The 57,671-nt window shown below is 71.9% G+C and carries 51 protein-coding genes and 1 pseudogene (2 of these 52 only partly in view); 40 read left to right on the top strand and 12 right to left on the bottom strand.

Going from position 1 to position 57,671, the window contains the following annotated elements; all coding sequences use genetic code 11:
* Positions 1-1,558, top strand: the 3' portion of a protein-coding gene (locus tag B100_RS0114605; protein WP_024885188.1) for an ABC transporter substrate-binding protein. Its footprint begins 50 nt before the window's first position; the window shows 1,558 of its 1,608 coding nt (coding positions 51-1,608); the start codon falls outside the window, past its left edge; it ends in the stop codon at positions 1,556-1,558.
* A 63-nt stretch (positions 1,559-1,621) separates the two neighbouring features.
* The gene (locus B100_RS0114600) at positions 1,622-3,205 is read left to right on the top strand and encodes an ABC transporter substrate-binding protein (protein WP_024885187.1); all 1,584 of its coding nucleotides are present in this window, start codon (positions 1,622-1,624) and stop codon (positions 3,203-3,205) included.
* Between the two features lie 73 nt (positions 3,206-3,278).
* Here B100_RS0114600 and B100_RS0114595 read toward each other — a convergent pair whose 3' ends face one another.
* Entirely contained in the window at positions 3,279-3,950 is a 672-nt protein-coding gene (locus B100_RS0114595) for a response regulator (protein WP_024885186.1), read from the bottom strand.
* A 14-nt stretch (positions 3,951-3,964) separates the two neighbouring features.
* Entirely contained in the window at positions 3,965-4,909 is a 945-nt protein-coding gene (locus tag B100_RS0114590; protein ID WP_024885185.1) for a RecB family exonuclease, read from the bottom strand.
* 176 nt (positions 4,910-5,085) lie between these two features.
* Here B100_RS0114590 and B100_RS0114585 point away from each other — a divergent pair, with 176 nt between their 5' ends.
* The 3 genes from B100_RS0114585 to B100_RS0114575 all read left to right on the top strand — a co-directional run bounded on the left by B100_RS0114585 (position 5,086) and on the right by B100_RS0114575 (position 8,472).
* Complete coding sequence (locus B100_RS0114585) at positions 5,086-6,699, top strand: site-2 protease family protein (protein WP_024885184.1); 1,614 nt, start codon at positions 5,086-5,088, stop codon at positions 6,697-6,699.
* 61 nt (positions 6,700-6,760) lie between these two features.
* Positions 6,761-7,663 carry a tRNA (adenine-N1)-methyltransferase gene (locus B100_RS0114580; protein ID WP_024885183.1) on the top strand — a complete coding sequence of 301 codons (903 nt, stop codon included), beginning with the start codon at positions 6,761-6,763 and terminating at the stop codon, positions 7,661-7,663.
* Positions 7,664-7,893: 230 nt separating this feature from the next.
* Positions 7,894-8,472 carry a hypothetical protein gene (locus B100_RS0114575; protein WP_024885182.1) on the top strand — a complete coding sequence of 193 codons (579 nt, stop codon included), beginning with the start codon at positions 7,894-7,896 and terminating at the stop codon, positions 8,470-8,472.
* 81 nt (positions 8,473-8,553) lie between these two features.
* Here B100_RS0114575 and B100_RS0114570 read toward each other — a convergent pair whose 3' ends face one another.
* Complete coding sequence (locus tag B100_RS0114570; RefSeq protein ID WP_024885181.1) at positions 8,554-8,853, bottom strand: ferredoxin; 300 nt, start codon at positions 8,851-8,853, stop codon at positions 8,554-8,556.
* 252 nt (positions 8,854-9,105) lie between these two features.
* Between B100_RS0114570 and arc the strand changes: the two genes are divergently transcribed.
* The 6 genes and pseudogenes from arc (at position 9,106) to prcA (ending at position 14,973) form a co-directional block, all read left to right on the top strand.
* The gene (gene arc, locus B100_RS0114565; RefSeq protein ID WP_024885180.1) at positions 9,106-10,872 is read left to right on the top strand and encodes a proteasome ATPase; all 1,767 of its coding nucleotides are present in this window, start codon (positions 9,106-9,108) and stop codon (positions 10,870-10,872) included.
* Between the two features lie 231 nt (positions 10,873-11,103).
* Entirely contained in the window at positions 11,104-12,615 is a 1,512-nt protein-coding gene (dop, locus tag B100_RS0114560) for a depupylase/deamidase Dop (RefSeq protein ID WP_199785249.1), read from the top strand.
* A gap of 198 nt (positions 12,616-12,813) precedes the next feature.
* Positions 12,814-13,032: a ubiquitin-like protein Pup gene (locus tag B100_RS0114555; RefSeq protein WP_024885178.1), complete on the top strand. Its 219-nt coding sequence runs from the start codon at positions 12,814-12,816 to the stop codon at positions 13,030-13,032.
* Positions 13,033-13,175: 143 nt separating this feature from the next.
* A pseudogene (locus B100_RS36445) lies at positions 13,176-13,367 on the top strand (endonuclease domain-containing protein); the annotation flags it as partial.
* Positions 13,319-14,164 (top strand): proteasome subunit beta, encoded by an 846-nt coding sequence (gene prcB / locus B100_RS0114545; protein ID WP_024885176.1) that lies wholly within the window; start codon positions 13,319-13,321, stop codon positions 14,162-14,164. The pseudogene B100_RS36445 and the gene prcB, both read left to right, overlap by 49 nt.
* A gap of 59 nt (positions 14,165-14,223) precedes the next feature.
* On the top strand, positions 14,224-14,973 hold the full coding sequence (gene prcA, locus B100_RS0114540; protein ID WP_024885175.1) for a proteasome subunit alpha: 750 nt from the start codon (positions 14,224-14,226) through the stop codon (positions 14,971-14,973).
* A gap of 441 nt (positions 14,974-15,414) precedes the next feature.
* Here the strand turns inward: prcA and B100_RS0114535 are convergent, their stop codons facing one another.
* Positions 15,415-16,416, bottom strand: coding sequence for a LacI family DNA-binding transcriptional regulator (locus B100_RS0114535; RefSeq protein WP_024885174.1), 1,002 nt, complete (start codon positions 16,414-16,416; stop codon positions 15,415-15,417).
* A gap of 89 nt (positions 16,417-16,505) precedes the next feature.
* Between B100_RS0114535 and B100_RS0114530 the strand changes: the two genes are divergently transcribed.
* The 17 genes from B100_RS0114530 to B100_RS0114450 all read left to right on the top strand — a co-directional run bounded on the left by B100_RS0114530 (position 16,506) and on the right by B100_RS0114450 (position 33,922).
* Positions 16,506-17,765, top strand: a complete 1,260-nt coding sequence (locus B100_RS0114530) for an MFS transporter (protein WP_024885173.1) — start codon at positions 16,506-16,508, stop codon at positions 17,763-17,765.
* Between the two features lie 9 nt (positions 17,766-17,774).
* Entirely contained in the window at positions 17,775-19,136 is a 1,362-nt protein-coding gene (gene pafA / locus B100_RS0114525; protein ID WP_024885172.1) for a Pup--protein ligase, read from the top strand.
* A gap of 137 nt (positions 19,137-19,273) precedes the next feature.
* Complete coding sequence (locus tag B100_RS0114520) at positions 19,274-20,275, top strand: FKBP-type peptidyl-prolyl cis-trans isomerase (RefSeq protein ID WP_024885171.1); 1,002 nt, start codon at positions 19,274-19,276, stop codon at positions 20,273-20,275.
* 62 nt (positions 20,276-20,337) lie between these two features.
* Positions 20,338-20,709, top strand: a complete 372-nt coding sequence (locus B100_RS0114515; protein WP_024885170.1) for an FKBP-type peptidyl-prolyl cis-trans isomerase — start codon at positions 20,338-20,340, stop codon at positions 20,707-20,709.
* A 123-nt stretch (positions 20,710-20,832) separates the two neighbouring features.
* Positions 20,833-21,786 carry a WYL domain-containing protein gene (locus B100_RS0114510; RefSeq protein WP_024885169.1) on the top strand — a complete coding sequence of 318 codons (954 nt, stop codon included), beginning with the start codon at positions 20,833-20,835 and terminating at the stop codon, positions 21,784-21,786.
* Positions 21,787-21,804: 18 nt separating this feature from the next.
* Entirely contained in the window at positions 21,805-22,800 is a 996-nt protein-coding gene (locus B100_RS0114505) for a helix-turn-helix transcriptional regulator (protein ID WP_078540921.1), read from the top strand.
* A 31-nt stretch (positions 22,801-22,831) separates the two neighbouring features.
* Positions 22,832-23,125: a hypothetical protein gene (locus B100_RS0114500; protein WP_024885167.1), complete on the top strand. Its 294-nt coding sequence runs from the start codon at positions 22,832-22,834 to the stop codon at positions 23,123-23,125.
* Between the two features lie 9 nt (positions 23,126-23,134).
* A complete protein-coding gene (locus tag B100_RS0114495; RefSeq protein WP_024885166.1) occupies positions 23,135-23,329 on the top strand; it encodes a hypothetical protein in 195 nt (64 codons plus the stop codon).
* A 246-nt stretch (positions 23,330-23,575) separates the two neighbouring features.
* A complete protein-coding gene (tatA, locus tag B100_RS0114490) occupies positions 23,576-23,857 on the top strand; it encodes a Sec-independent protein translocase subunit TatA (protein ID WP_024885165.1) in 282 nt (93 codons plus the stop codon).
* Positions 23,858-23,949: 92 nt separating this feature from the next.
* Complete coding sequence (tatC, locus tag B100_RS0114485) at positions 23,950-24,819, top strand: twin-arginine translocase subunit TatC (protein WP_051489995.1); 870 nt, start codon at positions 23,950-23,952, stop codon at positions 24,817-24,819.
* Positions 24,820-24,849: 30 nt separating this feature from the next.
* Complete coding sequence (locus B100_RS0114480; protein ID WP_024885163.1) at positions 24,850-25,740, top strand: diacylglycerol kinase; 891 nt, start codon at positions 24,850-24,852, stop codon at positions 25,738-25,740.
* 45 nt (positions 25,741-25,785) lie between these two features.
* Positions 25,786-28,644, top strand: a complete 2,859-nt coding sequence (locus B100_RS0114475) for a DEAD/DEAH box helicase (protein WP_024885162.1) — start codon at positions 25,786-25,788, stop codon at positions 28,642-28,644.
* A gap of 455 nt (positions 28,645-29,099) precedes the next feature.
* Positions 29,100-30,713, top strand: coding sequence for an ATP-binding protein (locus B100_RS0114470; protein WP_199785248.1), 1,614 nt, complete (start codon positions 29,100-29,102; stop codon positions 30,711-30,713).
* The gene (locus B100_RS0114465) at positions 30,710-31,117 is read left to right on the top strand and encodes a roadblock/LC7 domain-containing protein (RefSeq protein ID WP_024885160.1); all 408 of its coding nucleotides are present in this window, start codon (positions 30,710-30,712) and stop codon (positions 31,115-31,117) included. Before B100_RS0114470 ends, B100_RS0114465 begins: the two co-directional genes overlap by 4 nt.
* Complete coding sequence (locus B100_RS0114460) at positions 31,114-31,524, top strand: DUF742 domain-containing protein (protein ID WP_024885159.1); 411 nt, start codon at positions 31,114-31,116, stop codon at positions 31,522-31,524. The genes B100_RS0114465 and B100_RS0114460 overlap by 4 nt, the downstream gene beginning before the upstream one ends.
* Positions 31,505-32,125, top strand: a complete 621-nt coding sequence (locus B100_RS0114455; RefSeq protein ID WP_024885158.1) for an ATP/GTP-binding protein — start codon at positions 31,505-31,507, stop codon at positions 32,123-32,125. The genes B100_RS0114460 and B100_RS0114455 overlap by 20 nt, the downstream gene beginning before the upstream one ends.
* A gap of 117 nt (positions 32,126-32,242) precedes the next feature.
* Positions 32,243-33,922, top strand: a complete 1,680-nt coding sequence (locus B100_RS0114450; protein WP_024885157.1) for a cytochrome P450 — start codon at positions 32,243-32,245, stop codon at positions 33,920-33,922.
* Here the strand turns inward: B100_RS0114450 and B100_RS0114445 are convergent.
* The 3 genes from B100_RS0114445 to B100_RS0114435 form a co-directional block, all read right to left on the bottom strand.
* Positions 33,916-34,821, bottom strand: a complete 906-nt coding sequence (locus B100_RS0114445) for a pseudouridine synthase (RefSeq protein ID WP_024885156.1) — start codon at positions 34,819-34,821, stop codon at positions 33,916-33,918. The genes B100_RS0114450 and B100_RS0114445 overlap by 7 nt on opposite strands.
* A 349-nt stretch (positions 34,822-35,170) precedes the next feature.
* On the bottom strand, positions 35,171-36,007 hold the full coding sequence (locus B100_RS0114440; protein ID WP_024885155.1) for a siderophore-interacting protein: 837 nt from the start codon (positions 36,005-36,007) through the stop codon (positions 35,171-35,173).
* Positions 36,008-36,098: 91 nt separating this feature from the next.
* A complete protein-coding gene (locus B100_RS0114435) occupies positions 36,099-37,028 on the bottom strand; it encodes a 5'-3' exonuclease (protein WP_486585647.1) in 930 nt (309 codons plus the stop codon).
* Positions 37,029-37,263: 235 nt separating this feature from the next.
* Between B100_RS0114435 and B100_RS0114430 the strand changes: the two genes are divergently transcribed.
* The 5 genes from B100_RS0114430 (at position 37,264) to B100_RS0114410 (ending at position 43,649) form a co-directional block, all read left to right on the top strand.
* Positions 37,264-38,349, top strand: coding sequence for a glycine betaine/L-proline ABC transporter ATP-binding protein (locus B100_RS0114430; protein ID WP_024885153.1), 1,086 nt, complete (start codon positions 37,264-37,266; stop codon positions 38,347-38,349).
* Complete coding sequence (locus B100_RS0114425) at positions 38,342-40,963, top strand: ABC transporter permease/substrate binding protein (protein ID WP_024885152.1); 2,622 nt, start codon at positions 38,342-38,344, stop codon at positions 40,961-40,963. Before B100_RS0114430 ends, B100_RS0114425 begins: the two co-directional genes overlap by 8 nt.
* A gap of 399 nt (positions 40,964-41,362) precedes the next feature.
* Entirely contained in the window at positions 41,363-41,935 is a 573-nt protein-coding gene (locus tag B100_RS0114420; protein WP_024885151.1) for a helix-turn-helix domain-containing protein, read from the top strand.
* Positions 41,932-42,660, top strand: a complete 729-nt coding sequence (locus tag B100_RS0114415) for a helical backbone metal receptor (RefSeq protein ID WP_024885150.1) — start codon at positions 41,932-41,934, stop codon at positions 42,658-42,660. Before B100_RS0114420 ends, B100_RS0114415 begins: the two co-directional genes overlap by 4 nt.
* A gap of 53 nt (positions 42,661-42,713) precedes the next feature.
* A complete protein-coding gene (locus B100_RS0114410) occupies positions 42,714-43,649 on the top strand; it encodes a LysR family transcriptional regulator (protein WP_024885149.1) in 936 nt (311 codons plus the stop codon).
* A gap of 679 nt (positions 43,650-44,328) precedes the next feature.
* On the opposite strand, the gene B100_RS0114405 is transcribed toward B100_RS0114410, so the two are convergent.
* From B100_RS0114405 to B100_RS0114395, 3 genes are all read right to left on the bottom strand, one after another.
* Complete coding sequence (locus B100_RS0114405; protein WP_024885148.1) at positions 44,329-45,015, bottom strand: gamma-glutamyl-gamma-aminobutyrate hydrolase family protein; 687 nt, start codon at positions 45,013-45,015, stop codon at positions 44,329-44,331.
* 19 nt (positions 45,016-45,034) lie between these two features.
* Complete coding sequence (gene eat, locus B100_RS0114400; protein WP_486585643.1) at positions 45,035-46,552, bottom strand: ethanolamine permease; 1,518 nt, start codon at positions 46,550-46,552, stop codon at positions 45,035-45,037.
* A gap of 85 nt (positions 46,553-46,637) precedes the next feature.
* On the bottom strand, positions 46,638-47,372 hold the full coding sequence (locus tag B100_RS0114395) for an FCD domain-containing protein (RefSeq protein WP_024885146.1): 735 nt from the start codon (positions 47,370-47,372) through the stop codon (positions 46,638-46,640).
* 85 nt (positions 47,373-47,457) lie between these two features.
* Between B100_RS0114395 and B100_RS0114390 the strand changes: the two genes are divergently transcribed.
* From B100_RS0114390 to B100_RS0114375, 4 genes are read left to right on the top strand one after another with little or no spacing between them, the layout of a single operon-like run.
* Positions 47,458-48,828 carry a glutamine synthetase family protein gene (locus tag B100_RS0114390; protein ID WP_024885145.1) on the top strand — a complete coding sequence of 457 codons (1,371 nt, stop codon included), beginning with the start codon at positions 47,458-47,460 and terminating at the stop codon, positions 48,826-48,828.
* Between the two features lie 8 nt (positions 48,829-48,836).
* Positions 48,837-50,213, top strand: coding sequence for an aldehyde dehydrogenase family protein (locus B100_RS0114385; protein ID WP_024885144.1), 1,377 nt, complete (start codon positions 48,837-48,839; stop codon positions 50,211-50,213).
* Positions 50,214-50,219: 6 nt separating this feature from the next.
* The gene (locus B100_RS0114380; protein ID WP_024885143.1) at positions 50,220-51,002 is read left to right on the top strand and encodes a 3-oxoacyl-ACP reductase; all 783 of its coding nucleotides are present in this window, start codon (positions 50,220-50,222) and stop codon (positions 51,000-51,002) included.
* A 48-nt stretch (positions 51,003-51,050) separates the two neighbouring features.
* Positions 51,051-52,082, top strand: a complete 1,032-nt coding sequence (locus B100_RS0114375) for a DUF2510 domain-containing protein (protein WP_024885142.1) — start codon at positions 51,051-51,053, stop codon at positions 52,080-52,082.
* A 10-nt stretch (positions 52,083-52,092) separates the two neighbouring features.
* Here B100_RS0114375 and B100_RS0114370 read toward each other — a convergent pair whose 3' ends face one another.
* Entirely contained in the window at positions 52,093-53,295 is a 1,203-nt protein-coding gene (locus tag B100_RS0114370) for an amino acid deaminase/aldolase (RefSeq protein WP_024885141.1), read from the bottom strand.
* Between the two features lie 268 nt (positions 53,296-53,563).
* Between B100_RS0114370 and B100_RS37585 the strand changes: the two genes are divergently transcribed.
* The gene (locus tag B100_RS37585; protein WP_486585642.1) at positions 53,564-55,138 is read left to right on the top strand and encodes a hypothetical protein; all 1,575 of its coding nucleotides are present in this window, start codon (positions 53,564-53,566) and stop codon (positions 55,136-55,138) included.
* Positions 55,135-56,301 (top strand): type VII secretion-associated serine protease mycosin, encoded by a 1,167-nt coding sequence (gene mycP, locus B100_RS0114360; RefSeq protein WP_024885139.1) that lies wholly within the window; start codon positions 55,135-55,137, stop codon positions 56,299-56,301. Before B100_RS37585 ends, mycP begins: the two co-directional genes overlap by 4 nt.
* Here mycP and B100_RS0114355 read toward each other — a convergent pair.
* A complete protein-coding gene (locus B100_RS0114355; protein ID WP_024885138.1) occupies positions 56,298-56,984 on the bottom strand; it encodes a serine hydrolase in 687 nt (228 codons plus the stop codon). The two genes, mycP and B100_RS0114355, sit on opposite strands and share 4 nt — an antisense overlap.
* Before the next feature lie 60 nt (positions 56,985-57,044).
* Here B100_RS0114355 and B100_RS0114350 point away from each other — a divergent pair, with 60 nt between their 5' ends.
* Positions 57,045-57,671, top strand: partial view of an SseB family protein gene (locus tag B100_RS0114350; protein ID WP_024885137.1) — the 5' portion only. 153 nt of this gene lie beyond the right edge of the window; only the first 627 of its 780 coding nucleotides appear in the window; the start codon lies at positions 57,045-57,047; the stop codon falls past the right edge of the window.

Below are 57,671 nucleotides of genomic sequence, written 5' to 3'. Positions count from 1 at the left end.
GGTGCTCGCCGCCTGTGGTGACACGGAGAGCGGCAGCGGCGACGGCGACGCGATCGTCGTGGGCACCACGGACCGGTTCACCGCCTCCGAGGAAGAGGGCCTCGCGCCCCTCGACCCCGCCTGGGCCTACGACGTCGGCACCTGGAACATTCTGCGGCAGACCGTGCAGACGCTCATGGTGCAGCCCCGCGGCGACGGCGAGCCGGTGCCCGAGGCCGCCGAGTCCTGCGGCTTCACGGACGCCGGCAACGAGCGGTACAGCTGCACCCTGCGCGACGGGCTGAAGTTCTCCAACGGCGACCCGATCACCGCGCAGGACGTGAAGTACTCGATCGACCGCGCCATCGCCCTCGAGGGCGACAGCGGTGTCTTCGCGCTGCTGTCCACCGTCGACACCGTCGAGACGCAGGGCGACCGCGAGGTGATCTTCCACCTCAAGGCGGCCGACGCCACCTTCCCGTACAAGCTGTCCACCCCGGTCGCGGGCATCGTCAACCAGGACGACTACGCCAAGGACAAGCTGCGCGAGGGCTTCGACGTGGACGGCTCCGGCCCGTACACGATGAAGAGCGACGTCAAGGACGGCGTCCTGGTCAAGGCCACCTTCACCAAGAACCCCTCGTACAAGGGCGTGCTCGAGGTGAAGAACGACAAGGTCGAGCTCACGGCCTTCGACAGCGCCGAGTCCATGGGCGACGCGCTGGAGAAGGGCGACATCGACGTCGCCAGCCGCAGCATGTCGCCGCAGCAGATCCAGGACCTGTCCACCGCCTCCGGCGGCGAGGTCGAGCTGGTGGAGTCCCCGGGTCTGGAGATCCGCTACCTGGCCTTCAACACCAAGGCCGACACGGTGAAGGACAAGGCCGTCCGCCAGGCCATGGCCCAGGTGATCAACCGCGACGAGCTCGTCGCCAAGGTCTACGGCAGCCAGGCCGAGCCGCTGTTCTCCCTGGTGCCCGCCGGCGTCACCGGTCACTCCAACGCGTTCTTCAACACCTACGGCGACCCGGACGTGTCCAAGGCCCGCGAGCTGCTCAAGGACGCCGACATCGACACCCCGGTGAAGCTCACGCTGCATTACACGACCGACCACTACGGTCCGGCCACCAAGGCCGAGTTCGAGCAGCTCAGCAAGCAGCTCAACGACAGCGGCCTGTTCCAGACGGACACCCAGGGCGCCACCTGGGACAAGTTCCGCCCGGCCGGCCAGAAGGGCAAGTACGACGTCTACGGCATGGGCTGGTTCCCGGACTACCCGGACGCCGACGCCTTCGTCGCGCCCTTCCTCGACGAGGACAACTTCCTCAACTCGCCCTACGTGAACACCGAGGTCCGCAACGACCTGATCCCCGAGTCGCGCCGCCAGGCCGACCGGCTCGCGGCCTCGAACGCCTTCACGGACATCCAGAACATCGTCGCCGACGAGGTCCCGTTCCTGCCGCTGTGGCAGGGCAAGCAGTACCTCGCCGCCCGTGACGACATCACCGGTACGGCGTACGCGCTCAACTCCTCCTCGACGCTCCAGCTGTGGGAGCTCGGACGCGGAGTCAGCGGCTGACCTACCTGTAGGCCGGGATCCGGGTGCCCTGTTCCGGACCCAAGGAACGACAAGGCATCGCTCGTGAACCTGCGCAACCCGTGGCCGGTCCTGCCCCTCATGGCAGGGCTGGCCTCCGGCCTGCTCACCGGCTGCGGCTCCGACGACGGGGACGCGGGCTCGAACGGCAACAAGATCGTGGTCGGCATGTCCGACGACGTCCTCGCCACCGACCCGGCCTCGGGTTACGACCCCGGGTCCTGGCTGCTGTTCAACAACGTCTTCCAGTCGCTCCTGGGCTTCCCCAAGGGCGGCACCGAACCGCAGCCGGACGCCGCCGAGAGCTGCGAGTTCACCGACACCTCCACCAAGGTCTACCGCTGCACGCTGCGCGACGGACTGAAGTTCAGCAACGGCGACGCGCTCACCGCGGACGACGTGAAGTTCTCCTTCGACCGCACGCTGAAGATCGACGACCCCGACGGTCCCGCGGTCATGTTCTCCACCCTGGAGAAGGTCGACACCCCGGACGAGAAGACGGTCGTCTTCACGCTCAACACGGCCGACGCCACCTTCCCCAGCAAGATCGCCTCCGGCGCCGGCGCCATCGTCAACCACCGCGAGTACGACGCGAACGGTCTGCGCGAGGACGGCAAGGCGGTCGGCTCCGGCCCGTACAAGCTGGACTCGTTCGACGACAACAAGGCCGTGTTCTCCGTCAACGAGCACTACAGCGGCTCCGCCGAGACCAGGAACTCCGGCGTCACCCTGTCGTTCTTCCACGGCGACCAGAACGGGCTGAAGAAGGCACTGGAGAAGGGCGACGTCGACATCGCCTACCGCGGTCTCACCGCCCAGGCCATCAACGACATCGAGGAGGCCGACCGCGGCGACGGCGGCATCGAGGTCGTCGAGGGCAGCAGCGCCGAGGTGCAGCACCTGGTCTTCAACATGGACGACCCCGTAGCCGGCCGGCTCGGGGTCCGCAAGGCCATCGCCCACCTGCTGGACCGCGACGCCCTGATGCACGACGTCCACCGCAACACGGCCACCCCGCTGTACTCGATCGTCCCGGCCGGCGTCGCCGGTCACAACACGGCCTTCTTCGACATCTACGGCGCCCGCCCGTCCAGGTCCAAGGCCGAGGCGGCGCTGCGGGAGGAGGGCATCACCGACAAGGTGAAGCTGACCCTCTGGTCCACCCCGGCCCGCTACGGCCCGGCCACCGACCAGGAGCTCGCGGCGATCGCCAAGCAGCTCAACGCCAGCGGGCTGTTCGACGCCGACGTCAAGTCCGTCGAGTTCGCCCAGTACGAGAAGGACATCGCGGCCGGCAAGTACGGGGTCTACGTCAAGGGCTGGGTGCCCGACTACCCGGACGCCGACAACTTCACCGGCCCCTTCTTCGGCAAGGGCAACGTCCTGGACAACAACTACGACCCCGGCGCCATCACCAAGACGCTCCTGCCGCGCACCGCCGCCGAGAGCGACCGCAGCTCCACCGACAAGGAGTTCGAGCGGATCCAGAACCAGGTCGCCGAGGACATCCCCCTCCTGCCGGTCTGGCAGGGCAAGCAGTACGCCGTCGTACAGGACCGCGTCTACGGCCTGGAGTACTGCCTCGACGCCTCGACCGTCTTCCGGTTCTGGGAGATCAGCAAGGGCTGACCCGTTCCGTGCGTGACGTGGGGGCGCCCTCCCGGCCGGGAGGGCGCCCCCACGTCACGCACGGCGCCCCGCGCTACTGGGCGCCGGGACGCACCAGCCCGCTCTCGTACGCGTACACCGCGGCCTGCACCCGGTCGCGCAGGCCCAGCTTGGTCAGCACATGACCGACGTGCGTCTTCACGGTGGTCTCGCTGACGAACAGGTCGGCGGCGATCTCCGCGTTGGACAGCCCCCGCGCCACCAGCTTCAGCACCTCGACCTCGCGGTCGGTCAGCGTGTGCAGGGTGTCCGGCACCGGCTCCTCGCCGGACGGCAGATGCGTGGCGTACTTGTCCAGCAGCCGGCGCGTGATGCTCGGCGCGAGCATCGCCTCACCGGCGGCCACCACACGGATCGCCTGCACCAGCTCGTTGGCCGGGGCGTCCTTGAGCAGGAAGCCGCTCGCCCCCGCCTTCAGCGCCTCCACCACGTACTCGTCGAGGTCGAACGTCGTCAGCACCAGCACCTTCGCCGGCCCGTTCCGCTCCGGGCCGGTGATCTGGCGGGTGGCCTCCACCCCGTCCATCCGCGGCATACGGATGTCCATCAGCACCACGTCGGGCTGGAGCGCCCGTACCTGGTCCAGGGCCTGAAGGCCGTCACCGGCCTCGCCGACGACCGCGAGGTCCTGCTCGGCCTCCAGAATCATCCGGAAGCCGGTGCGCAGCAGCGGCTGGTCGTCGACCAGTAGGACGCGGATGGCCACGTAAGTCTCCTTCGCTAGTCCGGCCCCATTCTGCCCTGCTCGGCCCCGCCGGACTCCGGCGCCCTCAGGGGCAGCGGATAGGGCGGGGGAGTACCACCGAACTCGGGGCAGTGCTCCTGGTGGTCGCACCAGCCGCACAGCTTCGTCGGCCGCGGCCGCCAGTCCCCGGTCTCGGTCGCCAGCCGGATCGCCTCCCACAGCGCCAGCAGCTTGCGCTCGACCCGCTCCAGGTCGGCGAGCACCGGGTCGTAGGTCAGCACGTCACCGCTGCCCAGGTACACCAGCTGAAGCCGGCGTGGGATCACCTTCTTCAGCCGCCACACCACGAGGGCGTAGAACTTCATCTGGAACAGCGCGCCCTCGGCGTACTCCGGGCGGGGCGCCTTTCCGGTCTTGTAGTCGACGATCCGCACCTCGCCGGTGGGTGCCACGTCCACCCGGTCGATGATGCCGCGCAGCCGCAGCCCGGACTCCAGCTCCGCCTCCACGAACAGCTCCCGCTCGGCGGGCTCCAGCCGGCTCGGGTCCTCCAGCGTGAACCACCGCTCGACCAGCGACTCCGCCTGGGTCAGCCAGCGGGCCAGGCGCTCGCCCTCGGGATCGTCCGCGAAGAGCTCCGCGACGTCGGGTCTGCTTTCGCGCAGCCGGTCCCACTGGCCGGGGATCAGCGACTTCGCCCGCGGCACGGTGCGGTCGGCGGCCGGGGCGTCGAACAGCCGCTCCAGCACCGCGTGCACCAGTGTGCCCCTGGTCGCCGCCTCGCTCGGCTTCTCCGGCAGCCGGTCGATCACCCGGAACCGGTACAGCAGCGGGCACTGCATGAAGTCACTCGCACGGGAGGGCGACAGCGAGGCGGGCGGCGCCGCGGGGGTCCCGGTCACCACGACCGTGTCCGCCGGCGCCTCCGGCGCGGCCGGGCTGCTGTCGGGCCGCGTCGGGCCCTCGGTGCTCGTCTCCATGACCACAGACCTTACGGCCCGGCACCGACAACGCGGCGTGACCGGAGGGAGAGAAGGGGAAGGAGGGGGTAGAGAGAGGGGTGCCGGGGCGAAACGGGCGGCGGACGCCGCATACCATCGACCCAGGACCCTCCCGTCCGGCAGGCGCGGGAGACGCAGCGAACGAGGGGACACCGGTGGACGTAAGCGGCGGGCGCGGACGGCCGCGGCCCGGCAACGACGAGTCGGCCGAGCAGACCGGGCCCGACGCCCCGGCCACCGGCGACACCCACGCCACCGGCGAGCCCCCCGCGACCCCGGCCGCCCCGGAGCCCGACCCGACGCACACCGCCGGCCCCGGCGCCCCCGGGCCCGCGGCCGAGGACGGCGACACCCCAGCGTCCGGCCCCACGGCCGAGGACCCCCGCGGCACCACGAGCGGGCCCGCGCACGACACCACCGGTACCGGTCCCGCCGCACCGGACGAGCGTGCCGAGCCGCACCAGGAGTCCCCGGCGGACCGTCCGTCCGCCGCCCCCGACGCCCGGGCCCCGGGGTCCGCCGGCGACCGCAGCGGACAGCTGCCGGAGCACGCCGACCGGCCGTTCGCCCACTCCGGCGCCAAGGGACCCGCGCCGCAGCGCCCCGAGGAGAGGCGGCGGGGCGGCCTGCTGATGGGCCGGCCCTTCGGCGTCCCTGTGTACGTGGCGCCCAGCTGGTTCCTGGTGGCGATCCTCATCACCTGGGTGTTCGGCGGCCAGATCGACCGTGTCCTGCCCGAGCTGGGCGCGGCCAGCTACCTCGTCTCCCTCTTCTTCGCGGTGGCCTTCTACGCCTCCGTGCTGGTGCACGAGCTCGCCCACACCGTCGCGGCCCTCCGCTTCAAGCTCCCGGTGCGCCGCATCCAGCTGCAGTTCTTCGGCGGCGTCTCCGAGATCGAGAAGGAGGCCGAGACCCCCGGCAGAGAGTTCGTGCTGGCCTTCGTCGGCCCACTGCTCTCCCTGGTGCTCTCCGGCCTCTTCTACCTCGCCCTGCAGGCCGTGGACCCGAGCAGCGTCCCCGGCGTCCTGCTGGCCGGCCTGATGGTGTCCAACCTCATCGTGGCCGTCTTCAACCTGCTGCCCGGCCTGCCGCTGGACGGCGGCCGGATGCTCCGCGCGGTCGTCTGGGCGATCACCGGCAAGCCCATGACCGGCACCGTCGCCGCCGCCTGGGTGGGACGCGCCCTCGCCGTCTGCGTGCTGATCGGACTGCCGCTGCTCACCATCACCCAGTCCGGGGCGCTCGGCTCCGACGCCGTGGACAACGTCGGCATGGACACCGTCCTGGACGCCCTGCTCGCGGCCATCCTCGCCGCGATCATCTGGACCGGTGCCGGGAACAGCCTGCGCATGGCCCGCCTGCGCGAGCACCTGCCCGAGCTGCGCGCCCGCACCCTCACCCGCCGCGCGGTCCCCGTGGAGACGGACACGCCCCTCTCCGAGGCACTGCGCCGGGCCAACGCCGCGGGCGCCCGCGCCCTGGTCGTCGTCGACACCGACGGCGTACCGCTCTCCCTGGTCCGCGAGGCCGCGATCGTCGGCGTACCGGAACACCGCAGGCCCTGGGTGCCGGTCGGCGGACTCGCCCAGGACCTCACCGACGGCATGCGCGTCTCCGCGGAACTGGCCGGCGAGGACCTGCTGGACGCCCTGCGCGCGACGCCCGCCACCGAGTACCTCGTCGTCGAGGGCACCGGCGAGATCTACGGCGTGCTGTCCGCCGCGGACGTGGAGCGGGCCTTCGTCAAGGCCATGGCCCGCCCCTCCTAGCGAGCACCCCGGGGCACCGGCCGTGGTCGGCGGGCCCTTCGCGGACCGGTAGGCTGGTCACATGTCCGAACCGACCGGTGCCGCCCGCAGGCGCGGGCCCTTCAAGGTCGGGGACCAGGTTCAGCTGACCGACCCCAAGGGCCGCCACTACACGTTCACGCTCGAGGCCGGGAAGAATTTCCACACCCACAAGGGTTCCTTCCCCCACGACGAACTGATCGGTGCTCCCGAGGGCAGCGTTGTCCGCACCACCGGGAACGTCGCCTACCTCGCGCTGCGCCCCCTGCTCCCCGACTACGTCCTGTCCATGCCCCGCGGGGCAGCCGTCGTCTACCCGAAGGACGCGGGGCAGATCCTCGCCTTCGCCGACATCTTCCCCGGCGCACGCGTCGTGGAGGCCGGCGTGGGCTCCGGCTCGCTCAGCAGCTTCCTGCTGCGCGCCATCGGCGACCAGGGCATGCTGCACTCCTACGAGCGCCGCGAGGACTTCGCCGACATCGCCCGGCAGAACGTGGAGCGCTACTTCGGCGGCCCGCACCCCGCCTGGCAGCTCACCGTCGGTGACCTCCAGGACAACCTGTCCGACGCCGACGTCGACCGCGTCATCCTCGACATGCTCGCCCCCTGGGAGTGCCTGGACGCCGTCTCCAAGGCGCTGGTGCCCGGCGGCATCCTGTGCTGCTACGTCGCCACCACCACCCAGCTCGCCCGGACCGTCGAGTCCATCCGGGAGATCGGCTGCTTCAACGAGCCGACCGCCTGGGAGACGATGATCCGCAACTGGCACATCGAGGGCCTGGCCGTCCGCCCCGACCACCGGATGATCGGCCACACCGGCTTCCTGCTCACCGCCCGCCGGCTCGCCGACGGTGTCGAGCCGCCCATGCGCCGGCGCCGCCCGGCCAAGGGCGCCTACGGCGAGGACTACGCCGGCCCCAACGCCGACGGAGGCGCCGGCCGCTGACGCGGTCCGTACCTCACCAACGCTCCGGCGCCGTGGCGCAGTTCCCGGACGACACCGGGAACTGCGCCACGGCGCTTTCACGTTGACGCACGGTCGCGGCCGCCCCCGAAGGCGGCGCGTCGCGGATGCTTTGCGCGGCCGGTGCGGACCCCGCCGTTCCCTCCGTCCTGTGACGTGTGGCACGATGCTGGCCACCCCCACCGGCACAGCCCTCACAGGAGACACTCCTCGTGCAGTCTTCCGCCGTACCGGAGCTCGCCCACACGCACGCCCGGCCGATCCACTGGATGGCCACCGCCACGGCCGTCGCCGGTGTCGTGGCGCTCTCCTCCGTCCTGCAGCCCGATCCCGCGACCGCCGCCGCACCGGGTGCCCCGCACACGAAGAACGCCCCGGCGCAGACGCTGCCGCCCGACCCGGCCGACGTCGAGTTCCCGCTCGACTGCGGCCCCGTCAAGGTGGTGGTGAAGAAGCAGGCGTCCGGCGACCTCGACGGCGACGGCCGCCCCGAGACGGTCGCGGCGGTCCACTGCGACGCCCCGATGGGCACCCCGCCCGACGGCGTGTACGTCCTCACCCAGGCGGCCGACGGCACGCGGCCGCGCGTGGTGGCCACCCTCGTCGACCCCAAGGACCGCAGCAACGTCGAGGACTTCACCGTGCGCGCCGGAGACGTCGTCGCCACGCTGCTGGGCTACTCGTCCACCGACGTGCCCCGTTGCTGCCCCGACGTCCGCGAGAGCGTGAAGTGGCGCTGGGAGAACGGCGCTTTCGTACGCTCCGCGCCGTCCGACGCCCGGAGCGTGTGACCCGCACGCGGGCGCGCGCGGCGGGCGTACGCCTGGACGCGTGAGGAAATCAGTCACCTGTGACGCGTCGTGCGACGGCGGTCACCCGGCGTCCGGTCCGTACACCTCGACGCTGTCCGAAACCCGGCGGACGTGGATGCACTCACCCGGGCACTCCTTCGCGGAGTCGATGACGTCCGTGAGGAGCGGCAGCGGGACGGGCGTTGTCGCGCCCTTGTCCTGCAGCAGCTCGTCCTCGCCGCTCTTCACGTAGGCGAGACCGTCGATGTCCAGCTCGAACACCTCGGGCGCGTACTGGGCGCAGATGCCGTCGCCGGTACACAGATCCTGGTCGATCCAGACTTCCAGGTCCTCGCCCGCGACTGCGGCCTGCTGCTGCACGATCGTCTCTCCTGCCCTTTTGCTGCGCCGAGCCGTACGGGAATCCGGCCAGCTCTGACGGGTGTTGAACACTTCGACCCTACCGCCGCCAGGGTTCCGATCATCTTCGATGGGTATTCCCCTGGCGTGAGGGAGAGCGCAAGGGTGAAGATCGGACACACCCCGACCGTCTTTGTGATCTAGGGGTTTCAATCGACACCCGCCCAGGTAGGGTCTGGAAGCGTCCAGCTCCCCTTGGAGGAGGTGAGGACCGTGGCAGCCCACGACGACGACATGAACCGCGGCATCCGCCCGGGAAGCGGGTCCGAGGACCCGGCCGGGCAGATCGCCTACCTTGAGCAGGAGATCGCCGTCCTGCGACGCAAGCTCGCCGACTCTCCGCGGCACACGAGAATTCTCGAAGAGCGGATCGTCGAGCTGCAGACCAATCTGGCCGGCGTGTCCGCCCAGAACGAACGACTCGCAGGCACGCTCCGTGAGGCCCGCGACCAGATCGTGGCCCTCAAGGAGGAGGTCGACCGGCTCGCTCAGCCCCCGGCAGGCTTCGGTGTCTTCCTCACGGCGAACGAGGACGGCACGGCCGACATCTTCACCGGCGGCCGCAAGCTGCGGGTGAACGTCAGCCCGAGCGTCGAGCTCGAAGAGCTCCGGCGCGGCCAGGAAGTGATGCTCAACGAAGCGCTCAACGTGGTCGAGGCCATGGAATTCGAGCGTGTGGGCGAGATCGTCACCCTCAAGGAGATCCTCGAGGACGGCGAGCGCGCCCTGGTGCTGGGGCACACCGACGAGGAGCGGGTGGTGCGGCTCGCCGAGCCGTTGATGGACGTCACCATCCGTCCCGGTGACGCCCTGCTGCTGGAGCCCCGCTCCGGTTACGTCTACGAGGTGGTCCCGAAGAGCGAGGTCGAGGAACTCGTCCTCGAGGAAGTCCCCGACATCGGCTACGAGCAGATCGGCGGCCTCGGCGGCCAGATCGAGGCCATCCGCGACGCGGTCGAGCTCCCGTACCTCTACCCGGACCTGTTCAAGGAGCACGAGCTGCGGCCGCCGAAGGGCGTCCTGCTGTACGGACCCCCTGGATGCGGCAAGACGCTGATCGCCAAGGCCGTGGCGAACTCGCTGGCCAAGAAGGTCGCGGAGGTCACCGGTGTCGCCGCCGGCAAGAGCTTCTTCCTCAACATCAAGGGCCCCGAGCTGCTGAACAAGTACGTCGGCGAGACCGAGCGGCAGATCCGCCTGGTCTTCCAGCGTGCGCGCGAGAAGGCCAGCGAGGGCACCCCCGTCATCGTCTTCTTCGACGAGATGGAGTCCCTCTTCCGCACCCGTGGCTCCGGTGTCAGCTCGGACGTGGAGAACACCATCGTCCCGCAGCTGCTCGCCGAGATCGACGGTGTGGAGGGCCTGCAGAACGTGGTCGTGATCGGTGCCTCCAACCGTGAGGACATGATCGACCCCGCCATCCTGCGCCCCGGCCGGCTGGACGTGAAGATCAAGATCGAGCGTCCGGACGCCGAGGCGGCCAAGGACATCTTCGGCAAGTACCTCACCGAGCGCCTCCCGCTGCACGGCGACGACCTCACCGAGCACGGCGGCGACAGGTCCATGACGGTCCAGAGCATGATCCAGACCGCCGTGGAACAGATGTACGCGGAATCCGAGGAGAACCGCTTCCTGGAAGTCACCTACGCCAATGGCGACAAGGAAGTCCTGTACTTCAAGGACTTCAATTCCGGCGCCATGATCGAGAACATCGTGGGCCGCGCCAAGAAGATGGCGATCAAGGACTTCCTGGAGAAGAACCAGAAGGGCCTTCGCGTCTCCCACCTCCTCCAGGCCTGCGTGGACGAGTTCAAGGAGAACGAGGACCTGCCCAACACCACCAACCCGGACGACTGGGCCCGGATCTCCGGAAAGAAGGGCGAGCGGATTGTTTACATCCGCACCCTCATCACCGGAAAGCAGGGCGCGGACACCGGACGCTCCATCGACACGGTGGCGAACACCGGTCAGTACCTGTAAAAGCAAGGGCGGCTGCGGGTGCCCACGTCGGGTACCCGCAGCCGACTGCTTTTCGGGCCACGGCTGGAGCACAGCAATGACGCAAATGATCTCCCCACCAGGGCGAAGGCGTTCTAGGCTCGTCCGTACCGCCGAGTCGCGCAGTGCGGGGACGGGCACCGCACACGCACCGGAGCGCCAGCGGTACAGCAGCGCCCCCGACCGGGGACGCCGCCGGGCAAGGAGGGCCGCATGACCGTACGGCGAGTAATGGGCATCGAGACGGAGTACGGGATCTCCGTCCCCGGCCACCCCAACGCCAATGCCATGCTCACCTCGTCCCAGATCGTGAACGCCTACGCGGCGGCGATGCACCGGGCCCGCCGGGCCCGCTGGGACTTCGAGGAGGAGAATCCGCTGCGCGACGCGCGAGGCTTCGACCTCGCCCGGGAGACGGCCGACGCCAGCCAGCTCACCGACGAGGACATCGGCCTGGCCAACGTCATCCTCACCAACGGCGCGCGGCTCTACGTCGACCACGCCCATCCGGAGTACAGCGCCCCCGAGGTCACCAACCCGCGGGACGCGGTGCTCTGGGACAAGGCGGGCGAGCGGATCATGGCGGAGGCCGCGGAGCGGGCGGCGCAGCTTCCCGGCGCCCAGCCCATCCACCTGTACAAGAACAACACCGACAACAAGGGCGCGTCCTACGGCACGCACGAGAACTACCTGATGAAGCGGGAGACCCCCTTCTCGGACATCGTGCGCCATCTGACGCCGTTCTTCGTCTCCCGGCAGGTCTTCACCGGCGCCGGCCGGGTCGGCATCGGCCAGGACGGCCACGAGCACGGCTTCCAGATCAGCCAGCGCGCGGACTACTTCGAGGTCGAGGTGGGCCTCGAGACCACGCTGAAGCGCCCGATCATCAACACGCGCGACGAGCCGCACGCGGACGCCGAGAAGTACCGGCGCCTGCACGTGATCATCGGCGACGCCAACCTCTCCGAGATCTCGACCTATCTGAAGCTCGGCACGACCGCGCTGGTGCTGTCGATGATCGAGGACGGGTTCATCGCGGTGGACCTGGCGGTGGACCAGCCGGTGCGGACGCTGCACCAGGTGTCGCACGATCCCTCGCTGAAGCACCTGGTCACGCTGCGCAGCGGCCGGACGCTGACCGCGGTGCAGCTCCAGATGGAGTACTACGAGCTGGCCCGCAAGTACGTGGAGGAACGCTTCGGGGCCGACGCGGACGAGCAGACCAGGGACGTCCTCACCCGTTGGGAGGACACGCTCACCCGGTTGGAGAACGACCCGATGAGCCTGGCCGGCGAGCTGGACTGGGTCGCCAAGCGGGAGCTCATGGAGGGCTACCGGCGCCGGGACGGCCTCGACTGGGACGCGGCCCGGCTGCACCTGGTCGACCTCCAGTACGCCGACGTGCGTCCCGACAAGGGCCTCTACAACCGTCTGGTGGCCCGGGGACGGATGAAGCGGCTGCTGGACGAGACCGAGGTCGAGCGGGCCCGCACGGCGCCTCCGGAGGACACCCGGGCGTACTTCCGCGGGCGGTGCCTGGAGCAGTACGCGGACGACGTGGCGGCGGCGTCCTGGGACTCGGTGATCTTCGATCTGCCGGGCCGGGACTCGCTGCAGCGGGTGCCAACCCTGGAACCGCTACGCGGAACGCGTAATCACGTCAAGGCACTCCTGGACCGCTGCCGGACGGCGGAAGACCTGGTCAGGGTGTTGTCCGGCGGCTGACCGGGTGAGCCGCCGTCGCGCGGGGTACCTGCGGGTATCCGGGACGGACCGGCCGGACAGGGTGGAAAACCGCCCGTCCGGGAATCATCGAGGTGGTCCCCGTACGTTGGAGCAACTGCGGGGGCATTGTCGGACCCGGCTTGTAGGGTCTGATCTTGACCAGCAACTGTGTCGGGCGAACCGAGCGGGGTGAGGGTGATGGCGACCAAGGACACCGGCGGCGGACAGCAGAAGGCCACGCGGTCCACCGAGGAGGTCGAGGAGCAGGCGGCGGAGACCGAGGCTTCGGAGGACCTCAAGGAGCGTCACGAGAAGCTGAGCGACGACGTGGACGACGTCCTGGACGAGATCGACGACGTGCTCGAGGCCAATGCCGAGGACTTCGTGCGGTCGTTCGTGCAGAAGGGCGGCGAGTAGCCTCACCGGCTTCGCCGGTGCCGGTGCGGCAGCCGCGCGGCGAGAGACACACGGTGGACGGAGCGCTGTTCGCGGTCGGCCCGGTGGCCGGCCGCGGGCGGCGTTCGCTCGGCTCTGAGGCGTGCGGCCCGGTCGCTCCAGAAGCTGTTGTCGTGAATGTGGATCATTGCTGTGGGGCGGGTAGGGTCCGTGGCGTAATGTGCTTCAACTGCAATTCGGCCATCGGCAAGTTGGGAGATGATCCCGACGCTGTTCGTCGGGCAGCTGCCTACCTGGAAGGAACTTCGTGGAAGCCAACACTTCTGGCACCGGGCGTCTGCCGGCTGCCTTTCTGACGCCGGGCTCCTCCTCCTTCATGGACTTCCTCTCCGATCACCAGCCGGAGCTGCTGCCCGGCAGGAGGACGTTGCCGCCCGTGCAGGGCGTGATCGAGGCGCCGCACGGCACGACCATCGTCGCCGTCAGCTTCCCGGGCGGTGTCGTCCTCGCGGGCGACCGCCGGGCCACCATGGGGAACGTCATCGCGCAGCGGGACATCGAGAAGGTGTTCCCGGCCGACGAGTACTCGGCGGTCGGCATCGCCGGTACGGCCGGTCTGGCCGTCGAGATGGTCAAGCTGTTCCAGCTGGAGCTCGAGCACTTCGAGAAGGTCGAGGGCGCGCAGCTGTCGCTGGAGGGCAAGGCGAACCGGCTGTCGACGATGATCCGCTCGAACCTGGGCATGGCCATGCAGGGGCTGGCCGTGGTCCCGCTCTTCGCCGGGTACGACGTGGACCGGGAGAAGGGGCGGATCTTCTCCTACGACGTCACGGGCGGGCGGTCCGAGGAGCACGGGTACGCCGCGACCGGCAGCGGATCCATCTTCGCGCGCGGTGCGATGAAGAAGCTGTTCCGGGACGACCTGAGCGAGGCCGAAGCCACCACGCTGGTGGTCCAGGCGCTGTACGACGCGGCAGACGACGACTCGGCGACCGGCGGTCCCGATGTCGCCCGCCGGATCTATCCGATCGTCACCGTGATCACCGAGGACGGTTACCGCCGGCTCACCGAGGACGAGGCGTCGGACATCGCCCGGTCCGTGCTGGAGCGGCGGCTGGAGCAGCCGGACGGGCCGCGGGCCTCGCTGCTGTAGTTCAGGGGCCTGTAGTTCAGGGTGATCCAGTGACTTCTACAGAAAGGGACGGGTAACCGGTGTCGACGCCGTTCTATGTCTCACCTCAGCAGGCGATGGCCGACCGGGCGGAGTACGCCCGCAAGGGCATTGCCCGTGGCCGCAGCCTGGTCGTGCTGCAGTACGCCGACGGGATCGTGTTCGTCGGTGAGAACCCGTCCCGTGCGCTGCACAAGTTCAGCGAGATCTACGACCGGATCGGGTTCGCCGCGGCGGGCAAGTACAACGAGTACGAGAACCTGCGGATCGGTGGTGTGCGGTACGCGGATCTGCGCGGGTACACCTACGACCGTGACGATGTGACGGCCCGGGGTCTGGCGAACGTGTACGCCCAGACGCTGGGCACGATCTTCTCCAGCGTGGGGGAGAAGCCGTACGAGGTGGAGCTGGTGGTGGCCGAGGTCGGGGAGACCGCGGAGGGCGACCAGATCTACCGGCTGCCGCACGACGGGTCGATCGTCGACGAGCACGGCTCGGTGGCGGTGGGGGGTAACGCGGAGCAGATCAGCGGGTACCTCGACCAGCGGCACCGGGACGGGATGACCCTGGCGGAGGCGTTGAAGCTGGCGGTGCAGTCGTTGTCCCGGGACACCAACGGCAGTGAGCGGGAGATTCCCGCGGAGCGGCTGGAGGTGGCGGTGCTGGATCGGACGCGGCCGCAGAAGCGGAAGTTCAAGCGGATCGAGGGGCGGCAGTTGGTGCGGCTGCTGGAGGCGGCCGGTGGCGCGGAGACGCCTCCGTCCGAGGACTCCGGCGGGGACGTGGAGTAACCCGCACGGTTGTGGTGGGGCGCGGCGCCGTGGGGGTTGAGGTTTGATGCCTGCGGCGCAGGGTTGCGGTGGGGGGCGGGCGTAGCGCCCACGGCGGGCGTGGTGGTGCGGGGTCGGGGTGGGGCGGTCGTCCTCGGTCTGGCGCGACGAAGCACGTTGATGGGTGAACGGCGCTGACGCGCCAGCCGCTGCGGGCGCCCACCCCCACCCCGCCGTACGCGGCCACTCCAACGCCGTGGCGAGCCATCGCCCTCCGCCGCTCGCGGCGCGCCTGCCGCCAGCCGCGTGCGGCCATGCCCGCCCACTGCGGGCAGTCGTGCCGCTGGGGCGATGGGGGTCCCCCCGCTCGAGCGGAGCCGAGAGTGAGGGAGGGTGGGCGAGGCGGCACCCTGTCAGCGCCAGGTGCGTGAACACCCCCCGGCCCGCCCCCACGCCCCGTGGTCACGGGACCCGGGTCGTCGAACCCCGGACCTCCAGGTGGACCGGGATGTCCGTTGCGGAGGGCTGCTCGCCGTTCAGGACGGCCAGCAGCGCCTGCATGCCCCGCTCCCCGAACAGCTCGGCGTCCAGGCGGACCGTCGTGAGTTCCGGATCGATCGCCGTGGCGAGCGCCAGGTCGTCCATCCCCGTGACCGAGAGGTCCGCCGGGACGCGCAGTCCCAGCCGGCGGGCGGCCTTGTACAGGCCGGCCGCCAGCTGGTCGTCGTCGCAGATGACCGCCGTCACCCGGTCCCCGGAGGTCAGTGCGGCCTCCGCCGCCTCCTCCGCCCCCTTGATGGAGATCGGCGAGCGCGCCGTGCGCAGAGACGTGCCCGGCACGCGGCGGAGCCGCGCCTCCAGTTCCCGTGTGCGCACCTCGAAGGTCCAGGACGGTACGTCCGCGCCGAGGTGCAGGAAGTGGCGGTGACCGAGCCCGAGAAGGTGCTCGGCCACCTGACGGACCCCGTCGGCGATGTCCAGGTTCACCGTGGCCCCGCCCACCGCGGGGTCGCTGTCCAGCATGACCAGGGGCAACTGGTCGCCCCGGATCGCGGTCAGGGCCTCCGCGGCCATGGAGGAGGCGATGACGCCGTCCAGCGCCGCCTGGGCGGACGCGAACGGGTCACGGGCCGGGCCGATGCCCTCGGGGGAGGGGTAGAGCACGACGCCGAAGCCGTGGCGGGAGGCGACGCGCGCCGCGCCGGTGTAGACGCCCGCGAAGAACTCCGTGGTCAGGGCGGGGACGACCAGCAGCACCGTGCGCGTGCGGCCCAGCCGCAGATTGCGGGCCGCGAGGTTGGGGCGGTAACCGAGCGTGCGGGCGGCCTCGCGGACGCGTTCCGCCGTGGTCTCGGAGACCCGGCCGCGCCACTTGTCGCCCAGGACCAGCGAGACCGCGGCCTGGGAGACGCCTGCGGCCCGGGCGACGTCCCGGCTCGTGGGGCGGGTGCTGGCTCTGGGCACCGTCGCTCCTTCGTCTGGACTGGTGAACAGCGGTCATGGTACGTATGGAGGGCTTAGTTATACGTAAAACTTCCCTGGGAGGAGCCGGCGTGGCGACGGGATACCTGGAGATCCTCCGGGCACGGCACGCCACCCGGCTGCTCGTGGGCACGCTCGTGGGGCGGCTGCCGAACGCGACCGCCGCCATCGCCGTGGTGCTGTTCGTGCGTGCGGAGGGCGGGACGTACAGCCTGGCCGGCGCGCTCGCCGCCGTGTACGGCGTGGCCAACGCCGTGGGGCAGCCGGTGCTCGGGCGGCTGGTCGACCTGAAGGGGCAGCCCCGGGTGCAGTTGCCGGCCGCGCTGCTGTCCGCGGCGGCCATGGCCGTGTTCGCCTTCGTGGGGACCGGGTCGCTGGTCGTGGCGTACGGCGCAGTCGCCCTGGCGGGACTGTTCACTCCGCCGCTGGAGGGCGGGCTGCGAGCGCTGTGGTCCACCGTGCTCCCCAAGGAGGAGCACGTGCACCGGGCGTACGCGATGGATGCCGTGGCCCAGGAGGTGATGTTCACCGTCGGGCCGCTGCTCGTGACGGTGTGCACCTCCCTGTGGTCGGCCCAGGCCGCGTTGCTCGTCCTCAACGTCATCGGTGTGCTGGGGGCTCTGTCCGTCGTCGTCTCGCCGCCCTCGCGGGCCTGGCGGTCGGCGCCGCGTGAGGCGCACTGGCTGGGCGCGTTGCGCTCGCCGGGGCTGCTGGCGCTGCTCGGTGCCTTCCTGGCCGTGGGCATGGCCCTGGGGTCCATCACCGTGGCCGCCGTGACCTACGCGGACGAGAACGGCGGGGACGCCGTGTACGGCTGGCTGATGGCGGCGATCGGGCTGGGCGCCCTGATCGGCGGCATGGCCTACGGGGCGCGGCAGTGGGCCGGGGAGCCCGCGCGGCGTCTCCAGGTGATCGTGGCGTTGCTGGCGCTGTGCTACCTGCCGTTGATGCTGACACCGGGGCCGGTGGCCATGACGTTGCTGACCGTGGTCGCCGGTCTGTTCCTGGCCCCGGCGATCGCCTGTGCCTTCGTGCTGGTGGACCGGCACGCCCCGCGCGGCACGGTCACCGAGGCGTTCTCCTGGCTGGTGACCACGTTCACCGTCGGCGCGTCGCTCGGGACCGGTGTGACCGGCCCGGTGGTCGAGGCGGGCGGCCCCGTGTGGGGCTTCGCCGTACCGGGTGCGGCGGGCGGCGTGTCGCTGCTGGTTTTGATCGCCACAGGACGGGTATTGGCAGTTCCGGCCAAGAGGGCGGTGATCGCGGCCGGTTCGGAAAATGATCCGAACCGTGCCCCCGAACCTCGTTTCAGTTCGGGGGATCGGGCGTAATGTTCCCTCATGGACCGCCGCATTTTCGGGCTGGAGAACGAGTACGGCGTCACGTGCACGTTCAGGGGACAGCGCCGCCTGTCGCCTGACGAGGTGGCGCGGTACCTCTTCCGCCGTGTCGTGTCATGGGGCCGAAGCAGCAATGTCTTTCTGCGGAACGGCGCCCGCCTCTATCTCGACGTGGGGTCACATCCGGAATACGCAACGCCGGAATGTGACAACGTGACCGAACTGGTCACCCACGACAAGGCCGGCGAGCGCATTCTCGAAGGACTCCTGGTGGACGCCGAACGACGCCTGCACGAGGAGGGAATCGCGGGCGACGTCTACCTCTTCAAGAACAACACCGACTCGGCCGGCAACTCCTACGGGTGCCACGAGAACTATCTCGTCGCACGGCACGGGGAGTTCTCCCGGCTCGCGGACATCCTCATCCCGTTCCTGGTGACGAGGCAGTTGCTGTGCGGGGCCGGCAAGGTACTGCAGACGCCGCGCGGCGCCGTGTACTGCGTCAGCCAGCGCGCCGAGCACATCTGGGAGGGCGTCTCCTCGGCGACGACCCGCTCCCGTCCCATCATCAACACCCGCGACGAGCCGCACGCGGACGCCGAGCGTTACCGCCGGCTCCATGTCATCGTCGGCGACTCGAACATGTCCGAGACGACCATGCTGCTCAAGGTCGGCGCCACCGACCTGGTGCTGCGCATGATCGAGGCCGGCACCGTCATGCGCGACCTCACCCTGGAGAACCCGATCCGGGCGATCCGCGAGGTCAGCCACGACATCACCGGCCGCCGCAAGGTGCGCCTGGCCAGCGGCCGCGAGGCCTCCGCCCTGGAGGTGCAGCGGGAGTACTACGAGAAGGCGGTGGACTTCTGCGAGCGCCGCGGCATCCGCACCGGCACCGTGGACCAGGTGCTGGAGCTGTGGGGCCGCACGCTGGACGCGATCGAGGCCGAGGACCTCGACCGCATCGGCACCGAGATCGACTGGGTCATGAAGTACAAGCTGCTCGAGCGCTACCGCGCCAAGCACAACATGACCATGTCGCACCCGCGGGTCGCGCAGATAGACCTCGCCTACCACGACATCCACCGCCGTCGTGGCCTGTACTACCTGCTCGAGAAGAAGGGACAAGCCGCCCGGATCTGCAACGACCTGAAGATCTTCGAGGGCAAGTCCGTCCCGCCGCAGACCACTCGGGCCCGGCTGCGGGGCGACTTCATCCGGCGCGCCCAGGAGCAGCGCCGTGACTTCACCGTCGACTGGGTGCACCTCAAGCTCAACGACCAGGCGCAGCGCACCGTGTTGTGCAAGGATCCGTTCCGTTCGGTCGACGAGCGGGTGGAGAAGCTGATCGCCGGCATGTGAGAAGCACGTCTCCGCAGGAGTCGCCGAAACTCCCGGAACGTCACACGGGCGCCGTACGTTACACGTGCGGCGCCCTTCTCACGCCGTAGAGTTGCGCGCACGCCATCCACAAGATCGATGATTACGAGGCCCCCACCGTGCGCCGACGCTCACTCCTCATCGCCGTTCCCGCCGGACTCGCCACCCTCGCCGCGTGCGGCGACGACAAGTCCGACTCCGGCAAGGCAAGCGAGACCGCCTCGCCCTCGGAGCCTGAGACGTCGGCGGCCCCCTCACCGAAGATCGTCGACGGTCCGCTGCCGGCGATCACGGCCGGGACGAAGTTCGGCGAGAAGCCGACCGTCGCGAAGGGCAGCGGCGAGCCCTCCAAGGACATCGCGGTCAAGACGGTCATCGCGGGCGGCGGCAGGACGATCGCGGAGAACGACTTCGTCGTCGCGGACTACCTGGGCCAGGTGTGGAGCACCGCGAAGGTGTTCGACAACTCCTACGACCGCGGGACCCCGCTGGCCATCCAGCTCGCCCAGGGCACGATCATCGACGGCTGGCGCTACGCGCTCGTCGGGAAGAAGACCGGCAGTCGCGTCCAGACGGCCATCCCGCCGACCTGGGGGTACGGCGAGCAGGGCAACCCGCAGGCGGGCATCAAGGGCACCGACACGCTGGTGTTCGTGGTCGACGTGCGGGACACGTTCAACGCCAAGAGCTCTGCCAAGGGCACCGACGTCGCCCAGGACAACATCGACCTGCCCAAGGTCGGCACCAACACCGACGGCAAGGCACCCTCCATCGAGGTGCCCGACAGCGACCCGCCGAAGAAGCTCGTGGCGAACTACGTCATCGAGGGCGACGGTGAGAAGGTCGGCGCCGAGGACAGCGTCCTGGTGCAGTACAAGGGCGTGCTGTGGGACGGCGGCAAGGAGTTCGACTCCACGTACGGCCGGGGCCAGCTGACGTCGTTCTCGCTGCAGCAGGTCGTCAAGGGCTGGGCGCAGGGCCTGACCGGCAAGAAGGTCGGCAGCCGCGTCCTCGTCGTCATCCCGCCGGAGCTGGGCTACGGCGACAACCCGCCGCAGGGCAGCGAGATCAAGAAGGACTCCACGCTGGTCTTCTCCGTGGACATCCTCGCGAAGCTGTGAGCCCCGCCGGGGTGCAAGACTGTGCGTGTTCGCCCAACCGTAGACAAGCAGGAGCGTAAGACGTGAGCATCGACAAGCCCGAGATCGACTTCCCGGGCGGCGAGCCCCCGGCGGACCTCGAGATCAAGGACATCTGGGAGGGCGACGGCGAGGTGGCGAAGGCGGGCCAGACCGTCACCGTCCACTACGTGGGCGTGGCCTTCAGCACCGGCGAGGAGTTCGACGCCAGCTGGAACCGTGGCACCCCCTTCCGCTTCCCGCTGGGCGGCGGCCGGGTCATCAAGGGCTGGGACCAGGGCGTGCAGGGCATGAAGGTCGGCGGCCGCCGCCAGCTGACCATCCCCGCCCACCTCGCCTACGGCAACCAGAGCCCCACCCCGGCGATCCAGCCCGGTGAGACCCTGATCTTCGTGGTCGACCTGCTCGGCGTCTGATCCGACCGGAGTCGATCGCCGACGGCCCATGCCTGTCCGGGCATGGGCCCTCGGCTTTTACCGCGCCACTCCGGGGCGGTACGGTCATCGGTCGTAAGCACCATAGGGAGGCGAAGCGCGTCGATGGCCATTGCCAAGGCCGAGCGGCTGATGAATCTGGCGCTGTGTCTGCTCGGGACCCGCCGGCCGCTCAGCAAGCGCGAGCTGCGCGAGTCCATCGAGGCGTACCTCGAAGCGGGCTCCGACGACTCCTTCAACCGGATGTTCGAGCGCGACAAGGACGACCTGCGCGAACTCGGACTGGTCATCGAGACCGTCGAGAACCTCGAGGGCGAGACGGGCTACCTCGCCCGCCGGGACAGCAACCGGCTGCCGCCCATCACCCTGGACGCCGAGGAGGCCGCCGCCCTCGGGCTCGCCGCGAAGGTGTGGCAGCAGGCCCGGCTCGCCGGGGCGGCCAGTGGCGCCCTGCAGAAGCTGCGCGCCGCCGGACTCCCCGAGGACGTCGACCCGTACGGCGCACACAGCGCGCTGGAGCCGCGCATCCCGGTGCACGAGGCCGCGTTCGAGCCGCTGATGCTCGCCTGCCGCGACCGCCGGCCGGTGATCTTCGACTACCGCAAGGCCAACGCCGCCCAGCCCGAGCAGCGGCACGTCGAGCCGTGGGCGCTGGAGTGCTGGCGCGGCCACTGGTACCTGGCCGGCTGGGACCGCGACCGCGGGGCCGAGCGCGTCTTCCGGCTCTCCCGGATCACCGGCAAGGTGCGCTCGCGCGCCGGCCGGTTCACCGTCCCGGTGCCGGACGTCGTCACCGTGCGGGAGACCGTGGCGAGCTGGGCGGGTGAGACCGCCGACCGCTCGGCGCGCATCCGGCTGCGTTCCGACGCCGGCTTCCCGCTCCGGGCCAAGGCCACATCGGTCCGGGAACTCGGGAACGGCTGGGACGAGTTGGAGATTCCGTACGGGCACGGCCTGGACGCCTGGCTGGTGGAGTTCGGGCCCGACGTGGTGGTCCTGGAGCCCGCCGAGCTGCGGGCCGACGTGGTGGACCGGCTGCGTGCCGTGGCCAAGGGCTGAGGGGGAGCGGACAGAGACGTGGCAGGCAAACCGGTCAGGCCCGTGAACGCCATCGACCAGACCCGGCGGATGCTCTCCCTGGTGACGTATCTGCGCGAGCGCCCCGGCGCCCGCATCGAGGACGTGGCACGCGCCTTCGGCATCACCGAGGACGAGCTGGTCTCCGACCTCGACGTGCTGCCCATGTGCGGCACCAGCTTCCGTGGCGGCGACCTGCTGGACATCGACACCGACGGCGAGCGCATCTGGTGGCACAACCCTGCCGCCCTGGGCGCCGACGCGGCCGAGCCGCTGCGCCTGGCCGCCGACGAGGCGACCGCGCTGCTCGTCGCCGCCCGCGCCGTGGCCACCCTGCCGGGGCTGCGCGAGAGCGACCGGCAGGCGCTGCTGCGGGCCACCGCCAAGGTGGAGACCGCGGCCGGCGAGGCGGCGGGCGCCAGCTCCCGGCTGTCGGTGACCTTCGAGTCCGAGGGCGGAGTCTTCGCGGACGTCGACCGGGCCATCGCCGAGCGCCGCAGACTGTGGATCCGCTACTACTCGCCGGCCCGCGACGAGGTCACCGAGCGGGAGATCGACCCCATCCGCCTGGTCAGCGTCGGCCACACCTACGTCGAGGCGTGGTGCCGCCGCTCCGAGGCGCGCCGCACCTTCCGGCTGGACCGGGTCGCCGAGATCAAAATCCTCGACGAGCCGTCCGCGCCGCCCGAGGTGGAGCTGCGTGACCTGTCCGAGGGGCTGGTGCAGCCCGCGGCCGAGGACCCGGAGGTGGTGGTCGAGGTCGGGCCGGGCGGCCGCTGGGTCGCCGAGTACTACCCGCACGACAGCGCCGATGAGCTTCCCGACGGCGGGCTCCGTATCACCCTGCGCACCCCCGACCCCACGTCGCTCAGACGGCTGGCCCTGCGGCTCGGCCGTGACGGCCGCATCGTGGCACCGCAGGAGCTGGCCGAGAGCGCCCGCCGGGCGGCCCGTGAGGCGCTGGCGGCGTACGACGGGGTCGAGGCGGCCGGATGACCGGGCAGGACGACAGGCAGGAGCGAGTGCTTTGAGCGAGTCGGCGACCGAAGGGGCACGGGGCATGACGGCGGCGTCCGCGTTCGCCGGGATGAGGAGCGTGGCCCCGGTGATGTTCCGGGCGGGTTGCCCGGACTGCCGGGGACGCTTCGAACTCGCCGCGAGCGCGCTGCGGCTGGCGATCGGCGCCAGCAGCCGCACCACGTTCTACTCCTTCACCTGCCCCGAGTGCGGCTCGGCCGTCCGCAAGCCGGCGGGGGAGCGGATCGTGGAGCTGCTGACCGGCGGCGGGGTGCGTACCCTGCGGCTGCACTCGACCGTCTAGGCTCGACCCATGTTCTGGCCGATGTTCGCCGTCGCCCTGGGATTCCTGGGGCTGTTGGTGCTCGCAGTGCTCGCCGTCCGGGTCTTCGTCGAGGCGGAGCGCCTCGGCAGGCAGGTCGCGGACTCGGCCCGGCGCATCGGCCGCGCGGCCGAGGACCTGGAGCGCGCCGCCGCGAGCACGGTCCGGTCCGCCGAGGCCCTGTGACGTCGACCGGCACACCCGCCGTCCGCGGAGACGCCGTCGCCGCCCTGTCACCGTCCGGGCCCCGGCAGGTACGCTGCTGATCGCGGCCCGGATAACGAGGCCCGGACCGCGGACGGGAGTACGCACAGGGATTGCCGGACGTTTACCTCTGGGCGTTACGATCGCTGTCTGCACCGTCCTTCGGACGCATGTCCGACCGGTCGGACAGCCACCCACCCACCCGCCTCGGTGAGAAGGTAGAGACTTATGGGACGGCTCGGACCTACCGAGATCATTCTGATCCTCGTCGTCATCATCCTGCTGTTCGGTGCGAAGAAGCTTCCCGACATGGCGCGGTCGCTCGGCAAGTCCGCCCGCATCCTGAAGAGCGAGGCGAAGGCGATGAAGGAGGACAACAAGTCCTCCGCTCCGGCCGACCCGCCGGCCACCGGCGAGCAGCCCCCGGCGCAGCGCACCATCCAGGCCGCCCCCGGCGACGTGACCAGCTCCCGCCCGGTCACGGAGCCGACGGACACGACCAAGCGCTGACGCAGGGCCGGTGACCTCCGGCCCGCTGCACGAGATGGGAACGTGGGTTGCTCAAGTCTGCCCGCCAACAGGACAGGGACCCCGAGGGGCGGATGCCGCTCGTGGATCACCTGCGCGAGCTGCGCAACCGCCTGGCCAAGGCCGTGCTCGCGATCGTCGTGGTGTCGGTCGTCGCCGCGTTCTACAGCGAGCAGCTCATGCAGTTCCTCGCGGAGCCGGTGCCGAAGTGCGACAGCCTGACGAACAGCGACGGCGGCAACTGCGCCATCGTGTCGTTCAACACGCTGACGTCGCCGTTCACCACGACGATCAAGGTGAGCCTGATGGCCGGCCTGGTCGTCTCCAGCCCGGTGTGGCTCTACCAGCTCTGGGCCTTCGTCGCGCCCGGACTCCACAAGCACGAGAAGAAGTACACCTACGTCTTCGTCTCGGCCGCCGTGCCGCTGTTCGCGGGCGGCGCCCTCCTTTCGTACGTGATCCTTCCCGTCAGCATCAAGGTGCTGCTGAGCCTCACGCCCGGGGGATCGGCGAACATCCTGTCGCTCGACGAGGTGCTCGACTTCACCATCCGCATGGTGCTGATCTTCGGGCTGGCCTTCGAGCTCCCGCTGCTGCTGGTCATGCTGAACATGGTCGGCATCGTCTCCGGCCGCCGGATGGTCGGCTGGTGGCGCGGTGTCGTCATGGGCGTCTTCGTCTTCGGCGCGGTCGCGACGCCCACCACCGACCCCGTGGGCATGCTCGCGCTGTCCGTGCCGATCATCGTCCTGTTCTTCTTCGCCGTGGGCTTCTCCCTGCTGAACGACAGACGGCGCGAGCGCCGGGAGTCCGAGGGACTCGCCGACGACGAGGCCTCCGAGCTGGACCTGACCCCGGAGGACGTCGAACCGGCGGAACCGGTCAAGGCGCTGCCCGAGCAGACGACCAGGGACCGGGTCAACGGTTATGACGACGTGACCTGAGGACGGCCCGGATGCTCGTAGGGTCACTCCGTGACCAGCGAGATCACCCTCTTCGTGAACCCCACCGCGGGCGGCGGCCGGGGCGCCCGCGCGGCGCGTCCGGCCGCCTCCGCGTTGCGGGACGCCGGCTTCCAGGTCCGCACCGTGACCGGCGACGACCCCGCGGACGCGCTGTCCCGGGCGCGTGCCGCCGTCGAGGAGGGCACCGGCGCCCTGATCGCCGTCGGCGGCGACGGCATGGCCAACCTCGCCCTGCAGGCCGTCGTCGGCACCGGCACCCCGTTCGGCCTGGTGGCCGCGGGGACCGGCAACGACTTCGCCCGCGCGCTCGGCATGCCGCTGCGGGAACCGGCCACGGCCGGACGGATGATCGCCGACGCCCTCAAGAGCGGACGGGTCCGTGACATCGACCTGGGCAGGATCGGGGACCGGTGGTTCGGCGCCGTGCTCGCCTCCGGCTTCGACTCCCGGGTCAACGACCGCGGCAACCGGATGCGCGCGCCCCTCGGGCGCTTCAAGTACGACGTGGCGATGCTCGCCGAGCTGGCCGCCTTCCGGCCGCTGCCGTACCGGATCACCCTGGACGGCGGCGAGGTCCGCGAGGTCGAGGCGACGCTGGTGGCGGTCGGGAACGGGCCCTCGTACGGCGGCGGCATGCGGATCTGCCCCGGGGCGGACCTCACCGACGGGCTGTTCGACATCACGGTGGTCGGCGAGTGCAGCCGGGCCACGCTGCTGAAGGTGTTCCCGCGGGTCTACCGGGGGACGCACGTCGACCATCCCGTGGTGACGGTGCTGCGGGCGGCGAGTGTGGAACTGGTCGCCGAGGACGTCACCGGCTACGCGGACGGCGAGTTCGTGGGGCCGCTGCCGCTCACCGCCACCTGTGTGCCGGGGGCGGTGCGCGTGGTCGGTCCCTAGGGGCGTTCCCCGGCGTTCTCCCACCTCACGCGGCCGATCCGGATAATGATCGTCCTGTTGTCGGTGCGGCCCGGTACGCTCGAAAGCACGATGACAGAGGATCTCTCACCGGCCGAGCGGTACGCGGCAGCACGCAGGCGCGCTGCCGAGCAGGCCACCTCGCTCGCTTCCTTCCGCGAGATGTACGACTTCGGCCTCGACCCGTTCCAGATCGAGGCCTGCCAAGCCCTGGAGGCGGGGAAGGGTGTGCTGGTCGCCGCCCCCACCGGATCCGGCAAGACGATCGTCGGCGAGTTCGCCGTCCACCTGGCCCTCCAGCAGGGCAAGAAGTGCTTCTACACGACCCCCATCAAGGCGCTGTCGAACCAGAAGTACGCCGACCTGAGCCGCCGCTACGGCTCCGACAAGGTGGGCCTGCTCACCGGTGACAACAGCGTCAACTCCGACGCCCCCGTGGTCGTGATGACCACGGAGGTCCTGCGGAACATGCTCTACGCGGGGTCGCAGACGCTGCTCGGCCTCGGGTACGTGGTGATGGACGAGGTGCACTACCTCTCCGACCGCTTCCGCGGCGCGGTGTGGGAGGAAGTGATCATCCATCTCCCGGAGTCCGTGACGCTGGTCTCCCTGTCGGCGACCGTGTCGAACGCCGAGGAGTTCGGCGACTGGCTGGACACCGTCCGGGGCGACACCGAGGTGATCGTCTCCGAGCACCGGCCCGTCCCGCTGTTCCAGCACGTACTGGCCGGCCGCCGGATCTACGACCTGTTCGAGGAGGGGGAGGGCCGTAAGAAGGCCGTCAACCCCGACCTCACCCGCATGGCCCGGCTGGAGGCGAGCCGCCCGTCCTGGGGCGACCGCAGGCGGGGACGCAACAACATGCGGGAGGCCGACCGCGAGCGGGAGCGCAGACAGCGCTCGCGGGTGTGGACGCCGAGCCGGCCGGAGGTCATCGAGCGGCTGGACTCCGAGGGCCTGCTGCCCGCCATCACGTTCATCTTCAGCCGCGCCGCCTGCGAGGCCGCGGTGCAGCAGTGCCTGTACGCGGGCCTGCGCCTCAACGACGAGGAGGCGCGGGTCAAGGTCCGCGACCTGGTCGAGGAGCGCACCGCCTCCATCCCGGCCGAGGACCTGCACGTCCTCGGCTACTACGAGTGGCTGGAGGGCCTGGAGCGCGGCATAGCGGCGCACCACGCCGGCATGCTCCCGACCTTCAAGGAGGTCGTCGAGGAGCTGTTCGTGCGCGGGCTGGTCAAGGCCGTGTTCGCGACCGAGACCCTGGCCCTCGGCATCAACATGCCCGCCCGTTCCGTGGTGCTGGAGAAGCTGGTCAAGTGGAACGGCGAGCAGCACGCCGACATCACGCCCGGCGAGTACACCCAGCTGACCGGCCGGGCCGGCCGCCGTGGCATCGACGTCGAGGGCCACGCGGTGGTGCTGTGGCAGCGCGGCATGAACCCCGAGCACCTGGCGGGACTGGCCGGCACGCGCACCTACCCGCTGCGCTCCAGCTTCAAGCCGTCGTACAACATGGCGGTCAACCTGGTCGAGCAGTTCGGGCGGCACCGGTCGCGGGAGCTGCTGGAGACGTCGTTCGCGCAGTTCCAGGCGGACAAGTCGGTCGTCGGCATCTCGCGCCAGGTGCAGCGCAACGAGGAGGGTCTGGAGGGCTACAAGGCCACGATGACCTGCCACCTCGGCGACTTCGAGGAGTACGCCCGGCTGCGCCGCGAGCTGAAGGACCGGGAGAACGAGCTGGCCCGGCAGGGCACCGCGCAGCGGCGCGCGGAGGCGGCCGTCGCGCTGGAGAAGCTCAAGCCCGGTGACGTCATCCACGTGCCCACCGGCAAGTACGCCGGGCTGGCGCTGGTGCTCGACCCGGGGCTTCCCGCGGGCCGCACCAACGGTCACCGGGGCGTGGAGTACCACGACGGTCCGCGCCCGCTGGTGCTGACCGCCGAGCGGCAGGTGAAGCGGCTGGCGTCGATCGACTTCCCGGTGCCGGTGGAGCCGCTGGAGCGGATGCGCATCCCGAAGTCCTTCAACGCGCGATCCCCGCAGTCCCGTCGGGACCTGGCCTCCGCGCTGCGCACCAAGGCCGGCCACATCGTGCCGGACCGGCACCACAAGAAGCGTTCCCAGGCGGCCGACGACCGGGAGATCGCGCGGCTGCGCAAGGCGCTGCGGGCGCACCCGTGCCACGGCTGCCAGGACCGCGAGGACCACGCCCGCTGGGCCGAGCGCTACCACCGGCTGATGCGGGACACCTCGCAGCTGGAGCGGCGCATCGAGGGCCGGACGAACACCATCGCCCGTACCTTCGACCGGATCGTGGCGCTGCTGACCGAGATGGACTACCTGCGCGGCGACGAGGTCACCGAGCACGGCAAGCGGCTGGCACGGCTGTACGGCGAACTCGACCTGCTGGCCAGCGAATGCCTGCGCGAGCGGGTCTGGGAGGGGCTCGGCCCCGCCGAACTCGCCGCGTGCGTGTCGGCGTTGGTGTACGAGTCGCGGGTCGCCGACGACGCGATGGCGCCCAAGCTGCCCTCGGGCAACGCGAAGGCGGCGCTCGGTGAGATGGTCCGCATCTGGGGCCGGCTGGACGCCCTGGAGGAGGACTTCCGGATCAGCCAGACCGAGGGTGTGGGCCAGCGCGAGCCCGACCTGGGCTTCGCGTGGGCCGCCTACATGTGGGCCTCCGGCAAGGGCCTGGACGAGGTGTTGCGCGAGGCGGAGATGCCGGCCGGTGACTTCGTGCGCTGGTGCAAGCAGGTCATCGACGTGCTGGGCCAGATCTCCGCCGCCGCCCCGGTCACGGAGAACTCGACGGTCGCGAAGAACGCCCGCAAGGCGGTCGACGGTCTGCTGCGCGGGGTGGTGGCCTACTCCTCCGTGGGCTGACCCTCTCGATCCCCGCCCGACGTTCCGCCCGGAAGCCCGGTGCGCCCCTCGCGCGCCGGGCTTCCGCGCTGAGTGCGCTCCCGTGCGGGGGCTTGAGCGGGGGACCGGGCGGGCAGGATGAGGTCGCCCGGGGGTCCCGCCCCCGTCGCCCTGGTCCCTCGCCCGGTCACCCCGGTGTGCCGCCCGCCGCCCGGGGAGCGCCTCACCAGTGACGGTGCGTGGTCGTCGTACGTCCGTGCGCGGTCACGCAGTGTGTTCGAACGGCGCCGGATCGTGGAGCGCTTCCGAGCGTACTCCTGCCCCAGGGGCCGTTTCCGGCACTTGCTGAATATGACATGGCGATGATCCCGTCGGACTAAGCTCGCCCGCAGCGCACCGAGTTGAGATGAGTTCGTGCGCTTGTTCCCTTATGTGCACGTTCCCGACCGTCAGTCGATACGCTTCAGAGGGCTCACATGGCGAGTGTCCAACTTCCTTACGCACGCGTGCTGTTGCTGCCGGCCATAGTGATGGCCGCGGCGACCGGAGCCGCCGTCGCCCTGGTGACGGAGCCCGCCCGGATCGCCGTCGGCGTGTGCGGCGCCGTCGCGACCCTGCTGGTGACCGCCGCCGCCACCGAGGCGGTGCGCCGCGGCCGGGTGCTGCGTGAGGCGCGGGCCGAGCACGACCGTCACCGTGCGTATCTGGAGGCGCGCATCGCCGCCCACGACACGGAGACCGACTACTTCATCCGCAAGGTCTTCCCCACGTGCCTGGACCACCTGCACAACGGGAACGACCCGCACGAGGTGATGCGCGACCTGCCGCGGCTCAACCCGTCCTGGCGCGAACTGCCGAAGTACCAGCTCGAACTGCTCCGGAAAGTCCTCAAGATCATCGATGACGAGGAGAACCTGCGGGACTCCTCGCAGCGCTCCTTCGTCAGCATCGCGCGCCGCGTCCAGGCGATCGTCCACCAGCAGGCCAAGGAGCTGCGGGAGATGGAGGAGGACCACGGCCGCAACCCCGAGGTCTTCGACGACCTGCTGCGCATCGACCACGGCACCGCGCTGATCGGCCGCCTCGCCGACTCCATCTCGGTCCTCGGCGGCGGCCGCCCCGGACGCCAGTGGCCCAAGCCCGTCGCGCTCTACAGCGTGCTGCGCGGCGCCATGTCCCGCATCCTCGAGTACCGCCGCATCGACCTGAAGTCGATCGCGAAGATCAACATCAAGGGCATCTACGTCGAGCCGGTCATCCACGCCGCCGCCGAACTCCTCGACAACGCCACCCGCTACTCGCCGCCGACCAGCAAGGTCAGCGTCACCGCCACCGAGGTGCAGACCGGCGTCGCCATCGAGATCGAGGACGCCGGAGTCAGCCTCGACGAGCAGGCCCGCGCCCGTATCGAGGGCATCCTGGACCGTGCCCAGCGCGGCGTCGACCTCCAGGAGATCGGCGCCAACCCCCGCCTCGGCCTCGCGGTGGTCGGCCGGCTGTGCACCCAGTTCAGCATGCAGGTGTCGCTGCGTGCCTCCGCCTACGGCGGCGTCCGCGCGGTCCTCGTCGTCCCCAGCGAGATGATCACCGACCAGCCCGGTGTGGGCCTCGCCCACGGCATCGGCGCCACCGCCGTGCCCCGCCCCGTCGACGCCCTCCCGGGCCCGCAGCGCGCCCCCAAGAAGCGCCGCCCCACCAGCCCCCGCCTCCCCGAGACGGCCGCCGTCGAGGACGACGTCCCCGAGGTCACCGAGTGGACCGCCGGCGGACTGCCGCAGCGCCGCAGCCGCGTGAAGACCCCGCTGGCCCAGCGCTACGCCGAGCAGGCCGAGGCCGAACGCGCCGAACGGGAGGCCAAGGAGCGGGGCGAGGAGTACCACGACATCTGGGCTGCCGCGGAGCCCGAGAAGAAGAAGAAGCGGGACGACCGTGAACCCGGGCTCTGGGTCGACGCCTTCTGGGAGGGACTGAAGAAGGACCTCGACCCCGGCGTCCACCCCACCGACTTCACCCGGAACCCGACCGCCTACCTGCATCTCATCAACGAACCGGCCCGCACCGAGGCCGATGACGAGGGGGACCTCAAGTGATCCAGCAACGAGCCAACTTCGACTGGATGCTCAAGGAGCTCGCCGACGGCGTACCCGGCGTCGAGATGATCGTGGTGCTCTCCGCCGACGGCCTGCGCATCGCCCGCTACGGCGGTGAGCCGGACGCGGCCGACCGGGTCGCCGCCGCCTGCGCCGGGGTGCAGAGCCTCGCCGGTGCCGTCGCACAGGAACTCCCGCACGGCGACGGCGAGATGAAGATGGTGCTGATCGAGATCGACGAGGGCTACTTCTACCTGATGGCGGCAGGTGCCAACGCCTACCTCGCCGTGCTCTCCGACATGACCTGCGAACCCGGCCGGATGGGCGGCATGATGCGCGACCTCGTCGTCCGCATCGGCGCCCATCTCACCAGTCCGCCGCGACGGAACGGGCAGACCGTATGACTCCTCCGCAACGCCAGAGGCGCACCCCCCGGCAGGGCACCCCCGCGCAGCCGGCCGCCCCGGCCCGGAAGGAGGGCGAGGGCGGCAACCCCGAGCGGCTGTATGTCGTGGCCGGCCCGGACGGCGAACGCGCCGACATCGATCTGGTGACGCTGATCGTCGCGCGGTCCCCGGACCCCCCGCCCTCCGCGACCCCCGAGCAGGCGGCGCTGCTCCGGCTCTGTGTCGCCCCCCTGTCCGTGGCCGAGCTGTCGGCCTATCTCAGTCTGCCGTTCAGCGTGGTGACCGTGCTGCTCACCGAGCTGCTGACGGCGGAACTGGTCCAGGCGCGCTCCTCGATCGTGCGCAAGGCGCTCCCGGACCGTTCCCTTCTCGAAGCGGTGATGCATGGACTTCAACGGCTCTGACACCATCCCGGGCCCACGCGCCGAGGACCAGCTGCCCCACACGGCACAGTCCGCGGTGAAGATCGTGATCGTCGGCGGGTTCGGGGTCGGCAAGACCACCATGGTCGGCTCGGTCAGCGAGATCAAGCCGCTGACCACCGAGGAGACCATGACCCAGGCCGGCATCGGGGTCGACGACAACTACGGCTCCCCGTCCAAGACGGCCACCACCGTCGCCATGGACTTCGGCCGGATCAAGATCACCGACGAGCTGGTGCTGTACCTGTTCGGCACGCCGGGCCAGGAGCGCTTCTGGTTCCTGTGGAACGGCCTGTTCGAGGGGGCGCTCGGCGCGGTCGTGCTGGTCGACACCCGCCGGCTCGAGGTCAGCTTCGACGTGATGGGGCGCCTCGAGGAGCGCGGGGTGCCGTTCGTCGTCGCGGTCAACTCCTTCCCGGACGCGCCTCGTTACCCCGTCTCCGACTTGCGGGCCGCGCTCGACCTGGCCGAGCAGATCCCCATCGTGGAGTGCGACGTGCGGCGCCGCGCGTCCAGCCGCGACGTGCTGATGACCCTGATGCGGTTCCTGCACTCGCTCGCCATGACGGGCTCGCTCGCCTGACGCGTTCCCCTGTCCCGGGCGGCCTCCTTTCCCTCCCCGGACATCTCCCCCCTTTCCTCCCCGGGCATCTCCCTCCCCCTCCCCGGACTTCTGCCTTTCCCCTTCGGAGCGACCACAGTGACGCCTGAATCCCACCCCTCGACGCCGGACCTCCCGGCCGGCCCGGACGACGACGCCCGCCCGGAACCGCCTCCCGGATGCCCGGCGCACGGCCGGGGCCCCGGCGGACTCGCCCGACTCCACGAGTCGGACGACCTGAAGAAGCTCTACGAGCACCTGCGGGCCGAGCACGGGCCGGTGGCGCCCGTACTGATCCACGACGCCCTGCCCCTGTGGGTGGTGCTCGGCCACGCCGAGAGCCAGCAACTCGTGCGCAGCCCCGCGCAGTTCTGCAAGGACAGCCGTATCTGGTCCGCGCTCCGCGACGGTCTGGTCAAGCCCGACCACCCGCTGATGCCGCACATCGCCTGGCAACCCATGTGCGCGCACGCCGAGGGCGAGGAGCACCGGCGCTGGCGCGGCGCCATCGACACCGCCGTCGCGGCCACCGACTTCCGCAGCCTGCGCCGCCACGTCAACCGCAGCGTCCAGCGCGTCGTCAACCGCTTCTGCGAGGCGGGCGAGGCCGACCTGGTGAGCCAGTACGCCGAGCACCTGCCGATGGCGGTGATGTGCCACGTCCTCGGCATGCCCGACGAGTACGACGACCGCATGGTGCAGGCCGCCCGCGACATGATCCGCGGCACCGAGACCGCCATCGCGAGCAACGCCTTCGTGATGGCGGCGCTGGACCGGCTCACCGCCCGCCGCCGCGAGGAACCGCTCGGGGACTTCGCCGGTCACCTCGTCAGCCACCCGGCCGGACTGACCGACGAGGAGGTCAGCCAGCACCTCCGGGTGGTGCTCATCGCCGCCTACGAGGCCACCGCCAACCTCCTCGCCAACGTGCTGCGCCAGGTGCTGATCGACCCCCGCTTCCGCTCCCAGCTCAACGGCGGCCAGATGACCGTGCCCCAGGCGGTGGAGCAACTGCTGTGGGACGAACCGCCGTTCAGCACCATCTTCGCCTACTACGCCAAGCAGGACACCGAGCTCGGCGGCCAGCGCATCCGCAAGGGCGACGGACTGCTGTTCGCGCCCGCGCCGGCCAACGTCGACCCCCGGGTGCGCCCCGACCCGACCGCCGACATGCAGGGCAACCGCTCGCACCTCGCCTTCGGCGGGGGGACGCACGAGTGCCCCGGACAGGACATCGGCCGTGTCATCGCCGAGGTCGGCGTCGACGCCCTGCTCATGCGGCTGCCGGACGTGGAGCTGAGCGTCACCGAGGAGGAGCTGACCTTCACGGAGTCCATCGCCTCGCGGCATCTGGTGTCGCTGCCGGTGCACTTCACGCCCCGGCCGCAGCAGGAGATCACGCAGGCGCCGAGCCATGAGAACGAGGCGCCGGTGCAGCATGACTGGCAGATCGGTGTGAACCGGTCGCGGGGTGCGTCGGCAGGCGCCGGGGCCGGGGCCGGGGCTGGAGCAGGGGGCGGTGCCGGGGCTGGAGTCGGGGGTGGGGCTGCGGCGACGGTGGCGGATGGCGCGGCGGTGCCCGCGCAGGCGTCGGCTCCGGGCATCGGTCCGGGCTCCGACACCGGTGCGGGCTCCGGCGGCGGAGCGGGCTCCGGCGTCGGGTCGCTTCCGGCCGGGGAGCCGGTGCCGCAGCGACCTGTGCCGCCTCCGCCGGTCGCGGAGCCCGCCCCGCCGAGGGGTGCCTGGCAGCGGTTCCTGCGGTGGTGGCGCGGCTACTGACCTGACGCCCAGTCCTCGTACGAGGCCCACGCCCCGAGCACCCGGCCGCTGGTGAACCGGTGCTCCGCCCCGGTCACCGGGTCGGTGAACCGCAGCTCACGGGCCAGCAGTTGGAGCGGACGCCGGAAGTCGCCGGCCGGGACCGGGCCGGTGACCTCGGGATAGAGGGGGTCGCCGAGGATCGGCACGCCGAGGGCGCTCATGTGCACGCGCAGCTGATGGGTCTGTCCGGTGTCGGGCACCAGCCGGTACCGGGCCAGGTCGTCTGCCCGGTGCGCGAGGAGCTGTATGTGCGTCAGCGCGTTCGGCTCGCCGTCGACCTCCCGCGCGGTCAGCACCCCGCGCTCCTTCACGATCCGGCTGCGGACGGTCCGGGGGAGGGTGGCGGCGAGGGAGGCGTCGTGGGGGGCGACAGCCTCGTACTCCTTGTGCACCAGCCGGTCGCGGAACAGCGTCTGGTAGGCGCCGCGCTCCTCGGGCCGCACGATGAACAGCACCAGTCCGGCGGTGAGCCGGTCGAGGCGGTGCGCCGCGGTCAGCGTCGGCAGGCCCAGGTCGTGGCGGAGCCGGGCGAGCGCGGTCTGCCGGACGTGGCTGCCGCGGGGGGTGGTGGCCAGGAAGTGCGGTTTGTCGACGACGACGATGTGCTCGTCGTGGTGCACCACGGTCAGCGGGAACGGCACCGGGGCTTCGTCGGGCATGTCCCGGTGGAACCAGACGCACAGGCCCGGGGCGTAGGGGGTGTCCGCCGGGACCGGGCGGGCGTCCGCGCCGACGATCTCGCCTGCGGCGAACATGGCGTCGATCCGGGCGGGGTCGGCTGCCAGGCGCAGGACCAGGTGGTCCCGGACGGTGGTGCCCGGGCCGTCGGCCGGCAGACGTACGCGGACGGGGTCCACGCCGTCGCGTTGCGGCAGGGGTGGGGGAGGGGGTGGGTGGTGTCTGCGTCTCACGTGGGGCAAGGGTACGGGGGGCGTGAGCGGGGCTCGGCTTTTGGCTTGGCCGGGTGGGAGGGGCGCTTGTCGGGTGCGGATGGGTGGGGTTGGTTGCGCAGTTCCCCGCGCCCCTGGAGGGGGTGGCTTGGCGTGGTGAGGTTGTGTGCGGGTGGGTGGGGGTTGAGCGCGCAGTTCCCCGCGCCCCTGGGGGGCTTGGCGTTGTGGGGTTGTGTGCGGCTTGGTGGGGGTTGGGCGCGCAGTTCCTCGCGCCCCTGAAGGGCGCGGGCTTCCTGCGCCCCTTACGGGGCTGGCGTCAGCGGGTGGGTTCTTGTTCTGCTTCGATTCGGGCGTTCCATTCCCGCTTCGAGGCCTGCCAGCCGTCCTCGTTGTGGCCCAGGCGCCAGTAGCCGGAGATGGACAGGTCCTCGCGCGGGACGGCGCGCTCCACGCGCAGCAGGCGGCGCAGTTCCTTCACGAAGTGGGCCTCGCCGTGGACGAAGGCGTGAACGCGGCCCTCCGGCCGGTCGAGGGCGCGGACGGCCTCCACCAGCGCCTCGCCGACCTTGCGGTCACCGCGGTGCAGCCAGCGGATCTCCACGTCGGAGTCGATCTTCTGCTCCTCTTCCGGGCCCGCGATCTCCACGAAGGCGAACGCGCGCGCACCGTGCGGCAGCGACTCCAGGGAGCGGGCGATGGCCGGAAGTGCGCTCTCGTCGCCGGCGAGCAGGTGCCAGTCGGCGGCCGGGTCCGGGGTGTACGCGCCGCCGGGGCCCAGGAAGCGGACGACGTCACCGGGCCGGGCGTTCACGGCCCACGGGCCGGCCAGCCCCTCGTCGCCGTGGATCACGAAGTCGAGGGTCAGCTCACGGTGCTCGGCGTCCCACTGGCGAACGGTGTACGTCCGGGTCACCGGCCACTGGTCGCGCGGGAACTCCGCACGGATCCGCTCCACGTCGAACGGCTCGGGGTAGACCGCGCCGGGTGCCGGGAACAGCAGCTTGACGTAATGGTCGGTGCAGGTGTCCGCCGGCAGGCCGGCGAGCCCCTCGCCACCGATCACCACGCGCTGCATGTGCGGGGTCAGCCGCTCGGTGCGGACGACCTCCGCGGTGTGCGGGGTGCGCGGCGCGCGTGCCGGTCGCTCTGCCATGAGGGGCCTCCCTGTCGCAGTTAGGTTTACCTAAGCTAACACCTCGACCTGCGTCGGCGGCGCAACTCCCGCTGCGGAAGGCCCCGGTGGCTCACTCCGCGAGGGTGGTCAGCAGACGGCCGAGCGACCCGCCCAGTCCCCAACGCTCCGTCAGGAACTCCACCGCGGCCCGGTCGCGCGGGGCGTGCGGCAGGGCCGTGTCGACGTCCGGGAGCGGGACGTCGTCCGCGACCCGGACGACCTTCGGCGCCACCGCCAGGTACGGCCGCGCCTCGTCCAGACGCCTGCGCTGCGTCGGCGTGAGCTTGGCCTTCGGGTCGTCCACGGCCGCCAGGATCCCGGCCAGGTCCGTGAACTCGGCCAGCAGCTTGGCCGCCGTCTTCTCGCCGACGCCGGGTACGCCCGGCAGGCCGTCGCTCGGGTCGCCGCGCAGCAGCGCCAGGTCCGCGTACCCCTTGCCGTCCACCCCATACTTCTCGCGCAGCGCGGCCTCGTCCGTGAGCTGCAGCGTGCCGACGCCCTTCACCGGGTACAGCACGCGCACCCCGCGGGCGTCGTCCACCAGCTGGTACAGGTCGCGGTCGCCGGTGACGATGTCGACCGGTCCCTCGGCGCGGGCGGTGAAGGTGCCGATCACGTCGTCCGCCTCGTACCCGGCGACGCCGACGCGCGCGATCCCGACCGCGTCGAGCACCTCCTCGATCACCGGCACCTGCGGCGACAGGGTGTCGGGCACCTCCTCCTCGTCGGGCCCCGACGCGCGCTCCTCGGCGACGCGGTGCGCCTTGTAGGAGGGGATGAGGTCCACCCGCCACTGCGGACGCCAGTCGGCGTCCATGCACGCCACCAGGCGGTCCGGCCGGTGGTCCTTGACCAGGCGGTCGATGAAGTCCAGCAGCCCGCGCACGGCGTTCACCGGCGTGCCGTCCGGCGCCCTGACGGACTCCGGGACGCCGAAGTAGGCGCGGAAGTACAGGGAAGCGGTGTCGAGGAGCATCAGTCGTCCGGTCACGTCCCGCATCATGCCGCACCCCACCGACAGCACCGCCCGGACGGCGCGCCCGTCGGCCCGTCCGCGCGACATGTTGCGCTCTGCGCCACATCTGTGAGGCGGCCCACGAAAAGTTTGCGTCAAGCCAAAGGGGGGAGGCGCGGGCCCGGAGCGATGCCGGTTTCAGGTTCAACCTGTTGCGGACCGCCACGAGCCGTCCGTAGGGCATCGCTCCTGCCCTGTGTTGTCGACTCGAGAGGTTCGTGTGTCATCAAGGCTTGAGGCCGAGCGCCTGTACAAGGTGTTCGGCAGACGACCGGACCAGGCGGTCGAACGACTGCGCCAGAACACAGCAGACCGTGAGGAGCTGCGCGCGGACGGTGTCACCGCCGCCGTCATCGACGCCTCCTTCACCGTGGAGCCGGGCGAGATATTCGTCGTCATGGGCCTGTCGGGCTCCGGCAAGTCCACTTTGCTGCGGATGCTGAACGGTCTGCTGGAACCGACCGCCGGACACGTCCGCTTCGACGGACAGGACCTCACCGCCCTGTCCGACCGCGAACTGCGCGACGTCAGGTCCCGGAAGATCAGCATGGTCTTCCAGCACTTCGCGCTTTTCCCGCACCGCAGCGTCCGTGACAACGCTGCCTACGGTCTTGAAGTGCAGGGCGTGCCCCGCGCCGAGCGCGAACGCCGCGCCGACGAGGCGCTCGCCCTGTGTGGCCTGGCCGGCTGGGAGGACTCGTGGCCCGACGAGCTGTCGGGCGGCATGCAGCAGCGCGTCGGCCTCGCCCGCGCGCTCGCCACCGACGCCGACCTGCTGCTGATGGACGAGTCCTTCAGCGCCCTCGACCCGCTGATCCGCCGCGACATGCAGGACCAGCTGATCGAGCTGCAGAAGAAGCTGAAGAAGACCATCGTCTTCATCACCCACGACCTCAACGAGGCCATGCGCCTCGGTGACCGCATCGCCGTCATGCGCGACGGCGGCATCGTGCAGATCGGCACCGCGCAGGACATCCTGATCCGGCCGGCCAACGACTACGTGGCCTCCTTCACCCAGGACGTCGACCGCTCCCGCGTGCTCACCGCCCAGGCCGTGATGGACCCCGAGGTGCGCGGCGACGAGGCCGACTGCGGCTGCGAGACCGCGGCGCCCGGCACGTCCTTCACCGAGCTGTGCGCCATCAGCGCGCGCGTGCCGCACCCGGTGGCCGTGGTCGACGACGGCGAGCTCGTCGGCGTCGTGCCGCGGCAGCGTCTGGTCGGCTTCCTCGGCGACGAGGAGGCGGACCCCGGTGTCTGCGACAGCCCCAAGGGCCAGGGCGGGAAGGTGATGGCCCATGCCTAGGATCCCGCTCGGCGACTGGGTCAACAGCTCGGTCGACTGGCTGCTCTCCAACCTGACCTGGCTGTTCGACTTCTTCAAGGCCGTCTTCACCGGCGCCTACGACGGTGTCAACGCCGTCCTCCAGGCCCCGGAGCCGCTGATCCTCTGCGGCATCTTCGCGGTCATCGCCTTCTGGCTGCGGGGCACCCTCGCCGGTGTCCTCACCTTCGTCGGCTTCGCCTTCCTCGACTCCATGGAGTTGTGGGAGGACTCGATGGTGACGCTGTCCCTGGTGCTCGTCGCCACCGTGATCGCCCTGGTGATCTCGGTACCGGTGGGGATCTGGGCGGCCCGGTCCGACCGGGTCAGCGCCTTCGTGCGGCCGATCCTCGACTTCATGCAGACGCTGCCCGCGATGATCTACCTCATCCCGGCGATCCTGTTCTTCGGGACCGGTTCCGCCCCCGGCATCGTCGCCACCCTGATCTTCGCGCTCGCCCCCGGCGTGCGCATGACCGAGCTGGGCATCCGGCAGGTCGACAAGGAACTCGTCGAGGCGGCCGAGGCGTTCGGCACCACGCCCCGCAACACCCTGCTGCGCGTCCAGCTCCCGCTGGCGCTGCCCACGGTGATGGCGGGCGTCAACCAGGTCATCATGCTCGGCCTGTCCATGGCGGCGATCGCCGGCATGGTCGGCACCGGCGGGCTCGGCGGCGCCGTCATCGAGGCCATCGGCCAGCTGAACATCGGCCTCGGCGCCGAGTCCGGTCTGGCCATCGTCATCCTGGCGATCTACCTGGACCGCATGACCAGCGCCCTGGGCACCCAGGTGTCGCCGTTGGGCCGCCGCGCGGCCGCCAAGGCGCGCGCCGCGCAGGGGCTCAAGATCTGGTCCTACCGCCCCCGGCCGCAGGTCGCCGTGGTGGGCATGGTCGTCCTGGCCCTGGTGGCGGGAGGCATGGGCCTGTTCGGCGGCTCCGGCGGGTCCTCCGGCACCACCGCGGACGACAAGAACGTCGGCGACGGCAAGAAGATCAGCATCGGCTACATCCCCTGGGACGAGGGGGTGGCCTCCACGTACCTGTGGAAGGAGATCCTCGAGCAGCGCGGCTTCGAGGTCGAGGCCAAGCAGCTGGACGCCGGGCCGCTCTACACCGCGCTGGCGCAGGGCGACGTCGACTTCCAGACCGACGCCTGGCTGCCCACCACGCACGCGGAGTACTGGAAGAAGTACGGTGACCGGCTCGAGGACCTCGGCACCTGGTACGAGGAGACGACCCTGGAGCTGGCCGTCCCCGCGTACATGAAGGACGTCAACTCCCTCGAGGACCTGAAGGGCAAGGCCGCCACCTTCGGCGGGAAGATCACCGGCATCGAGTCCAGCGCCGGCATGATGGGCCTGCTGAAGAGCAAGGTGCTGCCCGCCTACGGCCTCGACAAGGAGTACAAGGTCGTCGACAGCTCCACCCCGGCGATGCTGGCCGAGCTCAAGCGCGCCTACAGCAAGAAGGAACCGGTCGTCGTCACGCTCTGGTCGCCGCACTGGGCGTACAGCGACTACGACCTGAAGAAGCTGAAGGACCCCAAGGGCTCCTGGGGCGAGGGCGACGCGGTGCACCTGGTGTCCCGCAAGGGCTTCGCCGGTGAGAACCCGGTCGTCGGGCAGTGGCTGAAGGACTTCTCGATGAGCGAGAAGGAACTCACCGGCCTGGAGGCCGAGATCAACAAGGCCGGCAAGGGCCGTCAGCAGGACGCCGTGCGCGCCTGGCTGAAGGACAACCCCGACGTCGTCGACAAGCTGGCCCCGGTGAAGTCCGGTTCGGGCGGCGACACCCCGGCCGAGGCGAAGCGCGCCCTGGACGTGGCGTGGTTCCCGTGGGAGGAGGACGTCGCCGTCACCTACCTGTGGAAGAACGTCCTGGAGCGGCGCGGCTACAAGCTGAACCTCAAGCAGATGGAGGTCGGACCGGTCTACACCGGTCTCGCGTCCGGGGACATCGACCTCAACTTCGACGCGTGGCTGCCGCACTCGCAGAAGAACTTCTACGAGCCGAACAAGGACAAACTCACCGACCTCGGCACCTGGTACGAACCGGTGTCGCTGGAGATCTCCGTCCCGTCCTACGTCAAGGACGTCAAGTCCCTGGCGGATCTCAAGGGCAAGGCCGACCTGTTCGGCGGGCGGATCATCGGCATCGAGGCCGGCACCGGCCAGATGGACATCCTGAAGAACAAGGTGCTGCCCGCCTACGGCCTGGACAAGGAGTACAAGGTCGTCGACGGCTCCTCGCCGGCGATGCTGGCCGAGCTCAAGCGCTCCTACGCCAAGAAGAAGCCGGTCGCGGTCACGCTCTGGTCGCCGCACTGGGCGTACAACGACTACGAGCTGACCAAGCTCGCGGACCCGAAGCGCGCCTGGGGCGAGAGCAACACCATCCACACCATCGCGAGCAAGAAGTTCCCCGAGCAGTACCCCCAGCTCACCGAGTGGATCAAGGACTTCCACATGAGCGAGGACGAGCTCGGCTCCCTGGAGGCGGAGATCAAGAACCGCGGCCAGGGCCACGAGGAGGAGGCCGTCGCCGCCTGGCTGCAGGAACACCCGGACATGGTGGAGCGGATGACGCCGCAGTAACCGCCGTACCGGCCGCGTCCCCGAGGGGCGGGTCCCGGAGCGTCCCTCGGGGGCGTGCCCGGGCCCGCCCCTCGCGCCGTCCTGAGCCGCCGCGTACCACGGAAAGAATCCGGACAACCACAGAGCGCCAACCCCTCCCCGGACCTCCCCGTGACCTTCCGGCGAACACGGTGAACAATGGCGGGAACACCCCCTTTCGCATCCGGGGGGTGCCGAGGGGCCCCATGGGCGGCTGGCGCGAACTGTGAGGTGGGAAACGGCCGCACACGACGGCGACGTGGCAGGCGCCTGAAACGGTTCGCCGAACATGCGTAGGGTGCAGACAACTCAGCGAAGGAAGAGCGCCGGGGCCTCGGCGCCCGGGGTACGGGACGAGCGGCGAAGGAGGGAGCCGGAGCGATGGGCGACCACAAGGAACAGCCTCTGCGGGTGGGCGCGGCCGTGCGGCGGCGACGCCGTGCGCTGGACCTCACCCTCGCCGTCGTGGCCGAGCGCAGCGGTCTGTCGGTCCCGTTCCTCAGCCAGATCGAGAACGAGCGGGCGCGTCCCAGCCAGAGCTCCCTGGAGAAGCTGGCCGACGCGCTGCGCACCACCGCCGTGGAACTGCTCGCCGCCGCCGACCCGGCGTGCAGCGTGGACGTCGTCCGCGCGGAGGGCGCCGAGTCCTGGGCCGAGCCCCGGGTGCGCTCCCTGGTCCGCGGCCACCACCAGATGCACGCCTCCGAGTTCACCGGCGACCATGACGCCGGCCGTGAACTGCAGTTCCGCAACGACCAGTTGATGTACGTCGCCGAGGGCGCCGTGGAGATCGAGGCCGAGGGGCGCGCCTACCGCCTCGGACGCGGCGACACCCTGTACCTCACCGGCGGGGTCCGGCACCGCTGGCGGGCCACGGTGCCGGAGACCCGGCTGCTGGTCGTCGCCGTCGCCGAACACATCGAGGCGCTGCGGGACACCAAGCCGCGCCGATGAGTCCCGTCCGGGTCGTCTCCCTCGTCCCCTCCCTGACGGAGGCCGTGGCCGTCTCCGCGCCCGGCGCGCTGGTCGCGGCCACCGACTGGTGCACGCACCCCGCCGGGCTGGACGTCGCCCGCGTCGGCGGCACCAAGAACCCGGCGGTGGACCGCGTCACCGCCCTCGCCCCCGACCTCGTGATCGCCAACGAGGAGGAGAACCGGCAGCCCGACCTGGACGCCCTGCGCGCGGCGGGCCTCGACGTGCTGGTGACCCACGTACGGACACTGCCGCAGGCCTTCGGCGAGCTGGACCGGGTGCTGTCCGCGTGCGGGGTGCGGACCCGGCCCCGCTGGATGGACGAGGCGGAGGCCGCGTGGCAGGCGCCGCCCACGTCCGACGAGGTCCGCACGGCGGTCGTTCCCGTCTGGCGCCGCCCCTGGATGGTCCTCGGCCGCGACACCTTCGCGGGCGACCTGCTGGCCCGCCTCGGCGTCCGCACGCTGTACGCGGACCACGCCGAGCGGTACCCGCGCATCCCGCTCGAGGAGCTGCGCGCGGCCCGGCCGGACCTGGTGGCGCTCCCCGACGAGCCGTACCGCTTCACCGCGGACGACGGCCCGGAGGCCTTCCCCGGCATCCCCTGCGCCCTCCTCAGCGGCCGCCACCTCACCTGGTACGGCCCCTCCCTCACCGAGGCCCCGGAGGTGCTGGGGCGCGCGGTGCGGGCGGCTCACGTCTGACAGGCGGTGCGCGCGCGGGCGGGCGGTGCACGGGCGTTGCATAAGCTGGGCTTATGAGCAGGACGGAAGACCGCGCCGACGAACGGCCCCCCGGTGCCGGTTCGCTGGCCCACCGGGTGCCCGACCTGGGGGCGCTCGAGCTGCTGCTCGCCGTGGCGCGGGTGGGCAGTCTGGGGCGGGCGGCGCGGGAGCTGGGCATCACCCAGCCCGCCGCGAGCAGCCGGATCCGCTCGATGGAGCGGCAGCTCGGCGTGGCCCTCGTCGACCGTTCGCCGCGCGGGTCGCGGCTCACCGACGCCGGCGCCCTGGTCACGGACTGGGCCCGGCGGATCGTCGACGCGGCCGAGGCCTTCGACGCGGGCGCCCAGGCGCTGCGGGACCGCCGGGACTCCCGGCTGCGGGTGGCGGCCAGCATGACGATCGCCGAGTACCTGCTTCCCGGGTGGCTGGTCGCGCTGCGCGCGCAGCGCCCGGACACGGCGGTGTCCCTGCTCGCCGGCAACTCCACGGCGGTCGCGGAGAGGCTGCTGGCGGGGGAGGCCGACCTGGGGTTCGTGGAGGGGCTGACGGCGCCGGCCGGGCTGGACTCAGCGGTGATCGCCCACGACCGGCTGATCGTGGTCGCGGCCCCCTCGCACCCCTGGGCCCGCCGCAGGCGCCCGCTCGCGGCGGAGGAACTGGCGGCCACGCCGCTGGTGCTGCGCGAGGAGGGCTCCGGCACCCGGCAGGTGCTGGACGCGGCGCTGGGCGGGCTGGCCCGGCCGCTGATCGAGCTGTCCTCGACGACGGCGGTGAAGGCGGCGGCGGTCGGCGGTGCGGGCCCCGCGGTGCTGAGCGAGCTGGCGGTGGGGGAGGAGCTGGGGACGCGGCGCCTGGTGCGGATCCCCGTCCAGGCGGTCGCCCTGGCCCGCGACCTGCGGGCGGTCTGGCCCACGGGCCACCGCCCCACCGGCCCGGCACGGGATCTGCTGTCGCTGACCCGCGCCTGAGGAACCCGGCGCGCGCCCGCTGACGACGGACGCGGCTCCTTCCGCGGCGGACCTCACTCGGGTCGCACCCGAGCGCCGGGCGCCAAGGTGTTCCGGCCGGGGGAAGCCGATGCGGCCCCGTGGGGCTGGACGCGCGCGTCACCCGTCCTCGGTGTCCGGCGCGCCCCCAGTGAGGGGGGTGTGCGAGGTTCCGGGCGGCAGACAGCCGACTGTTGTGCCCGTGATCACGGCCCGGGCGTCCTGGTCAGCCGTGCCAGGGGCGCAAGGTGGCTCACCGGCGGCTGTGGGGTGCGCGTGAAGGACTCGCGCGCGCCCGCTTTTCGAGGCGAGCGTGTGCCGGTGCGCTGCCCGCCGTGCCGGAGCCGGCTGTTGTGCCCGGCGTCGTGGTGAGCCGTGCGGGGGCGCGAGGGCTTACGGGCGGTCATGGGTGCGCGTGAAGGACTCGCGCGCGCCCGTTTTTCGAGGCGAGCGTGTGCCGGTGCGCTGCCCGCCGTGCCGGCCCCGGCCGGGCCGGGCGGCTGCTCACCGGCCGGTGGCTGTGCCTCCGTACCGCGTGCGGCCCGGTTGCCGTACGCGCCGAGGCCGACGCGAGCCGACCTGGCGCCCGGGGGCCGTGTCCCAGGGCGTCGCCTGTCCCCCCGCGCGCTCCCGGCGGCGCTCGTCCGACGGGCCGGCCTCGTCAGCCCCCCGCCGCCGTGATCAGGGCGCGGACGACGCGCGGGTCATCGCCCATCTCCGGATGCCACTGCACCCCCACCACCCAGTGGCCGTCGGGGCGTTCGACGGCCTCCACCGTGCCGTCCTCCGCGTACGCGGACGGGATCAGGCCGGTGCCGAGGCGGTCGACCGCCTGGTGGTGGTAGGTGGGGACCGACGTCTCCTCGGGGACGGCGTCGGCGTACCGCGTGCCCGGGACCGGCTTCACCGGGTGCCGGCCGAAGGTGCCCGGCACCTCGGCGTGGCCGTCGATGTGCTGGACAAGGGTGCCGCCCAGGGCGACGTTCAGCAGCTGCATGCCCCGGCAGATGCCGAGCAGCGGGACCCCCCGGCCCAGTGCGGCCCGGATCAGCGCCAGCTCCCAGACGTCCCGTTCCCGGGCCGGAGGCCCCGTGCGCGGGTCGGGCTCGGCGCCGTAGCGGACGGGCTCCACGTCGGGGCCGCCCGCGACGACCAGGCCGTCGAGACGGGCCACGGCGGCCTCCGCGTGCTCCGGGGCGTCCGGTGGGAGCATGACGGCCAGTCCGCCCGCCCGCTGCACCAGCCGCGGATAGCCGGCCGGCAGCAGCGCGGCGTCCAGCTGCCACACACCCCACCGCACGCCCGACTCCGCGTAGGTACTGATGCCGATCAGTGGCCTGCCCGACACCCGGGCACCTCCCTCTTCCTCAGTCCTGCGCCAGCTCCGCCTCGGCCGCCGCCAGCGCCGCGAACTCCTCCTCCGGCGCCTTCGCCACCAGGTGCTTGCGGCTGTACAGCCCGAAGTAGGCCAGCGCCACGATGTACACCGCCAGCGCGATGAACGCCGCCGTCACGTCCACCAGGAACGTCGCCACCAGCGCCGCGCAGGCCAGCACCAGCGCCACCGACGAGGTCAGCACCCCGCCCGGCGTCCGGTACGGCCGGGGCAGCTCCGGTTCCCGGCGTCGCAGCACGATGTGCGACAGCGACATCAGCGCGTAGGAGATCGTCGCACCGAAGACCGCGATGTTCAGCATGCGCGCCCCGTTGCCCGTGCTCGCGGCGAGCGCGAACCCGATCGCGCCCGGGACCACCAGACCGAGGTACGGCGCGCGCCGGCTGCTGGTCAGGGACAGGAACCGGGGCAGGTAACCCGCCCGGGACAGCGCGAACAGCTGCCGCGAACCGGCGTAGATCAGCGAGAAGAACGAGGCGACGAGACCCGCCAGGCCCGCGTAGTTCACGATCCTGCTCAGCACCGTCGCCTCGCCGTCCGGCTGGAGCGCCTCCACCAGCGGGTTGCCCGCGTCCTGGACCGCCGCCGAACCGCGCGCCCCGGCCGCCGCGAAGAAGGTCATCACGGCCAGCACCACCAGGATGCCCATCGACCAGCGGATCGCGCGCGGCAGCGTACGAGCCGGCTCCCGGGTCTCCTCGGCGGCCAGCGGCACACCCTCCACGCCCAGGAAGAACCACATGCCGAACGGGAAGGCCGCCCAGATTCCCAGCAGCCCCATCGGCAGCCAGGAACTCGCGCCCAGCGCCGAGGTGTCCACCGGGATGTCGTCCAGCGAGGAGGCGTCGAACTCGGGCAGCGCCGCCAGCGCGAACACCACCAGCGCCGCCACCGCGATACCGGTGACGACGAAGCTGAACCGCAGCGCCTCGCCCACGCCCCACAGGTGGATGCCGATGAAGATGACGAAGCAGGCCAGGTAGACCGGCCAGCCCGACTCCAGGCCGAACAGACCGAGGGACTCGACGTAGTCGCCGATGAAGATGGAGATCGCGGCGGGCGCCAGCACGTACTCGATGAGGATCGCCGTGCCGGTGAGGAAGCCGCCCCACGGGCCGAGCGCCCGGCGGGCGAAGCCGTAGCCGCCGCCCGCCGTGGGCAGGATCGACGACAGCTCGGCGAGCGCGAACACCATGCAGGTGTACATGGCGCCCATCAGGACCATGGCGATCGCCAGACCGCCGAAGCCGCCCTCGGCCAGGCCGAAGTTCCAGCCGGAGTAGTCGCCGGAGACGACGTACGCGACGCCGAGGCCGGTCAGCAGCAGCCAGCCCGCGCTGCCCCGGCGCAGTTTCCGGCGTTCCAGGTAGTCGTCGGGCTCACCGGCGGGTTCACGGGATGCGGATGGAAGGCTCACGGCACGGCTCCCCAGGAGGCGGTGTGGCGCGGACGATGGTAATGGAACGTATCCAGACCTTTGTGGGCCCATACCTTCGTGGCGCACCCGACGCGCGCGCAACCCCCGTGCGTTAAGCCGGGGTAAACCCTGCCCCGGTCCGCCGCGCGCCACACCGTCAGGCGAGGAACCCCCGCAACAGCGCCGCCGTCCCCGCACAGTGCTCCCGCATCACCTCACGCGCCCCGTCCGCGTCCCCCTCCAGCACCGCCTCCACCAGCGCCGCGTGCTGGCGCTGCGAGTGCTCCAGGTTGCGCACCAGCAGCGGAATGCAGTCCAGCAGGTCGTTCACCGTCGCCCGGACGGCCGCGTACTGCGCGGTCAGCGTGGGCGAGCCGGACAGCTCCGCCAGGGTGAGGTGGAACAGCGTGTCCGCCCGCCGGTAGTCGCCCAGCGGCGCCTCCTGCGTGCCCGCCAGCGCCTCCCGCAGCCGCCCCGCCCGCTCGTCCGTCAGCCCGTGCGCCGCGCAGAGCCCCGCCGCGCCCACCTCCAGCACCTCCCGGAAGCGCAGCACATCCTCGATGTCCACCTCGGCGATCCGCCGCCGCAGCTCCTCCTCGCCGGCGTCCGTCGGCCGGGGCAGCACGAACGTCCCGCCGTACCGGCCGCGCCGCGACTCCACCAGGCCCTGGTCCTGGAGCACCTTCAGCACCTCGCGCAGCGTCACCCGGCTGATCCCCAGCCGCTCCGCCAGCTCCCGCTCGGCCGGCAGCCGCTCCCCGCCCGCCACCAGGCCCAGCCGCACCACCTGGAGGATCTGCTCCAGCGCCTCCTCGAAGCCGTTGCCCGCACGGACCTGCCGCAGCACCGGCGCCAGCCGGTCCCCGACCGCGCCGACCGCATCCTTGGGCATCTGGTCGCGCCCCCTTCCCAAGTAATGGTTCCCGGCAATACCTTATGGCTCCCGGCTGATCGAAGAAGCCCCAGGAGGCCCTCCCGTGGCAGACCGCACACCCCCGCTCGCCGTCGAGGAACTGCACGCCCTCGTCGCGAGCGGCGAGATCGACACTGTCGTCCTGGCCTTCCCCGACATGCAAGGGCGGCTCCAGGGCAAGCGGTTCGCCGCGCGCTTCTTCCTCGACGAGGTCCTCCGCCACGGCACCGAGGGCTGCAACTACCTGCTCGCCGTCGACGCCGACATGAACACCGTCGACGGCTACGCCATGTCCTCCTGGGACACCGGCTACGGCGACTTCGCCATGTACCCCGACCTCGACACCCTGCGCCGGGTCCCCTGGAACGAGGGCACCGCGATGGTCGTCGCCGACCTCGCCTGGGCCGACGGCTCCCCGGTGGCCGCAGCGCCCCGGCAGATACTGCGCCGGCAGCTCGACCGGCTCGCCGCCCTCGGCTACACCGCCCAGGCCGGCACAGAGCTGGAGTTCATCGTCTTCAAGGACACCTACGAACAGGCCTGGGACTCCGGCTACCGCGGCCTCACCCCGGCCAACCAGTACAACGTCGACTACTCGGTGCTCGGCACCGGCCGCATCGAGCCCCTGCTGCGCCGCATCCGGAACGAGATGGCCGGCGCCGGCCTCACCGTCGAGTCCGCCAAGGGCGAGTGCAACCCCGGCCAGCACGAGATCGCCTTCCGCTACGACGAGGCCCTGGTCACCTGCGACCAGCACGCGATCTACAAGACCGGCGCCAAGGAGATCGCCGCGCAGGAGGGCGTCTCCCTCACCTTCATGGCCAAGTACAACGAACGCGAGGGCAACTCCTGCCACATCCACCTCTCGCTCGCCGACCTCGGCGGCGACAGTGCCATGCCGGACTCCCCGGAGGACCCGGACCGCATGTCCCAGGTGATGCGCCACTTCCTCGCCGGACAGCTCGCCGCACTCCGCGAGTTCTCCCTGCTCTACGCCCCGCACATCAACTCCTACAAGCGGTTCCAGCCGGGCTCCTTCGCCCCGACCGCCGTCGCCTGGGGCCACGACAACCGCACCTGCGCGCTGCGTGTCGTCGGCCACGGCCGCTCCCTGCGCTTCGAGAACCGGCTGCCCGGCGGCGACGTCAACCCGTACCTGGCCGTGGCCGGCATGGTCGCCGCCGGCCTGCACGGCATCGAGCAGCGCCTGGAACTGCCCGAGCCCTGCGCGGGCAACGCCTACACCGCCGGCTTCGACCACGTCCCCACCACGCTCCGTGAGGCCGCCGAGCTGTGGGAGCACAGCGAGATCGCCAAGGCGGCCTTCGGCGAGGAGGTCGTCGCCCACTACCGCAACATGGCGCGCGTCGAGATCGACGCCTACGACGCCGCGGTCACCGACTGGGAGCTGCGCCGCTCCTTCGAACGCATGTGAGGCCCCGAGTGTCCGACCAGCCCACCGAGCTCCAGGTGCGCAACCCCGCCACCGAGGAGGTCATCGCCACCGTCCCGGCCGCGAGCCCCGCCGACGTGGACGCCGCCGTCGCCCGCGCGGCCCGCGCGCAGACCGCCTGGACCGCCCTCGCGCCCGGCGAACGCGCCCGCCTGCTGCGCCGGTTCGCCGCCGCCGTCGACGACCACGTCGAGGAACTCGCCCTGCTGGAGGTCCGCGAGGCCGGCCACACCCTCGGCAACGCCCGCTGGGAGGCCGGCAACGTCCGCGACCTGCTCGACTACGCGGCCGGGGGAGTGGAACGCCTCACCGGCCGCCAGATCCCCGTGCCGGGCGGCGTCGACGTCACCTTCCTCGAACCGCTCGGCGTCGTCGGCGTCATCGCGCCCTGGAACTTCCCCATGCCCATCGCGGCCTGGGGCACCGCCCCCGCCCTCGCCGCCGGCAACGCGGTCCTCCTCAAGCCCGCCGAGACCACCCCCCTCACCGCCCTGCGCCTCGCGGAACTCGCCCTGGAGGCGGGCCTTCCCGAGAGCCTGTTCCAGGTGCTCCCCGGACACGGCCCGGTCACCGGCAACGCCCTCGTCGAACACCCCGGCGTCGCCAAGATCGTGTTCACCGGGTCGACGGCCGTCGGCAAGCGGGTGTGGGCCAAGGGGGCCGACCGCCTCAAGCGGGTCACCCTCGAACTCGGCGGCAAGAGCCCCAACATCGTCTTCGCCGACGCCGACCTGGAGGCCGCCGCGGCCGCTGCCCCCATGTCCTTCCTCGACAACGCCGGACAGGACTGCTGCGCCCGCACCCGCATCCTCGTCGAACGGACCGCCTACGACCGTTTCCTGAACCTGCTCGCGCCCGCGATCGAGGCCGTCCGCGTCGGCGACCCGGGCCGCGACGAGGACGTCGACATGGGCCCGCTGATCTCCCGCAGCCAGCTCGACCGCGTCCGCTCCTACGTCCCCGACACCCTCGACGGCATCCGCGGCAAGGCCCCCGAAGGCCCTGGCTACTGGTTCCCGCCGACTGTCCTGACCGGCGTGGCCCCGGAGGACCGGGTCGCCGTGGAGGAGGTCTTCGGGCCCGTCGCCGTCGTCCTCCCCTTCGACGACGAGGCCGACGCCGTCCGCCTGGCCAACGCCACCGACTACGGCCTCGCCGGCTCGCTGTGGACCCGTGACGTCGGCCGAGCCCTGCGCGTCTCCCGGGCCGTGCGCGCGGGCAACCTGTCGGTCAACTCGCACTCCGGCGTGCGTTATTGGACCCCCTTCGGCGGGTTCAAGCAGTCCGGCGTGGGCCGCGAGCTGGGCCCGGACGCCCTGACCGCCTTCACCGAAACCAAGAACGTCTTCATCAGCACGGAGGCCTGACCGCACATGAGCGAGGACATCATCTGCCGCCGCCTGACCGGCCGCACCGCCGTCGTCACCGGAGCCGGCAGCGGCATCGGGCTCGCCTCCGCGCGCCGCCTCGCCTCCGAGGGGGCGAACGTGGTCTGCGCGGACGTCGACGAGGTGCGCGGCAAGGCCGCCGCCGAGGAGACCGGCGGGATCTTCGTGAACACCGACGTCACCGACCCCGAGCAGGTCGAGGCGCTGTTCCGTACCGCGTACGAGACGTACGGCAGCGTCGACGTCGCCTTCAACAACGCGGGGATCTCACCGCCCGACGACGACTCCATCCTGGAGACCGGCCTGGAGGCGTGGAAACGCGTCCAGGAGGTCAACCTCACCTCCGTCTACCTGTGCTGCAAGGCCGCCATCCCCTACATGCGGGAGCAGGGCAAGGGCTCCGTCATCAACACCGCGTCCTTCGTCGCCCGGATGGGCGCGGCCACCTCGCAGATCTCGTACACCGCCTCCAAGGGCGGCGTCCTCGCCATGTCCCGGGAGCTCGGCGTGCAGTTCGCCCGGGAGGGCATCCGGGTCAACGCGCTGTGCCCCGGACCGGTCAACACCCCGCTGCTGCGGGAGCTGTTCGCCAAGGACCCGGAGCGGGCCGCGCGCCGGCTGGTGCACATCCCGCTCGGCCGGTTCGCCGAGGCCGAGGAGATCGCCGCCGCCGTCGCCTTCCTCGCCAGCGACGACTCCTCCTTCGTCAACGCCACCGACTTCCTCGTCGACGGCGGCATCTCGGGGGCGTACGTCACACCGCTGTAGCGGGCGGTACGCGGTGACGGCGCCCGTCGTTACAGTGCCCGGATGAGCATGACGCCCCCGCCCGGCTGGTACCCCGACCCGCACGCCCCTCACCTGGAGCGCTGGTGGGACGGCACGGCCTGGACCGAGCACCGGCGGACGCCGGCGGCCGGTTCCGCGCCGGCGTCGGGCGCGGTGGCGGGCGGGTTCGGTGCGCCGAGCGCCCCTCACACGCCGAGCGCGCCGGGTACGCCGGGGCCGTACGGGGCTGCGGGGGGCTTCGGTCCTCCGGCCGCGCCCGGTGGTGGCGGGTCCGGCGGCTCGGACGGGTCCGGCGGGGCCAAGGCCGTCGCGCTGACCGCCGCCGGGGCCGTGCTGGTCGCCGCCGTCGTCGCCGGGGCGCTGCTGCTCACCGGCGGCGAGGACGACCCGCGGGCCGGGACCGTTCCGACGTCCACGGTCTCCGCCCCGGAGACCAGGCCGAAATCCGCGTCCCCCTCACCCCCCGCATCCGAGCCCGGACCCGGGGACGAAGGGGTCGTCGAGGACGAGCTCAACGGCGTCACCTTCCCGCTCCTCGACGGCTGGGTGCGGCCGCAGCACGTGGTCGAGAAGGACGCCGTCATGACCACCGACGGCACCCACGACTGCCCCGGCGAGGGCTCCCTCTGCCGCGGCGGCCTGGTCCTCTCCCGCACGGTGACCGCGACCGACGAGTCCTCGCCCCGTGCGCTCGCCGAGGCGGACATCTCCGAGGCGGCCGAGGCGGCCTTCGACGAGGACACCCTCGGCAGCCGCCCCTACGGCGGCATGGAGTCCCACCAGGTCCTCAAGGCGGGCCCGGTCGCGGTGGCGGGCCGCGCCGGATACCTCGTGCGCTGGCAGGTGACCACCGCCAAGGGCCCCGGCGGCTACGTGCAGTCGCTGGTGTTCCCGTCCAGCGTCGGCACCGAGTCCCCGGTCCTCGTCCGGTTCGTCTTCGAGGCCGGCCCCGACGGCCCGCCCCTCGCCGACATGGACCGCATCACCAAGGGCATCCGCTCGGTCGCCGACCAGGCCTCCGGCGGCGGGGTCGGCAGCAGCATCGGCCCGGACGACTGAGCCCGGGTCACTACAGGAACGTCCGCCCCTCACCCCGGTACGTCGGCACGGTCGCCGTCACGGTGTCGCCCTCGACCAGGTGCAGCGCGTCGAACCGTTCGCACAGTTCGCCCGCCTTGGCGTGCCGGAACCACACCTTGTCGCCGATCAGCAGATCGTCCGCCACCGGTCCCAGCAGGGGCGTCTGCACCTCGCCGGCCCCCTCCTGCGGGTCGTAACGCAGGCCCTCGGGCAGGTACGGCACGGGCAGCCGGTCCGCGCCGGGCGCGCCGGAGGCCGGATAGCCCCCGCCCAGCACCGTCACCACGCCGACCCCGGGCCGCCGGACGACGGGCAGGGCGAACAGCGCGGCCGGCCGGCCCGTGAACGACGTGTAGTTGTCGAACAGCCGGGGCACGTACAGCCCCGACCCGGCCGCGATCTCGGTCACCGCGTCCTCCGCCGCCGTGTGCTGCACGCTGCCCGTGCCGCCGCCGTTGACGAACTCCAGGTCCGGTACGACCTCGCGCACCGCCCGCACCACCGCCGCCCGCCGCTCGGCGAGTTCACGGCGCGCGGCGGCCTGCATCAGCCGCACCGCACGGGACCGCAGCGGCCGCCCGGCCACCGCGTCCCCGACACCGGCCACATGACCCTCGTACGCCATGATGCCGACGACCTCGAAGCCCGGCCGCCGGGCCACCGCGCGGGCCACCTCGGCGACCTGGGCGGGGGAGTGCAGCGGGGAGCGCCGGGCGCCGACCCGCATCCGCCCGCCCAGCAGCCTGAGCGACGTGTCCAACTCCAGGCACACGCGCACCACTTCGCCGCCACCCTCCCGCGCGGCGTCGATCAGGTCCAGCTGCGCCGGGTCGTCGACCATGACGGTGACGGCCGCGGCGAGCTTGGGGTCGGCGGCGAGTTCGGCGTACCCGGCGCGGTCGGCCGACGGGTAGGCGAGCAGGACGTCGTCGAATCCGGAGCGGGCCAGCCACAGCGACTCGGCGAGGGTGAACGACATGATCCCCGCGAACCCCTCGCGGGCCAGGACCCGTTCGAGCAGCGCCCGGCAGCGCACGGACTTGCTGGCGACCCGGATCGGCTTGCCCCCGGCACGGCGGACCAGATCGTCCGCGTTGGCGTCGAAGGCGTCGAGATCCACGATCGCGACGGGGGCGTCGAGCTGGGCGGTGGCCCGGTCGTAACGGGCCCGGTCGGCGGCGCGCGCAGTCATGACCGAAGCCTGCCAGACCGGATTACCGCAGGGTAGAGGGACGTTCCGGGCAGATGCCGCGGGCCTGCGGACTGGTTCCCGTTCGGCGCGCCGCACGCCGTAGAGTGACGCGCACGCACGGCGGTACGGGGCCGGCCCGGTCGTCCGGGCGGATGACGCGCCTGCCGTGCGGGTATCTGTGCCCGGGACGCGTCCGCGCCCGGCCACTGGGCAGCGATACGCCGGCCGCGGACGAGGTCCGGCCCGGGCACGAGGAAACGGGGGGTGCATGAGCACGGAAGCGCGCCGCGCCTCCCTTCCCCCGCGCCCCTCGGTCCCGCCGCGCCCGGCCCAGCCCCCCGCCCCCGCCTCCCCGCCCGACGCACGCGCGCGCACCTCGGGCGGCCCCGGCCTCTTCGACCCCCGGACCCCGCGCGCCTCCGAACCCGTCGATCCCGCCGCGCGGACGGCGGACGGACGCGAGGGTGACGCGCCGGGCGTGCAGGGCGACGTCCCTTCGGCGGCCGGTGCGCGGGGCTCCGCCCCGGACCCGGCTCCTCGAACGCCGGAAGAGTCAAGTCCCCGTAAGGACACGTCCGGTCACGGCGCTGACGTCCCGCGCCCGCGCTTCCCCCGCATCGGCACCACCGGTACCACCGGCACCGACAGCTCCGCCCCCGCCGCGCCCCCGCCGCAGGCGTCCGCCCGGTTCCCCGACGCCCCGCCCACCGTCGGCCGGGGCATGCCCTCTCAGGACGCCGCGCCTCCCGCCCCCTCGGCGCCTCCGCGTCCCGCCGTACACCCCGCCCCCTCCGTACCTCCGCGTCCCGTCGTACGCCCCGGCGCCGAGACCCCGTCGGAGACGACGGCCCGGCTGCGCCCCGTACCCCCCGCCGCCCCCGAGGCCCCGACGGCACCCCCGGCCCGCGGCACCGCGCCCGCCGGCCGCACCGGTACCCCCGTCCCGCCCCGCGCCGCCGAACCGGACCCCGCGCTGTCGTGGAGCGCCCCCATGGCGCCCGGCGGCGTCCCCGGCGGGCGCCCCACCGTGATCACCTTCGGGGAGCCCGGGCGGTACGACGGGGGCGGACCGTCACGCCCGTTCGCCCGGCGCACCCGTGCGCAGGTCGTGGCCGCCGTGATCTGCCTGGTCCTCGGCACCGGCCTGATCGGCGGCGCCGTCACCGGTGCCTGGCTCGCCGACGGCCCCGAGGGACCCGGCACCCGGCACGCCTTCACCGTCGCCGGGGACCTGTGGCACGACGTCCCCGTCGACCAGCTCTTCCCGCCCACCGTCCAGGGCGGGGGAGCGGGCCCCGGCGAGGCCGACCGGGCCTGGACCCGGATCGCCGTCGCCCCCGACAGCGGCTGCAAGGGCGCCTTCGACGCCCTGCTCACCCGCGTCCTCACCCCCGTCGGCTGCGAGCGCCTGCTGCGCGCCACCTACACCGACGCCACCCAGAGCCACGTCACCACCGTCGGCCTGCTGTTCACCGAGGCCGACGCGGCCGGCATGAAAGCCCTGGCCGGCCGCTTCGACCGCGAACGCCTGGACCGCCGCGGCGACCTCGTCCCGCTGCCGTACGCCGCCAAGGGCACCGCGGCCGAGGGCTTCGGCCCCGAGCAGCGCGCCTCCTGGGCGATCTCCGTGCTCACCGACGCCCCCGTCGTCGTCTACGCCGTCTCCGGCTGGGCCGACGGCCGTACCGTCGACGAGCCCCGGCCCGCCGAGGACGCCATGCGGCCCGGAGCCACCACCGCCCCCGCCCAGGCGGGCCTCGGTCACGAGGCCCGGGGCCTCGCCGACCGGTTCGAACGCGCCCTGCGCAAGCGGGCCGGAAGCGCCACGGAGCGTCCGTCATGAGGAAGCGCCCCGCCGCCCTCGGCGGCCTGCTCGCCGCCGCCCTGGTGCTGGTCCCCGTGACCGCCGCGCACGCCGACGCCATCCGCGACCGGCAGTGGGGCCTCGACGCCCTGCACGCCGACCGGGCCTGGAGCACCACGCGCGGCGCGGGCGTCACCGTCGCCGTCCTGGACACCGGGGTCGAGGCCGACCACCCCGACCTCGACGGCAACGTCCTGGCCGGCAAGGACCTGGTCGGCTTCGGCGCCCGCGAGGGCGACGAGGCCTGGGCCCGCCACGGCACCGCCATGGCCGGCATCATCGCCGGTCATGGCCACGGCCCGGGAAACGGCGACGGCGTCCTGGGCGTCGCCCCCGAGGCGAAGATCCTCCCCGTCCGCGTCATCCTCGAGGACAAGGACCCGGCCCGCGCCAAGGCCCGCAGCACCCGCGGCAACGCCCTCGCCGAAGGCATCCGCTGGGCCGCCGACCACGGCGCCGACGTCATCAACCTCTCCCTCGGCGACGACTCCGCCTCAGCGCACCCCGAACCCGGCGAGGACGAAGCCATCCAGTACGCCCTGCGCAAGGGCGTCGTCGTCGTCGCCTCCGCGGGCAACGGCGGCGACAAGGGCGACCGGATCTCCTACCCGGCGGCCTACCCGGGTGTCATCGCCGCCACCGCCGTCGACCGCTACGGCACCCGCGCCCCCTTCTCCACCCGCCGCTGGTACGCCACCGTCAGCGCCCCCGGCGTCGACGTGATCATCGCCGACCCCGACCACAAGTACTACGAGGGCTGGGGCACCAGCGCCGCCGCCGCGTTCGTCTCCGGATCCGTCGCCCTGGTGAGGTCGGCGCACCCGGACCTGACCCCGGCCCAGATCAAGCGGCTCCTGGAGGACACCGCCCGCAACGCCCCCGCCGACGGCCGCGACGACTCCCGCGGCTTCGGCTTCGTCGACCCGGCCGCCGCGATCGAGGCCGCCGGCCGGCTGAGGCCCGAGGGGCTGAAGGCGGCTGCCTACGGGGACGAGTACTTCGGCCCCGGCCCGGACGCCGACACCCCCGGCGACGACACCGCCGACTGGGCCGCGCCCCTGGCGGGCGGCGCCGGCGGCGTGCTGCTGGTCGCCGCGGTGGTCCTCTGGCGCGCCCGCCGCCCCGAGAACGAGAACTTCTAAAGGCGTTCCGCCAGCACGTCCACGGCCTCCCGCGCCGCCTCCTCCACCCGCGCCACCCCCTCCGCCATCGACGCGTGCCCGTCCGACAGCACCGCCACGGCACACACGCGCCCGCCGGTCGTCACGCACCCCGTGCTGTTCACGACCCACAGCCCGGTCGCGTCCCGGGGCAGCCAGCCGTTCTTCACGGCCCATCCGGTGCCCGGGTCGGCCAAGGCCGGCACGCCCCAGGCCTGCTCCGGCACGACCCGCTCCATCAGCTCCCGTACGTACGCCCGCGCCGGCGCGTCCAGTACCGCGTCCGCCTCCCCGCCCGGCGCGAAGATCATCCGCAGCAACGCCACGCGGTCCGCGGCCGTGGTCCGGGTCAGCCCCCAGCGCGCGTCGGCCACGGTGCGGGTCAGGCCCAGGCGGGCGTCGGCCGTGCCCAGGCCCGCGGCCCGCCCGACGACCTGCCACAGCGCCGTCGCCGCGTCGTTGTCGCTGCGCACGATCATCGCCTCCGCGTGCGCCCGCTCGGCGGCGGTGAGGTCCCGGCCCCCGTCCCGCGCGCCGAGCAGCAGCGCCGTCAGGATGTCCACCTTCACCACGCTCGCGGTCACGAAGACCCCTTCGCCCGAGGCGTACGTCTCCCCGCTCGCCAGATCCAGCGCCGCCACCGACACCCTCGGCCCGTCCGTCACCTCGCGCTCCCTCCCGCCCGCGTCCGGGCGTCCCGCGCACGGCCGCTAAGGTCGGTGACCGTGGCGAACAAGAACATTCCCGACTCCCCCTTCCGTGACGACGACGGAACCGCCGACCCACGGCTGAGCGCCGCGCTCGCCGCCTGGGCCGAGGACGGCAACGCCGTCGGACCGGTCCTGGAGGCGCTCAAGGACGCCCGGCTGCTCGTCCCCGTGGTGGCTCTGCTCGGAGAGGTGGAGGAGGACGACAGAGAGGGGCGCGAAGCTCCTCGGAAGGGTGGCGACGGGCGACGGGGGGCCGGGTTGCGCCGCGAGAAGACCAGCGACATGGCCGTGCCCACCCTGAAGGCAGGCGGCCGCACCGCGCTGCCCGCGTTCACCTCCACCGACGCGCTCGCCCGCTGGGACGCGGACGCCCGCCCCGTCGCCGTACCGCTGCACCAGGCGCTCCAGGCCGCCGCGCACGAGAAGGCGGACACGGTGGTCCTCGACCTCGCCGGTCCCGTGCCCTTCGAACTGACCGGGCCCACGCTGCTCGCCCTCGCCGAGGGCCGCACCAGCACCGACCCGCTGCGGGACCCCGCCGTCGTCGAGGCCGTACGGGCCGCCGTCGCCGCCGAGCCCGCCGTGCTGCGCGCCCACCTCGGGCCGGGGCAGGCCGACGGCACCCTCGCCCTGGTCCTCGAC

The organism is Streptomyces sp. CNH189 (assembly GCF_000527195.1).
The sequence above is the reverse complement of the archived record's forward strand: the minus strand, read 5'-3'. Positions and strand labels throughout refer to the sequence as shown.

Excerpts from the sequence above, each read along its gene's own strand:
- B100_RS0114415 (WP_024885150.1), top strand. The coding sequence starts at position 41,932 with ATGAGTCCCGTCCGGGTCGTCTCCCTCGTCCCCTCCCTGACGGAGGCC.
- dop (WP_199785249.1), top strand. The coding sequence starts at position 11,104 with ATGACCGTACGGCGAGTAATGGGCATCGAGACGGAGTACGGGATCTCC.
- tatC (WP_051489995.1), top strand. The coding sequence starts at position 23,950 with ATGCCGCTCGTGGATCACCTGCGCGAGCTGCGCAACCGCCTGGCCAAG.
- pafA (WP_024885172.1), top strand. The coding sequence starts at position 17,775 with ATGGACCGCCGCATTTTCGGGCTGGAGAACGAGTACGGCGTCACGTGC.
- B100_RS0114380 (WP_024885143.1), top strand. The coding sequence starts at position 50,220 with ATGAGCGAGGACATCATCTGCCGCCGCCTGACCGGCCGCACCGCCGTC.
- B100_RS0114580 (WP_024885183.1), top strand. The coding sequence starts at position 6,761 with ATGTCCGAACCGACCGGTGCCGCCCGCAGGCGCGGGCCCTTCAAGGTC.
- eat (WP_486585643.1), bottom strand. The coding sequence starts at position 46,552 with ATGGGCCCACAAAGGTCTGGATACGTTCCATTACCATCGTCCGCGCCA.
- B100_RS0114395 (WP_024885146.1), bottom strand. The coding sequence starts at position 47,372 with ATGCCCAAGGATGCGGTCGGCGCGGTCGGGGACCGGCTGGCGCCGGTG.
- B100_RS0114425 (WP_024885152.1), top strand. The coding sequence starts at position 38,342 with ATGCCTAGGATCCCGCTCGGCGACTGGGTCAACAGCTCGGTCGACTGG.
- B100_RS0114475 (WP_024885162.1), top strand. The coding sequence starts at position 25,786 with ATGATCGTCCTGTTGTCGGTGCGGCCCGGTACGCTCGAAAGCACGATG.
- B100_RS0114455 (WP_024885158.1), top strand. The coding sequence starts at position 31,505 with ATGGACTTCAACGGCTCTGACACCATCCCGGGCCCACGCGCCGAGGAC.
- mycP (WP_024885139.1), top strand. The coding sequence starts at position 55,135 with ATGAGGAAGCGCCCCGCCGCCCTCGGCGGCCTGCTCGCCGCCGCCCTG.
- B100_RS0114435 (WP_486585647.1), bottom strand. The coding sequence starts at position 37,028 with ATGCGGGACGTGACCGGACGACTGATGCTCCTCGACACCGCTTCCCTG.
- B100_RS0114420 (WP_024885151.1), top strand. The coding sequence starts at position 41,363 with ATGGGCGACCACAAGGAACAGCCTCTGCGGGTGGGCGCGGCCGTGCGG.
- B100_RS37585 (WP_486585642.1), top strand. The coding sequence starts at position 53,564 with ATGAGCACGGAAGCGCGCCGCGCCTCCCTTCCCCCGCGCCCCTCGGTC.
- B100_RS0114460 (WP_024885159.1), top strand. The coding sequence starts at position 31,114 with ATGACTCCTCCGCAACGCCAGAGGCGCACCCCCCGGCAGGGCACCCCC.
- B100_RS0114590 (WP_024885185.1), bottom strand. The coding sequence starts at position 4,909 with ATGGAGACGAGCACCGAGGGCCCGACGCGGCCCGACAGCAGCCCGGCC.
- B100_RS0114410 (WP_024885149.1), top strand. The coding sequence starts at position 42,714 with ATGAGCAGGACGGAAGACCGCGCCGACGAACGGCCCCCCGGTGCCGGT.
- tatA (WP_024885165.1), top strand. The coding sequence starts at position 23,576 with ATGGGACGGCTCGGACCTACCGAGATCATTCTGATCCTCGTCGTCATC.
- B100_RS0114440 (WP_024885155.1), bottom strand. The coding sequence starts at position 36,007 with ATGGCAGAGCGACCGGCACGCGCGCCGCGCACCCCGCACACCGCGGAG.
- B100_RS0114555 (WP_024885178.1), top strand. The coding sequence starts at position 12,814 with ATGGCGACCAAGGACACCGGCGGCGGACAGCAGAAGGCCACGCGGTCC.
- B100_RS0114370 (WP_024885141.1), bottom strand. The coding sequence starts at position 53,295 with ATGACTGCGCGCGCCGCCGACCGGGCCCGTTACGACCGGGCCACCGCC.
- B100_RS0114495 (WP_024885166.1), top strand. The coding sequence starts at position 23,135 with ATGTTCTGGCCGATGTTCGCCGTCGCCCTGGGATTCCTGGGGCTGTTG.
- B100_RS0114470 (WP_199785248.1), top strand. The coding sequence starts at position 29,100 with ATGGCGAGTGTCCAACTTCCTTACGCACGCGTGCTGTTGCTGCCGGCC.
- B100_RS0114375 (WP_024885142.1), top strand. The coding sequence starts at position 51,051 with ATGACGCCCCCGCCCGGCTGGTACCCCGACCCGCACGCCCCTCACCTG.
- B100_RS0114510 (WP_024885169.1), top strand. The coding sequence starts at position 20,833 with ATGGCCATTGCCAAGGCCGAGCGGCTGATGAATCTGGCGCTGTGTCTG.